Below are 57,671 nucleotides of genomic sequence, written 5' to 3'. Positions count from 1 at the left end.
CTGCTTCCGGAACTGTGTGCAGGTGCAATCCCAGCTCTATACCGGGAAACCGTGGTATTAAAGTTTGAAAAAGTTTGTAAATCATATCCGGTGTGCCCAGACCCGTGGTATCAGATAAAGTAATGGTTTGAACACCCTTGCCCGCCAGCAGATAAACAGCATCCTGTATAATAAATTCCGACCACTCATCTCCATAAGGATTTCCAAATGCCATGCTGATGTATACCCGGAGCTCCTTCCCCGCACCCTGACTGATATCCGCAATTTCATTCAGTGCGTGTAGTACCCTGGAGGAATCTGAATGGATGTTCCTTTCGAGGAAGGTATCAGAGATTGAGTAGGGAAATCCCAGAATATCTACTTTTTGTTGTGCCGCTGCTTCGGTGGCGCCCCGTGCATTGCCGATAATGGCCAGCAGCCTGGTAGCGGAACCTTCTTTGGTGATTCCCTCCAGCACTTTTGCCGATTCTGCCATTTGTGGTACCGCCTTTGGCGATACAAAACTCCCGAAGTCAATGATATCAAAGCCAACCTGCATCAGCCTGTTAATATAAGCGGCCCGCTTCTCCGGGGGGATGGTATAGGGAAGTCCCTGTTGCGCGTCGCGGGGACATTCCGTAAGGTGGATGCGGTCTGAATTGCTCATGTCCGTTTTTTTCGATATTTCTTTTCAAATGATGTATTGACGGTTGTTCCGGGCTTCAGGTTTAATGTTGAGCCTTAAAGCCCCAACTGCTTTGCGATCACGATCCGTTGTATCTCAGAAGTGCCTTCCCCGATCTGCAGCAGCCGCTGATCCCGGTAAAAGCGTTCTATATTATATTCTTTCATTAGTCCGTACCCGCCATGCAGCTGCACAGCGGCATCGGTCACTTCTTTGGCAATTTCTGAGCAATAAAGCTTTGCCATCGCTGCTTCTTTTGTAAAAGGTTGACCGGTATCTTTCAGCCAGCAGGCCTTATATAAAAAAGTGCGTGCCAGTTCTATTTTCAGGGCCATATCTGCCAGCTTGAACTGGTTGACCTGGAACGATGAAACTGCACTTCCGAATTGTTTGCGTTCCTGTGCATAATTCAATGCCATTTCAAAAGCCCCCTGCGCACAACCCAGGCCCATGGCGGCGATACTCAGCCGGCCGGCATCCAGTGTACGCAGCATGATCTTTGACCCTTCGCCTACCGGCCCCAGCGTATGTGATTTCGGTACACGGCAGTCGTCAAAAAATAATTGTGCAGTGTCGCTGGCGCGCCACATCATCTTGCCATGCATCGCCTGCTGCGAAAAGCCCAGGGTATCCCGGTCCACAATGATCGTGGTAAATTCTTTTTTCCCGTTTGCCTCATTGGTTACCGCCTGTACGGTGGTGCCCTGGTTAAGGGAAACAGAGCCATTGGTGATAAAGATCTTATTACCATTGATCACCCAATGATCCCCATCGGCTTTTGCGGTCGTTTTTGATGCCCGGGAATCGCTTCCTGCACCGGGTTCGGTCAGGCCGAAGGACCACAGGGCTGTGCCGGTGCAGAGCTGGGGCAGGTATTTCAGTTTCTGTTCTTCCGAACCGTAATTATAAATAGGACCGATACCAAGGGAGTTATGGGCGGCCAGGGTAGCGGCCTGTGATCCATCCACCCGCGCTATTTCTTCTACCGCGATGATATAGGCCAGGTAGTCCATACCGGCACCTCCGTATTTCCCCGGGAGATAAATGCCCATCAGGCCCAGTTCGCCCATCTGCCGGGTGAGTTCCGGTGAAAATTTTTCCCGTTCATCCAGTTCCCGTGCCTGTGGCTTTATGCTTTTTTCTGCAAATGACCGCACCATTTCCCGGATCGCCTGATGCTCTTCGCTTAATGTATAGTCCATCGCTTTATTTTTTATTGGTTGCTTCTTCTATATGAATCAGTGTGGTTACGGTATCTACTTTATCTCCTTCTGCCACCTCTATGGCGGTTACGGTTCCGTTCTTCGGGCTCAGGATATTGTTTTCCATTTTCATGGCCTCCACGATCAGCAACAGGTCACCGGTCTGCACCGTGGTACCTGTTTCCACCGAAATTTTGATCACTTTACCCGGCATAGGAGAACAAATGTTTCCGGCTGTTGAGGTTACGGCGGAGGGAGGCGGGGTGCTGTCCGCAGCAATATGCAGCACATCATTGCGCTTTATGATATAATCAAACCCGTTGTAACGTACAATAACCACACCCGGTGCTGTTTCAAAAATATGTACCGGATGTGACTGTCCGTTCAGCGTAATAGTAAACTGCTGTGCTCCCGCAGGTGTCAGGGTTGCTTCCATTATTGTGGCGTCGTATTCAAAATCGACAGCCGGGAGCGCCTGCCGGCGGATCGTCACCGTCACATCACGGCCTTCTGCGTTCAGGATGATCTCAGGAACCGGTCGCCAGTAGCCAATACGGTTCCAAATGGAATCTGGTGTTTTGTTCCTGGGGTGCAGACTGAACACCAGTGCCGCTGCCAGCGGTATCCGTATGTCTGCCGCCCTTTTACGGTTCTCAAGCTGCTGCAACAGATCGGCCAGGTGTATATCGATGTATTTTGTGGAGATCCTGTTGGCCGTAAAGTCCGGATGATGCAGCAGTCCGAGTAAGAAGGCAATATTGTTTTTGATGCCATAAATAAAGTACTGTTCCAATGCCTCGATCATCTTTGTACGGGCTGCTTCACGGTTCGTACCCCAGGTGATCAGTTTCGCGATCATCGGGTCAAAATCTCCGGTGATGATCGCGCCCTCTTGCAGCTGCATGCCATCGATGCGGATGTTTTCACCATACGGTTCTTTGTAAAAGCTCATGGTGCCCGGTGATGGCAGAAACTGTTGCTCCGGGTCCTCTGCATAGATACGGCACTCGATGGCATGTCCTTTCTGGCGGATCTCTTTTTGCTGGAGCGCCAGCGGCTCGCCCCGGGCGATGTTGATCTGCTGCTCGACAATGTCCACACCTGTGATCAGTTCTGTAACCGGGTGCTCTACCTGTATGCGGGTATTCATTTCAAGGAAATAAAAGCTGAGATCAGGTCCTACTAAAAATTCAAGTGTACCCGCACTTTGATAGCCGATAGCCGCAGCCAGTTGTACCGCTGCAGTGCAGATCTTTTCCCGTACTTCCGGTGTCAGGGTAGGTGATGGCGCTTCTTCGATGATCTTCTGATGTCTTCGCTGCAATGAGCATTCCCGCTCATAAAGATGGATGATGTGCCCGTTCTGATCGCCCAGTACCTGTACTTCCACATGTCTTGGTGCCTCAATATATTTTTCTATATAAACCGTGTCGTCACCAAAATAATTCCTGGCTTCCCGTGCGGTTGCTTCCAGGGCTTCTTTTAAGTCCGCTTCCTGCTGTACCACACGCATACCCTTACCGCCCCCACCTGCGGCGGCTTTGATCAGAAGCGGAAAACCAACCGAGTTGTAACGGGTCATCAGTTCAGGCACCGTACCGGTAATGCCGGGCGTAACCAGAACTCCGGCAGCCTGGGCGGTTTTACGTGCAGCGATCTTATTGCCCATAGCCTCCATGGCTTCGGGTGTGGGACCGATAAAAATAATACCCTCATCCCTGCACGCTCTTGCAAATGCCGCATTTTCGGAAAGGAAGCCATAGCCCGGATGGATGGCATCCGCATCAATGGCTTTTGCTGCGGCGATGATGCGATCGCTGTTGAGGTAGGTGTCGCCTAGCGATTGTCCATCCAGCAATACCGTTTCGTCTGCCTCTTCCAGGTAGGCCGCACCGGCATCCTGGGGGGCATAGATCAGCACCGTGCCGATCCGCATTTTTTTTGCCGTTCTGATGATCCGCAGCGCAATTTCACCGCGGTTTGCTATGAGGATTTTGTTCATTGGAGTGAGAGATCAGTAGTGAAAAGCCAATAATGAAAAGTTGTCAGATCCAGTTGGGTTTTCGTTTTTCAAAAAATGCCTGCATGCCTTCCTGGCCTTCGGCGGAGCTGCGGGCCCTGGCGATGGCTTCCACGGTATATGGGATGGATGTATCCAGGTCTTTTGCCGCCAGGTAATGCAGTAGCCGTTTACTTGCTGCTATGGATGCTGGCCCTCCCAGCAGCAGCTCCTGTATCAGCTCAGCCACCTTGCTTTCCAGTTCCATTTCCTGCAATACCTGGTTGATGAGCCCGGCCTGTGCTGCTTCTTTTGCGTGAAATTGGCGCCCGGTCAGGATCAGCTCTTTTGCTTTTGCTTCCCCGATTCTTTTTAAGATATAAGGAGCGATGGTGGCGGGCACCAATCCCAGCCGCACTTCGGAAAATGCAAACAATGTATCATCTGCGGCGTAGGAAAAATCGCAGGCCGCCAGCAAACCGTTGGCACCGCCCATCGCCGCACCCTGCACGACCGCGATCGTGGGTTTCGGCGTATTGTAGACGGTATGGAAACAGCGCGCCAGTCGCCGGTTCTCTTCCAGACTGTCTTCATAGCCGGATGTTGATGTGGCTTTCATCCATTTAAGATCAGCACCGGCGCAGAAAACCTTGCCACGTCCCCGCAGGGTAACCACACGCACTGCATCATCAGCACCCAGTGTTTCGAAAGCAGCGATCAGTTCCCCGATCATCGTATCGTTGAGCGCATTCCTTACTTCAGGCCGGTTGAGCCAGACAGTTGCGATGTGGTGATGCTGTTCTATTTCGAGGGTTGTGTATGTCATTTGCTCTTTTACTTTATTATATTTCTGATAGATATCCTGGCCGTGTTTTGGATTAAGGATCAAAAATGGGTTCGATGTCGTGTTTGTCGTTTGTATTTATGTTATCCCTGCAAGGCTTCTCAGGACTTTGTAAAGATCTGAATAAAGAACTAACTGGCCATCCTCGCCCTGCCTCGTAGAGGCGCTATATGGGCAACCTGTTGGTTTTGAGACATGCCTGAGCCCCGTAGGGGCGACCTGCTAAACCGTTTCTTTAAAAATGTATCGTTCATCATAATCAATTTCAAATTGTTTTAAAAGGTCAAAATATTCTTCTCTGAAACGTATCTTTGAATGGTGCTGTTCCTGGTTTTTAATATAGGCTATCACATCGGGAACCTGCGTCCTGCTGTATGAAAAGGCTCCATAGCCTTCCTGCCATTCAAATTTTCCTTTGGTAAACGCTCTTTCATTGATCCATTTAGAAGAATCTCCTTTTATATGCTGCATTAAATCGGATAATGATTGCGTGGGCCGCATCCCGATCAATATATGAATGTGATCGGGCATGCCATTTACAATGAGCAATTTGTGCGTTCTATTTTGAATGATCGCGGTAATGTATTTATATAATTCATCCTTCCGGGAGCGTTCAATGAGCGCCTGCCGGTATTTTACGGCAAATACCAATTGAAGATGTATTTGTGTGTACGTGTTTGCCATAACCGTTTGATAGGCCGCCCCTACGGGGCTGGGGAAAATGTTTTATTTACGAATCTACCGATAGCGGGTCCCGATGGGACCGGTCTGCTTTTGTTCTGTTTGTGATTTGTTTATGACGTGTTCATTTTTATATTTTATGAGTTCCTTTGGATATTGGTAAAAACGTTTTGTCATGGATCGGCTCCCTCAGTGACCTGCTTTATTTACAGCACCGCAGGTGCCTGCTATGGGTAGCCATTGTATATGAAAAATTATTTGAGCCCCGTAGGGGCGATCTATCTTACCCATGCACCGGCGCTGAAGTGTGCGACGCAACAAAGCTGCCACCTGCACCACAGCCCGGCTCATAAAAACCGTTACCAATGCATCTTTACATTGATACCTACATCCGGAATACCCCATTCTTTGTTTCCTCCCATTTTTTGTTTAATGAAACGGCGATGCCCAATGCAATGACCGTTCGCGTATTCACCGGATCAATAATGCCGTCATCCCATAGCCGGGCCGTGCTGTAATAAGCGGATCCTTCGGTTTCATATTTTTTTAAGATCGACCGGCGCAGGGTCTCTTTTTCTGATTCAGCAAATTCCTTTCCTGCGGCTTTTAACTGTTCTTCTTTTACCGTGGTCAGTACGCCTGCTGCCTGTTCGCCGCCCATCACGGATATTTTGGAATGCGGCCACATAAATAAAAAGCGCGGATCATAGGCGCGGCCGCACATGGCATAATTGCCTGCACCAAAGGAACCTCCAAAGACCACCGTGAATTTCGGTACATTGGCATTAGCAACGGCATGTACCATCTTGGCGCCATCCCGGGCGATGCCTTTGTGCTCGTATTCCTTGCCTACGATAAAACCGGTGATGTTCTGTAAAAATAAAATAGGCGTTTTGCGGGCGGTGCACAGTTCTACAAAGTGTGCTCCTTTTAAAGCCGATTCTCCAAACAGTACGCCGTTGTTGGCAATGATGCCTATGGGATATCCCATGATGTGTGCAAAGCCGGTTATCAGGGTAGGTGCATAAGCCGCTTTAAATTCATGAAAGCGGCTACCGTCCACGATCCGGGCAATGATCTCTCTGGCATCCACAGATTTTTTCAGATCGGTTTGTATGAGACCGTACAATTCCTGTGGATCATATAACGGCTCTTCCGCTGCAACCCGTTCCAGGGGTTGTGCTTCGGGTTGTTTAAAGGTCTGTATGATATTCCTGCAAATGACCAGTGCATGGGGATCATTCTCTGCAATATGATCCGCTACTCCTGAAATGGAAGTATGTACCACGGCACCGCCCAGCTCTTCTGCGGTCACCTCTTCACCTGTGGCGGCTTTTACCAGGGGCGGACCGCCGATAAAAATAGTGCCCTGGTTCCGTACGATGATCGTTTCATCACTCATGGCCGGAACATAGGCCCCGCCTGCGGTACAGGATCCCATAACAATAGCGATCTGCGGAATGCCTGCGGCCGACATCCGGGCCTGGTTATAAAAAAAGCGGCCGAAATCATGACGATCCGGGAACACTTTATCCTGTTCGGGAAGAAAAGCCCCGCCGGAGTCGACCATATAGATGCAGGGGAGCTGGTTCTCCAGCGCAATTTCCTGCGCCCGCACATGCTTCTTTATGGTGAGCTCCATATAAGTGCCTCCTTTCACCGTGGCGTCGTTGGCGATGATCATCACCATACGCCCATGTACGGTGCCGATACCGGTGATGATCCCCGCGGAGGGAAACTGATCGTCGTACATACCAAAAGCCGCAAGAGGCGAAAGCTCCAGAAAGGGCGTATTCGGGTCCAGCAGGTTGTCTACCCGCTCCCGTGCCAGCAGTTTTCCTCTTTTTTTATGTTTCTGAACGGAGGGCTGGGCTTCATCATGCAGCACGCTTTTCATCCGCTGATAGTACTGCTCCAGCAATTGCCGGTAGGCATTTTTATTGTCATTGAACGCAGCAGAACGGGTATCTGCTGTTGAATGGATCCGGTACACAGGCTCAATTTTTATTCCTCTAAAGTTATACGAAGTAAAGGAAAAATGTTCACATTAACTAACAATTGTTAGTGTGTTTTTGAGATTCGATATTACCGGTCATCAGGAATGATGAATGGTTGTTGAACCAGCTGCAGTACTACTATCAGCTTCGTTGTGTCACTCCCTTGTGCTGCAGTGCAGGGAGGAGCTGACATTAGGTAGTGACTGCAGCATGCATACAAAGTAGTACGGGTACCCGGAACATCCGCATTAAAATCAGATCAACGGTCGTTAGCTGAATAAAAGATTATTTGTTAACTTTAAGGGTAGCTAAAATGATAACACCATGTCAAAAACAACCAGACAACTGTTTCAATCTGTCCGGACACTGATCCTGCACGCCCAGCAGCGTGTTGTTCGCAACGTTAATACCGCAATGCTCATTACTTATTTTGAGATCGGAAGAAATATTGTCGAACATGAACTACAAGGCAATCCCAGGGCGGGATACGCAGATCAAACGATCCGGAAGTTAAGTGACGACCTGACGAAAGAGTTTGGAAAAGGCTATTCAAAATCAAACCTGGAATACATGCGTCAGTTTTATTCCACCTATGAAAAACGAATTGTCCAATCACTGATTGGACAATCTTCACAATCCGGTAAAACGGCGGCAATTGCAAAGCGGTCATCGGCCCGGTCATTAAAGAGCTCGCCCCCTGTTCCCTTTTCACTAAGCTGGACCCATTACCTTCAATTGCTGAAAATAAATGATGAAGAAGAGCGCGATTTTTATGAGATAGAAGCCGTTCAGAATAATTGGAGCGTAAGAGAACTGATGCGGCAATACAATGCCTCCCTTTATGAGCGCCTGGTGCTGAGCCGGGACAAAAGAACGATGAAAAAACTGGCGAAAAAAGGACAGATCATTGAACAACCTATTGATGCCCTGAAAAGTCACTACGTACTGGAATTCCTGAATCTGAATGAGAATGAAAACTATACTGAAAGTGAGCTGGAAGCCGCTATTATAAATAAACTGGAGCATTTTATGCTCGAACTGGGAAAAGGTTTTTTATTTGAAGGACGGCAACGACGTTTTACATTTGAAGGTGACAGTTTTTATGTGGATCTTGTTTTCTACAACCGCTTATTAAAATGTTTCGTCCTTTTTGATCTGAAGATTGGAAAACTCACGCACCAGGACATTGGTCAAATGCAAATGTATGTGAACTATTATGACCGGAAGGTAAAGACCCGGGTCGAAAAACCGACCATCGGCGTTATCCTGTGTAAAGAGGAGAATAAGACAGTGGTGGAATTTACCCTGCCGGAAAAGAACCGAAGCATCTTTGCAAAAGAATATAAAGCGGTATTTCCCAGCAAAGAGGCCCTGAAGCGGCAGGTTAACGGCACGTAATCTACAACCACACCGGACAGAAGCCTGAGGAGATGCTTTTTTCCTGTAAATTGAAACACAGGAATTCATCCAAACCAGCTATTTTTGTAAAAGATTGCAAAAACGATTTTGTTATTTAAAAATAGTATTATTGCTCATGAAGATGATTGCGCGCTGCGCCCTTTTATTACTGGCAGGGGGCTTTTCGCTCCTGCTGCATGCACAAAAGAATGATCCGGTTGAACTGGTCAATCCGCTCATGGGCACCCAGTCCAAGCCCAGTCTTTCCAATGGAAATACCTATCCCGCAGTGGGGGTACCCTGGGGCATGAACCTGTGGAGCGCGCAGACCGGCAAAATGGGCGATGGCTGGATGTATACGTATGATGCCGACAAGATCCGCGGGTTTAAACAAACGCACCAGCCTTCTCCCTGGATGAATGACTACGGCCAGATCTCCATTATGCCGGTTACGGGGAAAATGGTATTCGAACAGGACGCCCGCGCCAGCTGGTTCTCCCACAAGGCAGAGATTGCTAAACCCTATTATTACAGCGTATACCTGGCCGATCATGACGTAACCACCGAGTTTACACCCACCGAACGGGCCGCGCAGTTCCGCTTCACTTTCCCAAAGACCGACAGTTCTTTTGTGGTGATCGATGCGTTTGACAAAGGCTCCTATATCAAGATCATCCCCGCAGAAAAAAAGGTCATCGGGTATTCCACCAAACATGCCCGCGGACCACTGCCGGATTTTAAGAACTTTTTCGTGATCTGTTTCGATAAACCGTTTGCCAGCGCCCATACCTGGGAGGGCAATAAGCTCAATGAGTCGGAGTTGGAAATTACCACCGATCACAGCGGCGCCATTGTTGGATTTAAGACCGGCAAAGGTGAAAAAGTAAACATGAAGATCGGGACCTCTTTCATCAGTTTTGAACAGGCGGAACTGAACCTGAAACGCGAACTGGCGGCAGATGGCTTTGAACAGACCATGGCCAAAGCAAAAAGGTCCTGGAACGACCGCCTGGGAAAGATCGAGATCGAAGGTGCTTCCATCGATCAGCTGCGTACCTTCTATTCGGCGATGTACCGGACCCTCTTTTTCCCGCATAAAATGTATGAGCTGAATGCCTCCAACCAGGTGGTGCATTACAGTCCGCACAACGGCAAGGTCCTTCCCGGTTACCGCTTCTCCGGCACCGGCTTCTGGGATACCTTCCGGGCACTGTATCCCTTCCTCAATTTCCTGTATCCGTCCATCAATAAAGAAATGCAGGCAGGACTGGTAAATGATTACAAAGAAGGAGGCTGGCTGCCGGAATGGAGCAGCCCGGGCTATTCGGATGTGATGGTGGGTAATAACTCCGCATCCGTAGTTTCCGATGCTTATTTAAAAGGACTAAGAGGATATGACATCAATACCCTGTACGAAGCGTTACTGCATGGGGCCAATAATGAAGGGCCAAGGGCCACCGGCCGCAGAGGTGTGGAGTATTACAATGAACTGGGTTATGTGCCCTATGATGTAAAGATCAACGAAAATGCAGCGCGGACACTGGAATATGCCTATGATGATTTTACCATCTATCAGTTGGGGAAAGCCCTTGGGCGTCCAAAGACAGAGCTGGACCTGTATAAGAAACGTTCACAGAATTATAAAAATCTTTTTGATCCGGAGCACCACCTGATGCGGGGTAAGAACAAGGATGGCAAATTCCAGAGCCCCTTCAACCCTTATAAATGGGGAGACGCTTTTACAGAGGGAAACAGCTGGCACTATTCCTGGAGCGTGTTTCATGATATACAGGGCCTGATTGATCTGATGGGAGGCAAACCCAATTTTGTAAAACAGCTGGATAATGTATTCAGTCTGCCCCCGGTTTTTGACGACAGTTATTATGGGGGCGTGATCCATGAGATCCGGGAGATGCAGATCGCCAACATGGGACAGTATGCACATGGCAACCAGCCGATACAACACATGATCTACCTGTATAACTATGCCGGTGCGCCCTGGAGGGCGCAATACTGGGTGCGGGAAACAATGAACCGCATGTATAAGCCGACGCCGGATGGTTATTGCGGGGATGAAGACAACGGGCAAACCAGTGCCTGGTATGTGTTCTCAGCTCTTGGATTCTATCCGGTAACACCGGGAGTAGATCAATATGTGGTAGGAGCACCATTGTTTAAAAAAGCCACGGTACACCTGGAAAACGGCAAAAAGATCGTTATCAATGCCCCGGGCAATAGTGACCAGAACCGTTATGTACAGTCGGCCACTTTTAACGGGCAGACTTATACCAAAAGCTGGTTTGGTTTTAGCACGCTTCAGAAAGGAGCCGTTATCAACTTTACAATGGGTGCACAACCCAATAAAACACGGGGTACTGCTGATACGGATGTGCCTTATTCTATGAGCAGAGACGATAAATGATGATGAAAATTTAACAGTTAGTTGCGGTATCAGAATCACTTTTGATACCGCTTTTTTATTTGGGCCTGGATGATAGGGTTTATATGCACCGAGCCTACGGCTCTCAGTTCTTCTATGATGCTCTGTACAACGAACAGAAGTTCGTTGTTTTAAAATAAGAAAAGGCGATGCCTTTTGTAAGAACCTATAATCGCTCTAAGATCTGGCGCCAGGCGTCAAGGGCCATCAGCCCGCCGGATCTGGAAATGCGGGAATAAAGAAAGGAAGCCGGCGTTATGATGGATCTTGCATCGAGTCCTGGGTTGTATATACCAGGCCTGCGGCTCCCGGTTTTTTTGATGCTTCTGTGCAACGAACTGAAGTCCGTTATTTTTAAAATGATAGGGTTTCGCTTCTTGCCCGAACGTAATTATAATGAAATATTATTGTACAGTGTAAAGGGCCGTCGGCCTGCCGGGTCTGTAAGCTCCGGAATTTATTCCGGAGCCGGGATCGCGGAAATAAAAGAAAGAGTGCCAGTGGCACGGCCGATTATTGGTGAAGAACAGAAGGGGATCCTAAGATACATGAGTCGTTATACCTCATAGTAAAATCTTCCATTAGCTTAGTGAATCCTAACATTTCCCCGCTAAGTGATTCGATCTATTTTCGATTTGTTGGTAAAAGGTAATATTGCGCCCGGTAGCCACTAAATGCTGTCATATGGCTGTAAAGATATATTTTGAAGATTTTGTGCCGGGGGAGAAGCGGACCACTACCGGAAGAACCATTACGGAGGCTGATATTGTATTGCATGCCGGACAAACCGGCGATTTCTATCCGCATCATATGGATGCAGAGTGGTGCAAGACACAACCCTTTCAACAGCGGATCGCGCATGGTACACTGGTCTTTAGTGTTGCGGTAGGACTGAGCGCCGGAGTGATCAACGAGGTGGCTATGACCTACGGTTATGAGCGGTTGCGGTTTGTTGCCCCTGTATTTATTAATGATACCATAAGAACGACTATTACTATTAAAGAAAAAAAGGAGCATAAAAAACCGGGTTATGGTCTTGTTTCAGAATTGCTGGAAGTCCATAACCAGCAAGGCCAGCTGGTAATGGTCTGTGAACATTTATTACTGGTTGAAAAAAAGGAGCAGCATGGATAGGGTGGTATTAAAAGGCATCACCTGGGATCACAGCCGTGGTATAGTACCCCTTCAGGCGGCGGCCCAGCGCTTCAGCGAACGGCATTCGGATGTAGCAGTGCTGTGGGAAAAACGCAGTCTGCAGGACTTCGCGGATTATTCCATTGAAAAACTGACAGAAAGCTACGACCTGCTGATCATCGATCATCCCTGGGCGGGCAGTGCTTCTGTAACCAAGTGTGTGCTGCCACTGAACGAATACCTGCCGGAAGAATTTTTAAAAACATTACAGGCACACTCAGTCGGAGCCTCTCACGACAGTTATGCTTACGACGGCAGACAATGGGCACTGGCCATTGATGCGGCAACACCGGTAGCGAGTATGCGTCCGGATCTGTTGGCGCAACAAGAGGTTCCGGCACCGCAAACCTGGGAAGAGGTAATGGCCATTGCGGAAAAAGGAAAAGCAGCAGCACCGGCCATACCGATCGACCTGTTGATGAACTTTTATACTTTTTGCCAGGCACATGGTGGCGGTCTGTTTGAAAACGGAGAAGTGATAAATACAATGACAGGTGTTGCCGCATTAAACACCATGAAAGCATTTTACAGCCTGCTGGACCACCGTTTTTTCTCCATGAATCCCATAGCGGTTGCAGAAACAATGAGTCAATCCGATGATTACTGGTATTGCCCCTTTGCCTATGGGTATTCCAATTATTCAAGAAGGCATTACAGCCGGCAACTGCTGATTTACGCGGATGTGGCGGCATTTAACGGAAAATCGCTGCAAACCACATTGGGCGGTACGGGTATCGCCGTTTCAGCGTACAGCAGCCACCCGTCGGTTGCAGTGGATTTTGCACAATTTGTATGTACCCCGGAATGGCAGGGTACTGAATATATTTTAACCGGCGGACAACCGGGGTATGATTTTGGATACGACGATATGGTGAATAACCGGGTGTGCAACGGGTTCTTTAAAAATACCCGGTCCACACTTGAGAAGGCTTATGTGCGCCCGCGTTATCACGGCTACCTGCATTTCCAGGATGCCGGAGGTTTTTACATCCAGGAATATTTAAAAGGAAATATCCCGTCGCCGCAAACGGTACTCACTAAACTAAATACACTTTATTCGGAAAGTTTAAAACCGGAAGCGATCCTATGAACCAATTACCCTTAAACGGATTGATTGTGCTGGAGTTCAGCCAGTATTTGTCCGGTCCTTCAGCCGGTCTGCGACTGGCGGATCTCGGGGCCCGCGTTATAAAAATTGAACGGCCGCAGGGCGGCGATCCCTGCCGGAAGCTGGCTGTAAAGAATTTATGGATAGACGATGACGCGCTGAATTTTCATGCCATCAACCGGAATAAAGAAAGTTTTACGGCAGATCTGAAAAATAAGGAGGACCTGGCGCTCGTTAAAAAACTGATCCGGAAGGCGGATATCATCACGCATAATTTCCGGCCGGGCGTGATGGAAAAAATAGGATTGACTTATGCGGATGCAAAAGCCGTTAATGAAAAAATTATTTATGCCGAGATCACGGGCTTTGGCCGCAAAGGCCCCTGGGCTCAAAAACCGGGACAGGACCTGCTGGTACAGTCCCTGTCGGGTCTTGCCTATACTACAGGAAGCGGAGGCGGTGCGCCGGTTCCGTTTGGTTTGTCCGCGGTGGATACGATCAGCGGCATCCACCTTGTGCAGGCCGTGCTGGGGGCATTGATCCGCAGACAACGTGAGGGAAAAGGTGCTTATATTGAGCTCAGCCTGATCGAATCTGCTATCGGTATGCAGTTTGAATTATTTACCACATTCTTTCACAGTAAAAACGGCATTCACCGCAGTAAGGTGAATAACGGGAACCCCTTGCTGGGCGCGCCTTATGGGATCTATAAAACAGCGGATCATTTTATTTCGCTGGCAATGATGGAACTCCGGGACCTGGCGGCGGCACTGGGTTGGAGCGAGTTGAATACATACCGGCAGGAAGATGTTTTTCAGAAACGGGATGAGATAAAAACACTGATCGCAAAGAAATTGAAAACGAATACGACCCGGTATTGGCTGGAGCGCCTGCACAGGAATGGATTATGGGCCGCTGCAGTTTATAGCTGGAAAGAGCTTGACCAGACCGAGGGATACAAAGTGCTAAAAATGGAACAGGAATTACAGGCGGGTGGCAAAACAATCCGGACCACAAGATGTCCGATCATACTGAACGGCAAAAGACTGGTTTCGGCAAAGACCGCACCGGCATTAGGTGCCGACAGAGCAGCGATCATTAATCATTTAATGGAGGGGTAGATGAACTTTTTAAACGATATTCTGGTAGTTGATTTCAGCCAGTTCCTTTCCGGGCCATCAGCATCCTTAACATTGGCGGATCTTGGAGCAAGAGTGATAAAGGTAGAGCGCCCCGTTACCGGCGATATCTGCCGTGAGTTGTACGTGTCGGATGTGGTTATTGACGGCGAATCCTCGATCTTCCAGGCGATCAACCGGAGTAAGGAAAGTTATACGGCAGATCTGAAAAATGCTGCGGATCTTATTAAAATAAAAAAACTGCTGAAGCGCGCCGATGTGGTCATTCATAATTTCCGCCCCGGAGTAATGGAGCGGTTGGGATTGGATTATGAAACGGTAAAACAGCTCAATTCTTCTGTGGTATATGGCAGTATCAGCGGTTTTGGCGCGGCAGGCCCCTGGAAGGACCTGCCCGGACAGGATCTGTTGCTGCAGTCGGCAACCGGTATTGCATTGCTGAACAACACAGCGCATGAAAACCCTACACCTTTGGGCGTTTCGATCGTGGATATTTTATCCGGGGCCCATCTTGCGCAGGGCATTTTATCCCTGCTGTATCAGAAAATAGTCTCAGGAGAAGGAGGAACGGTGCAGGTGAGCATGCTGGAAAGTGCGCTCGATTTCCAGTTTGAATTGCTGACCTGTTATTACAACGATGGAAACGAGCTGCCGCAGCGCAGCGAGGTGAACGGCGGACACCCCTACGTGGGTGCCCCCTATGGCATCTATAGAACAGCGGATTCCTGGCTGGCGCTGGCGATGACGGATATAGTAAAACTCGGGCAGCTGACGGATTGTTATGCGCTGCTGGCTTATACCAGCAGTGATGAATGGTTTACCCAGCGTGATGCGATCAAACGGGTGCTGGCCGCACATTTGCAGCAGCGAACCACAAAAGAATGGCTGGCCATACTGGAACCGGCGGATATCTGGTGTTCGGAAGTGCTGGATTATCCCGGACTGAGGAACCATCCGGCCTATAAGGAACTGGAGATGGAAATGACAGTAAAGAACAGCAATGGCACCGCCATTACAACCACCCGCTGTCCGTTTAAGATTGACGGACAGTTGCTCACCAGCACAACCGGCGCACCGCTGCTGGGGGAACATACCGCGGCCATCGATAAAGAATTTGGATTAAATCAGTTGCAAAAAGAAGGAGCTGTAGTATCTTAGTTGATTGTAAAACAAAGCAATTAATGGAAACAAATAACAGCAAAATGATCATCGATACACATATACATATCTGGGATACGGAGCAATCATCTTATAACTGGTTGTCGGGAGCACCGGAATTATTAAAGCGTTCCTATACCATCGGGGAGCTGGATACCGCAAGAAAAACCGCTGGTATTCATGCAGGGGTTTTTGTGCAGGCGGATGTGCAGATGGAAGATTCCTTTCACATGCTGGAAGTAGCCCGGAATACGGATTGGATCAAAGGCGTGGTCAGCTGGCTGCCATTGGCAGATACACAGCGTACAGCGAAACTGCTGGAAGAGCGGTTATTGAAAGATGATTATTTCGTGGGTGTACGCCACCTGATTCATGATGAAAAGGATCCGCAATGGTTGTTGCAGCCAGCAGTAATAGAGAGTTTGAAAATGCTTGCGGCGCATAATATTCCTTATGATGTGGTGGGTGTACTGCCGGAGCATATCGAAACCATTTTAAATGTAGCAGAGCAGGTTCCGGAACTGCGTATGGTTTTCGATCACCTGAATGCACCGCCCATCGGCAGCGGGGAACGCTACGGACGATGGGGCGCATTGATGCAGGAGGCAGCAAAAAATAAAACTATTTATGCAAAGATCTCAGGTCTGGGAACAGTGGCCGGTGCAGGGAAGTTTACCCCGGAACAGGTAACGCCTTATATTGAATTTATCCTGGAGTATTTCGGTGCCGGCCGTTGTTTCTGCGGTGGCGACTGGCCGGTATCGTTACTGGCCAGGGATTATGTAGATACCTGGGAGGTGTATAAGCGTACCCTGTCGTCATTGCTTCCGGGTGAAGCACTGGAAAAAGTGTACGCCGGCAATGCGATCCGGTTTTATGATCTGAAGCTGTAACAGGTTCATTCATCAGTGTTGATTCAAAACGAGGGTTTAAATAAATGCAATTATTTAACGGTATATTTTTTCACGGGGTAGGTGCTTCATCTGCGGCCCTTTGTTATACCCCTGAGAAAAAAGTGCGTGGCTGGTCCTGGCAGACCTACTGGCTGGCACAGGCGGCCGTTTGCTGGCTGATCCTGCCGGTAGTGGTGGCAATGATCACAGTACCATCACTGAATATGGTGTTGAAGGAAGCACCACGTGGTGCCATGATTCAATCCTTCCTGCTGGGCATGGCCTATGGCGTTGGCGGAACAGCATTTGGCATGGCGATCCGTTATATCGGTTTTTCACTGACCTACGCGGTCTCTGTCGGACTGTCCTGTGTTTTAGGAACATTGATCCCGCCTGTAATGGATGGATCTATCGGCAGTGTGGTAAAAGGCAGTGGCGGCAGCTGGATCCTTACCGGGGTTTTTCTGGGCGCTGCAGGCATCGCATGCTGTGGTATTGCTGGATGGATGAAAGAAAAAGAAGGCCGGGGCATCACACAGGGGTATTCTTTTAAAAAGGGATTACCGTTGTGTATACTGGCCGGTATCCTCTCTGCTTTTTATGGTTTTGCCATTAATGCGGGGAAGCCCATTTCTGATCTTGCTGCTGCGCATGGCGCCGGGGATTTTCAGGTGAATGCGGTGTATATTTTTTCCAATTCGGGTGCTTTTTTAACCACATTGTTTTATACCTTATACCTGCACCGGAAAAACCGCTCCTTTGGAGAATATAAACGCGCTGCCGTGACAGGAGCGTTGACCACTAATTATTTAATGGCCGTGCTCACCGGATTTTTCTGGTACGGCCAGTTTTTCTTTTACGGTTTGGGACATGTGAACCTGGGTAAATATGAGTTTTCCAGCTGGGCCATACACATGATCCTGCTGGTGCTGTTCAGTGCAGTTGTAGGTGTGGTATTGAAAGAATGGAAGTTTACAACGGCGCGTACAAAGCGGATGCTGTTTGCAGCATTGCTGGTATTATTGCTTTCGGTGGTACTGTTAACCTATGGTAATTATAAAGGAGGTACCTGATATGAATGATCCTGCAGTCAGCATATGTATTATTGGGGCAGGCGGCATTGTAAATGATGCGCACCTGCCGGCATACCGCATCGCCGGTTTTAATGTAAAAAGCATTGCAGACCGGGATTATCAGAAGGCGGAAGGGCTCGCAGCAAAATTTTTTATTCCGCAGGTGTATCATTCATTGGAGGAAATGGTTGGAGGTCAGGACGAAAACGTTATTTACGATTGTGCTTTGCCCGCTTCGGAAATAGCCGGTGTATTGCAGCAGTTGCCGGAGGATGCAACGGTGCTGATCCAGAAACCCCTGGGTGAAAGTATCGGGGAAGCAAAGAGGCTGCTGGAGATCGCTCACTCCAAAAAAATACGGGCAGGAGTCAACTTCCAGCTTCGTTTCGCGCCGGCTGTTCTTGAAGCAAAAAAAATGATCCGCGAAGGGAAGATCGGAGAACTCACGGATATAGAGGTTTATGTGAATGTACATACACCCTGGAAACTCTGGTCGTTCCTCTTTGAAAAGCCGCGCATGGAGATCAACTATCACAGTATTCATTATATTGATCTTATACGATCCTTTCTGGGAAATCCTTCCGGTGTTTATGCTAAAACATTCAAACATCCGGATTCCCCACAGCTCGCTTCTGTTAAAAGTACGATCATCATGGATTATGGTGCTCAGATACGGGCCACCATTCATACCAATCATCATCATGACTTCGGATATCAGCACCAGGAATCGTATATAAAAATAGAAGGCACCCGGGGGGCTATAAAAATGAGCCTGGGTGTGCTGATCAATTATCCGCTTGGTATACCGGATACGTTTGAATATATAACGGCGGGATTCCCGGAATGGCAATCAACAAAAATAGAAGGCTCCTGGTTTCCGCATGCCTTTATCGGAACCATGGAACAGATGATCCTGGCAAAAAAAGGGCGTATTGAAAAGCCGGAGAACAATATTGATGACGCGTTGGATACGATGCGTTGTGTGGAGGCCGCTTATATCAGCAGCGAACAGGGAGGCATTTCATTGCCCGCTGTATAACAGGACTATTATCATTTATCAGTGCCAGGTATGTATGGTCGCATACCCGGGTTCGTGTCTTCACGAACCGGAACCGGCAGTTATAGAATCTATTAAGAATTAGTAAACGGATGAAAGGATTATTAACGGGTATTTTATTGATTGCTATTGTGAATTTGTCTGCTGCGCCTCTCGGTTCTCATGAATTGAAACAAACAGCAAAGGGAAAAGTGACCATTGGTATACCCGCAATTGCAACGGAACGGGTAAAGTTTGGCACAGGACAGTTAAAAAATGCACTCGTGGCAGCGGGCTATACTGTCAGCATACGCTCATCAGCAGTAAAACCCGCGGGAGAGTCATGGGTCCGCATTTTTACTTCAGGTAAAGGCAGGAAAGAAAGCTTTTCTATCGAGGCTGCTGATAAAAACATTACAGTAACAGGAGCGGATGCTACAGGAACCCTGTATGGCTGCCTGGAACTGGCAGACCGTATCAGGGCAGGTGGTGCACTGCCTCAATCATTATCTTTTTCTGATGCGCCGGAAATGGTGTTGCGCGGCGAATGTATCGGGGTGCAGAAGCCCTATTATTTACCCGGGCACAATGTGTATGAATATCCTTACACCCCACAAACCTTTCCCTGGCTGTATGATAAAAAACTATGGATACAGGTACTGGATTCCATGGTGCACAACCGCATGAATTCCTTATACCTCTGGAACGGACATCCCTTTGCATCCCTGGTAAAACTGAAAGACTATCCGTATGCTGTGGAAGTGGATGAGGCAACATTTAAGAAGAACGAAGAACTATACCGGTTTTTAACTACCGAAGCGGATAAGCGCGGTATCTGGGTGATACAGATGTTTTACAACATCATTGTTTCAAAGCCTTTTGCGGAAAAGAATCACCTGAAAACGCAGGAACGCGAGCGGCCGATCCTTCCCATTATCGCCGATTACACCCGGAAGTCGATCGCTGCCTTTGTAGAAAAATATCCAAATGTAGGACTGATGGTCTGCCTGGGCGAAGCAATGGAAGGAATAGGGAATGATGATATCGAATGGTTTACAAAGACCATCATTCCCGGTGTGCGGGATGGTATGAAGGCCCTGGGCATTAAAGAGGAACCGCCGATCGTATTACGGGCACATGATACCGATGCGCCTTCGGTAATGAAGGCTGCGCTGCCCCTGTACAAGAACCTGTACACCGAAGCAAAATTTAACGGAGAGGCACTGACGGTGCCAAGACCAAGAGGCGCATGGGCACAGTTGCACCAAACATTAAGCCGGCTGGGAAGCGTGCATATTGCCAACGTACATATCCTGGCCAACCTGGAGCCGTTCCGTTACGGATCGCCGGACTTTATTCAGCAAAGTGTGGTGGGAATGAATGAAGTACTGGGCGCGCATGCCTTGCATCTGTACCCGGAATCTTCCTATTGGGACTGGCCATATAGTGCCGACAGTGTCAAAGGAGGGAAACGCCTGTTACAGATAGAGCGTGACTGGATCTGGTACAAGGCCTGGAGCCGCTATGCCTGGCAATCGAACCGCAACCGGCAGGAAGAAATGGATTACTGGAGCAGATCAATGGCGGAACAGTTCGGCATCAGCCGGGAAAAAGGTGCTTCCATTTTAGAAGCGTATGAGGCAATGGGACAGATCGCACCGAAACTGTTGCGGCGCTTTGGCATCACGGATGGGAACCGTCAGACCCTGACCCTGGGCATGCTGATGACGCAGCTGATCAACCCTTACCGTTATGGATTATTTACGTTGTTGTATGAAGGGGAGAGCCCCGAAGGCGAAATGCTGATCGACTATGCCGATAAGGAATGGAAGGGGATAGCGCATCATGGCGAAACACCGGTTCAGATAGCAAGAGAAGTGCGGGCGCATGGGGATGCCGCCGTGAAAGCGCTGATGCAGATACAGGGAGTTACAAAAAACAGCGCGGAATTTGCGCGTATAGAAAACGATGCTGCCTGTTACCGTGCCTTGGCGTATCATTATGCTGCAAAGGCGGAGGCTGCATTGTGGGTATTGCGGTATAAATATTCGGATGATATAAAAGATCTTGAGAAAGCGCTTCCGCTGCTAAAAGAAAGCGTTGACTGGTATAAAAAACTGGTGTCCCTGACGAAGGGGACCTATCTGTATGCCAACAGCATGCAGACCCAGCAGCGGAAGATTCCTATTCGTGGGGTGGACGGAACTTTTAAAACATGGGCGGAAGTACTGGTGCCTTTTGAACAGGAACTGGATCATTTTGCCAGAACGCTGGACTCGCTGAAAACCGCACCGGTTACGGGACGCAGGGAGGTGATCCCGCTGAAGAATGCGGCAGTAACCATTGAGGGGAATGCACAACGCTTTACGGTTGATTCCCTGGGCCGGCCTTACACCGACTCGCTGTGGTCCATCCGTTCTGCGGCGCCGGAGCTAAGAGGACTCAACGGTGTACGCATGCCCTTCCGGCAGCAGGTTGAGAATCCGCTGAGTATCACATTTACAAATGCACAACCGGTTAAGGTGCTGGTCGGGTTTTTCCAACCCCGGAAGGCCGCATTTGCAAAAGATACGCTCTTCCTGAAGGCACCCGAACTGGAAACCAATGCGCTGGCCAACGATTATGGCCAGGCAGAAACAAAGATCGCCAATGCACTGGTGCTGCCCGGCATGCCGCAGGTACATATACACAGTTATGATTTTAAGGCGGGTACCAACACACTAAAGCTGGAAAAAGGTGCTGTACTGATCCTGGGATTTATTGATGCCGGCAGCAACCTGCCGGTATATGATGCGGGGCTGTATGAGAGCGGAAATAAAAAACAGGTGGACTGGCTGTTTGAATAGCAAACGGGCGTCTGGATGTTCCGGCCCGTGTCGATGTCCGGGTCATGTTTTCACAAACCGATGACATAGTACTGATGCGGGTTATGATACGTGCAGACCTGCATGAAAGCATAAGAGTTGTTGCAGTGCATTTGATTATGATCGTTGCGTAAAAAACCGCGTTCTTTTGTACTCAGCGGTGATTACTTAACCAGATAATGAATTGATATCATGAGATTCTTTTTTGTTGTTCTATCTTCTTTAGCCTTTTTCCTGGCGGACGCTCAGCAGTATTATGATGTAACGAAATTCGGCGCAAAAAGAGACAGCAGTGCAAAAGCTACCAGGGCGATCGCACAAGCGATTCAATTCGCATCCATGGCGGGAGGCGGCACGGTGTATTTTCCCGCAGGTAAATACCTTACCGGCCCCATTCATTTAAAAAGCAATATTACCATACTGATCGATGCCGGTGCAGAACTGCATTTCAGCGATAATTTTGATGATTACCTGCCCATGGTGGAAAGCCGGTATGAAGGGGTGGATGTGACCAGTTTTTCCCCGCTGTTTTATGCAAACGGTGTGGAGAACATTGCTATAATGGGAAGAGGTGCTATTTATGGTCACGGTAAAAAATGGTGGGATTTTGTGGAAAGGTATAAAGAAGGACAGCCAAGGTCCAAATGGCAGCTGGAGTTCGACCGGTTGAATAAAAATATTCTTTTGCCGGATGATCCCAAACAAATGAAACGGGGATTTCTACGCCCGCCGTTCATCCAGTTCCTGCGCAGTAAGAACATTCTTATCCAGGGCATCACCATTCGTAATTCGCCGTTCTGGACGATCAATCCGCAGTTTTGCGACAATGTGACCGTACACGCGGTTACCATTATCAATCCCGGCCGGAATGCACCCAATACGGATGGCATTAACCCGGAGAGTTGCAGCAATGTGCACATCAGCGATTGTCATATCAGTGTGGGAGATGATTGTATCACCATTAAGTCAGGAAAGGATGCACCGGGACGTGCAAAGGCCCGTCCGGCCGAGAATTATACGATTACGAATTGCACCATGCTCAGCGGACACGGCGGCGTGGTGATTGGGAGTGAAATGAGCGGCGGCGTAAAAAAGATTACCATCAGTAATTGTATTTTTGATGGTACGGACCGTGGCATCCGTATTAAAACGGCGCGTGGCCGGGGTGGTGTGGTGGAAGATATCCGGGTCAGCAATATCGTAATGAAAAATATAGGGATGCAGGCCATTGTGCTGGATATGGAGTATGCAAAGACACCGGAGGAACCGGTGTCGGAGCGAACACCCCGCTTCCGCAACATCCGGCTGAGCAATATTACCGCCTATACAAAGGAAGCGATGTTTGTAAACGGACTAAAAGAAATGCCGGTATCTGAGATGAGTCTGAATGATGTGGTCTTTGAAGCCGAAACGGGTATTACTTTAAGAAATACGGCAGATGTTGCGCTGAATAATGTACGGGTAAATACACGTATTGGACCGGCTTTAAAGGCGGATGCCACCGAACGGTTATCGGTCATTAATTTTGAAGCGGCCCGGCTGCCGGCCGATGCGCCCTTGCTGCGATTAAACGATGTAAAAGGCGCGCGCATCCGGGATTGCTGGCCCTTTGACAGTAGCCATTCATTTGCTGCAATTAGCGGCGCTGCTACAGAACGTATATTGTTTGAGGATAATGTGGTGACCGATGAACAGATCCGCGTGGGGAGTGAGGTGAAAAAAGATGCGGTAAAGAGGGATTGATCGGGGATCGCGGATGGTATATGGTATTTTACAGGACTGGTGTGGTCAGTAAGGCAGGCTGAAACTTTCTTTCCTTGTTGAGCCCTGTCCCTGCTGGCAGGGTGCGCGCTCTGAATTACAACTGATTCCTGCAGCGCAACGCGCAATATTTTCAGCAAATGCGAATGGATCATATCCCCGATTAACGTAGATTTGGTTTTACACGGAATACCTGCAAATGAAAAAATATAAGAATATACTATTGCTGGCAGCCTTTCTTTTAAGTGCTGCGTTAACGAATGCTCAGGACCTGAAGCTCTGGTACGACCGGCCGGCAAGTGAATGGGTCGAAGCATTGCCCATCGGTAATGGCCGTTTAGGTGCCATGGTCTTTGGTGGTATCACCAACGACCGGATCCAGTTTAATGAAGAGACCCTGTGGTCTGGCGGACCCCGGGATTACAACCGCAAGGGCGCGTATAAATACCTGGATACAATAAGAGCTTTGTTATTTGCGGGTAAGCAGCAAGCGGCCGAAGACCTGGCCGGCCGTGAGTTTCTGGGACTGAAATCAGCCGAAGGCGATCAGGAGGCCTGGGCCGAACAGATCAAAGCCATTCTGAAACAGAAGGATAATCCTTCTGTGGCCAGTTATAACGACCGCAAGTGGAAAACGATCCATGTGCCCGATTATGATGGCTGGGAAAATCAGGGGCTGGGAGAACTGGATGGTGCTGTATGGTTCCGCACCAGCTTTGAGCTGCCCGCAGACTGGAAGGGTAAGGCTCTTGAGCTAGACCTGAATAAGATTTCCGAACAGGATATTACTTTTGTGAATGGGATAAAAGTGGGAGCGCAGGCCAACGGAGAAGCACGTAAATACAAGGTTCCGGCTTCGGCGTTGAAAACAGGCAGGAACAGTATTGCTATACTGGTGCTGAATGTAACCGGCAAAGGCGGGGTACTCGGTTATAAAGATACAGCTAAGGCAATCGGTATTTATCCTGCCGGAGAACCAGAGATAAAGTTACCGCTGAATGGTCAGTGGAAATACTGGATACAATCGGATAAAGTACCCCCGGTTGGGGAATACCAGGCCCGCTATCAGCCCTTTGGTGATGTACATTTTCATTTTGATGTGGATACCGCATCGGTTACACAGTACAAGCGCACGCTCAACCTGGAGGATGCCACATTAACCACCTCTTATAAGAGTGGCGGTACCCTCTTTAAGCGTACCTACATCGCCAGTACGCCCGATCAGGTGATCGCGATAAATCTTACTGCCGACAAGACCGGAGCAATCAGTTTTGAAACGGAGCTTTCCAGTCCGCACCGGAATTTTGTTCTAAAAAAAATTGATCCGCATACAGTGGCCCTTCATGTACAGGTAAAAGACGGCGCTTTATTTGGAGCGGGCTATGCGCGTGTAACAACAAAGGGTGGAAGCGTCACTATTAAAGAAAACCGCCTTGTAGTAAGCGGGGCCGATGAAGCAACGGTATGGATAACGGCAGCTACCAATTACCGCAATTATCAAGATGTATCCGGGCAGCCTGCTGCGCTTTGTAAAGCAGCGTTACAGAAAGTACAGCAAAAAGATTTTGCCGCGGTACTGCGTGATCATGTAAAAGAATACCAGCAATATTTTAATACGCTTTCTGTGGATTTCTCTGATCCGTCAGTATCGTCTGCCGGTGCACAGCTGCCCACGGATCAGCGGCTGATGCAGTTTTCGCGTTCAGGAGACCCGGAATTTGTGGCGTTGTACCTGCAATACGGACGGTACCTGCTCATCAGCAGTTCGAGACCGGGCACTTATCCGGCAAATTTGCAGGGGATCTGGAACGACCTGTTGTCGCCGCCCTGGGGCAGTAAATACACCACGAATATCAATGCGGAGATGAATTACTGGCCCGCGGAACTGCTGGGGTTATCGCCCCTGCACAGTGCCTTCTTTAAGATGACGCAGGAAGTGGCTGCATCCGGGCGGGAAACCGCAAGGGAGTATTATAAGGCCCCGGGATGGGTGTTGCACCACAATACGGACCTCTGGCGGGGTACAGCGCCGATCAATGCGTCCAATCATGGCATCTGGGTTACCGGAGGTGCCTGGTTTTGCGAGCATTTATGGGAGCGATATTTATTTACAAAAGACGAACGCTTTTTACGGGATACCGCTTATCCGCTTATGAAGGAGGCCGCGTTGTTCTTTAATTCGTTCCTGGTCAAAGACCCAGTGACCGGTTACCTTATCAGTACACCTTCCAATTCGCCGGAACAGGGCGGGCTGGTGGCCGGTCCTACAATGGATCACCAGATCATCCGTGCCCTGTTTAAGAATACTGTTGAAGCGTCAAAGATCCTGGATAAGGACGCTGCATTGAGAAAAGAGCTGGAAGCTAAGTATGCCCGGATCGCACCGGATAAAATAGGACGTTACGGCCAGTTGCAGGAATGGATGCAGGATGTGGATGATACCACCAATAAACACCGCCATGTATCACATCTCTGGGGGGTATACCCCGGAAACGAGATCAACTGGGAAACCACTCCCGACCTGATGAAAGCGGCCCGTCAGTCGCTGATCTATCGCGGGGATGCAGCTACCGGCTGGAGCCTGGGCTGGAAGATCAACCTGTGGGCGCGCTTCAAAGATGGCAATCATACCTATAAGCTCATCCAGATGTTGCTGAGTCCCGCCGGAAGAGGGGCCGGCAGCTATCCCAATCTGTTTGATGCGCATCCGCCCTTCCAGATTGACGGGAATTTTGGGGGTGCGGCCGGTATTGGCGAAATGCTCGTACAGTCACACGCGGGGTTTATTGATATCCTGCCGGCATTGCCGGAGGCATTGCCCAGCGGCCGGATCGATGGCATTCATGCAAGGGGAGGCCTGGTGCTGGATATGAGCTGGGAGCGCAAGCAGCTCACGGCACTTACGATAAAGGCGATCGCCGACGGTAAGGCAGACCTGCGTTACAAGGGGATCGTGTTGCCTTTTGAATTTAAAAAAGGAAAACAATACCGCATCGATACCGGCTTTAAAGCGATACAGGAATTATAAATACATGGAGGGTTAAAGATAAAAACAACAGTATGCAGGGGCTTACATAAACAATGCCAGCTGTGTGATTTCCGGTTCCGGCTGTTTTTTTTGCTTCCTGCCTTCTGCAGTTTCTATGGGTTTATCATTTTCAAAATAATGATTCACCCGGGTGATATCAATACCCGTAACCCGCTCGGCACCTTCATTGTTGATCTTTTTATGAATGGTGAGCTGGCAGTTGATCGCAGTTCCGTTCTTAAATAGCACTTTGCCGGATTGAACCAGCTTTTTAAATTCTTTGGATTGCATACTGAAGGAATGGGGTTTGCCGTTATACATTCCCGTCCATTTGGCACTGCTTTTCTTCAGTACCGGAGAAATGATCTCGATCTCCACGTCATCCACTTCTTCCGGTTCCAGTATATTGGTGGTCAGTACAAAACCGTTAAAATCCTGCCGCGTGATATTTTTTTCCTGGGTGATTCTTATCCGCTGTTCATCAGAAGCAGTAAAATGCACGCGGCTGATCTTGGGATAGCGGTGCAGCAGTTCAAAGAAATTGGAACGTCTTTTTTTGATGACATTGCTGGTGTCCAGTTGATCACAGCTGTTCAGCATCTGCTGCTTCAGCTTCTCGATCTGTAACTGCAGCCGTTTGTTATCGATCTGGCTGAATTCCGGCGCCTGTAACAGGGTTTCGATCAGCTTCCGGATCTCGTCTGCTGCAGAGACCGAAACCGGGGTGGCAATCACTGCTACCAGTGCTGCGGTGGCGATGGTAACGGCGGCCGGCTCTGTCTTGTGTTCTTTTTTTAATGCCACTTTAAAGCGCCGCCGGAAACCTTTTTCTGCCAGCGCTGCGCTTTCGATATGGATGCGGAGCCGGAGGCGGGAGGCTACTTCCCGTATCAGTGCCAGCAGCTCATATTCGCATTTGTTCTGGATCAGCGCATCCATCAAATGGGTTTCTTCTTCAAAATAATATTCTACTTCGATGCAGTTACTGCCTGCATCCAGTTGTTCTTCGTTTACGCTCATGGAGTATCCTGCTTTCTTCGGTCAGCGAAATTAATGGTTTTTGACCGGGTGGCAAGAGTATTGGGGAAATGGCCGCCGGTCCAAATACAGGGAAGGCAGTCTTAACGGCCGATCCGGTAAATAGTGCCCCTGTCGGTGATGGCATACAGCACCCCGTTTACGCAGGCAATATCACGGAAGCGTTCGTTCTTGTCGGTCAGCAGCCGTTCTTCACCCACTACTTTATTGTTCTTTATTACCAGGCGGTCGATATGCTGTCCGCTTAATGAAGCTACGAACAGATTATTTTTCCATTCCGGAATGGCGCTGCCCCGGTAGAAACAAATGCCGCTGGGAGAGATCACGGGATCCCAGTAATAAACCGGTTGTTCCATTCCTTTTTTTTGCTGAAGTGCAGTGCCTACTTTTGATCCGTTGTATTCAATGCCATAAGTGATCACGGGCCAGCCGTAGTTCCGTCCTGCACGTATGATATTTATCTCATCGCCGCCACGCGGACCAAATTCCGCTTCCCATATTTCACCGGTTGCGGGGTTCAGTTCCAGACCCTGCGGGTTGCGGTGGCCATAGCTGTAGATCTCCGGGAGTAAACCGGGTTTATTCAGGAAAGGGTTACCGGGTGCCGGTTTGCCGGTTGTGGTAATGCGGAAGATCTTGCCCAGTCCGGACTGTAACAGCTGCGCCTGTGCCCGGCCCTCCAGGATGGAACGTTCACCTACGGCTACCAGCAGGTTTCCGGACCGGTCGAATATGATTCTGGAACCAAAATGCAAATTACTGTTGAGCGCAGGGGTAGCGCGAAAGATCACAGATACATCTTCCACCTTACCTGCGGCTTCGTTTAAACGCCCTTTGGCAACGGCAGTTAAATTTCCCTGTGCCTGCTTTTCCGAATAGGTCCAGTAGATCATTTTATTCCGGGCATAGCCGGGGTCAAAAGCCACATCCAGCAATCCGCCCTGTCCAACCTGGTCCACCGCAGGAAAGCCCGTGATCTTTTTTGCCAGTGCTCCGTTCCGGTCGCGTATTTCCATATAGCCCGCTTTTAGGGTCACCATTAACCGGCTGTCCGGCATGGCCACAATGGCAAAAGGCGCCCCTGTTTTTTCCGCGATTTTTTCTGCTTTGTATGGTGTGGTGGTCTTAACACCGCTGATCCAGGTCTGCCCCCGAAAAGCAGGTTTGTAATCACTGTTGGGCGCTTTTTTCTCAACTGCCGGTAACGTATCCAGGCATGCTGTAAATACCGGTTTGTTCATCGCACGGCCGGTAGTGCCCATGAAGAGAAGAAGCGTAGTAAGGACAAAAAGAGTTCTGGCAAACATCATATATGTGTTATTAAAAGTGGTGATAAAATTAACGCGTTTGAATAAAGAAAATATACCCGGCGGAAATTTTATTTTACATAGCGGAAGGAGTGGTAAAAAACACCGGAAACGGTTGCTGTACCCCTATGATAGCTGTTCCTGCCGGTATCAGTTACCGCTCATGGATTTTCCTGTAATATGAGGTCATTGGAGCAGCTATTTACTATATTTGACCGTTTGGCAACATTCATATTAACAGGTCATAATTGTGTGACCGGCTTTATCAATGCAGGATATAAAAGAAGAAAAAACCTTATCAATACCCTCCTTTTCAGAAGCGCTTCGTTTTTGGTTTAAACTGGGCTGGATCAGTTTTGGAGGAACCACCGGACATATTGCTATTATGCACGATTTCCTGGTGGAAAAAAAGAAATGGATCAGCGAAAAACGCTTCATGTATGCATTAAATGCCTGCATGCTGCTTCCGGGGCCGGAGGGGCAGCAGCTGGCTATTTATGCAGGATGGAAGCTGCACGGGATCAAAGGAGGGATCCTTTCAGGGGTGTTGTTTGTTCTGCCGTCGCTGCTCATCCTGCTGCTGCTGAGTATTATTTATGCGCTCTATGGAAACAACCCGGTCATGATGTCCATGTTCGCCGGATTGAAACCTGCTGTGCTGGCCATTATCCTCCATGCCACCTGGAAGGTGGGGAAAAAGGCGCTGCACGGAATGCTGCATTATCTTGTTGCAATGGCATCCTTTGTACTGTCTTATTTTATGAATGTTCCCATGCCCTGGATCATTCTCGGTGTGATCCTTTTTGCGATCGGCATGCATCTTACGGCCCCTGGCGCGATACAGCTGGATAAAAAAAAGGAAGTGGCCGATGTTGCGGAGCAGTCGTATTATATTAATATGAACCAGCAGGCACACCCGGTAATAAAGCGGGTCCTGGTCAAACAGCTGCTGTGCTTTTTAGTGCTCTGGCTGATCCCTTTCCTGTTGTTGTCTGTTGTAACAGCCGATCCTGCATTCTGGCAACGGCTTTCGACCCTGTTCACCAAAACAGCGTTTTTCACTATCGGAGGTTCTTACACGGTGATCCCTTATGTGGCCAACATGATGGTGAACCAGTTGAGCTGGCTGTCCAAAACGCAGATGATCGATGGCTTTGCACTTGCCGAGACCACACCGGGACCGCTGGTCATTGTGCTCGTATATACGGGCTTTATGGCGGCCTACAATCATTTTGGAGGTTCCCTGCTGATGGGAACACTCGGACTGTTAGCAACGGGATATTTTACCTTTCTCCCCAATTTCCTTTTCATTTTTGTCGGCGCGCCACTGATCGAATCCTCCCAGAAGAGCCGGATCATACAGGCGGTACTGTCATTGATAACGGCAACGGTGGTAGGCGTTATCGTGAATCTGGCGTTTTATCTCGGGAAGGATATCCTTTTTTCCGGACAAGCAGTTTCGCTGTCGCATACGGACTGGATGGCATTGGGATGGGTGTTGATCGCATTGCTGTTGCTGACACGGTACCGGCTGAATGTATTATATCTTGTTCTGATCAGCCTGGCGTTCGGAGCGTTCCGTTATATAATAACATAACTACACCCAGGTATCGGCGAGTGCACCAGATGCACCGGCGATGGTTCCGTCCTGCTGATATTGACTGCTTTTGTTGCGGGTTTGTCGTACCAGAGCTCTAAAACTTGCAAATATTATTAAATAACTTATTTATGTTATAACTGCCGGGAGATCTTATGTATAAAGCAGCCTACATTTGTTTTGATCACTGAATAAATGTGAATCAATAAACCCTCAATCAGTATTATGCGTAAAGTATTCCTCTCCCAAATGGTGCTTTCGCTTGCAATGGTTATTGCATCCAATTGCGCCCTTGCCCAAACTTCCCTGAAATTCAGAAACGGAGGCGGCCCATCCGGCAGCGGTCCGAACACGGCGTCAAAGGTGGTGGCATTTAACTATGGTAATACTGCGAATGCCTACAACCCGGCATTGAATGTGACCTATAGTTTGAGCAACCAGCAGTATAGTTCTATTGAAGGCAATTCCAATATACCCGGACTGGTTTTCGGAGGCAACGGGAATTCCAATGCCAATACACCGGCGGCCCAGACCTTTTACAATCGTCTTAATGCATTTGGATTGGCCACCAACGCCAGTTTTTCCACGAATGGGGTACCCCCGGGCATCGATGTTGCCAATGATTACGCAGTGGCACTGGCTGCTATTGCCGATGCGTTGATCAATGCCAATGGCAGCAACCGGGTAGCAATGGGAACCAAGAATATCCGGTTTGCAGATCTTACGTTAACCTTTAACCGGCCGGTGAACAACCCCATACTGCATCTCGAAAACATGGGTGGCTGGTGGAGTACATCTAACAATGGTGTGACCGGTTATTCCGTGTGGCTCCGGCTGTTATCAGCAGGGTATACCCTTAGCCGTTTATCGGGCAATACACCCTTTGTAGTGCCGAATAACACCGATATAAAAAATGCTGTGGCGGCTTCGGCCAATGGTGCTATTGATAATAACGATGAGATCGGACAGGGGAGTGTGCAGGTGAATGGCAACGGGATCACCTCACTGGTATTCCGGGTATTCCTGGATGGCGATGCGAATAACGGAGCGCGATGGTCTACCACCAACACGGTACAAACCGATCTGTTCACAGTTGGAGTGTCCATGGCCGCTTATAATGTCAGCGGTAATGTATTGAATGACGCTAATGGTCTTACCGATAACACGGTGAACGGAACGGGCACCAACGCCGGCGGATTGAATGCCGTTCTTATTGATCCGGTCACCAATGTGGTCATTGCCACGGTTCCGGTCAATCCGGATGGCACCTATTCGTTCAGCAATATTGCCTCCGGTAATTATTCCATACAGATCACTACCGCTTCTGCTACCGTGAATGCACCCCCACCTGCGGTGGAGCTGCCCGACGGCTGGGTGGCCACCGGTGAGCACCTGGGTTCCGGTGCCGGCAGTGATGGCACACCGGATGGTATCCTTACCGGAGTTACATTGAACAGCAATCTCAGCGACGCCAACTTTGGCATCGAGCGGACGCCGGTTTCTGATGATAAGGAGCAGACCATCCCGCTTCCGGAAAATAATTCCATCCCGCAAGGGGCCATTACCGCGGCCGTAAGCGGCAGCGATGCAGAGGATGGTACCCTGGGCAACAGCAATACCATTGTGATCACCAGTCTGCCGGCTAATGGTACACTGTATTATAATGGCAACCCGGTTACTGCAGGGCAAACCATTACAGATTTCGATCCGTCTCTATTGTCTTTTACCGACCTTCAGGATGGTACGGACCAGACATCGTTTGGCTACAGTTTTGTGGATGCTGCAGGAAAGCAAAGTCAGACCCCCGGAACCTATACGGTTAAATGGGAGGGATTTCTCCCCGTTACTTTTGGCCCGATAACGGCGAAGTTCACGGATGGGGTGCTGGTTGTGGACTGGAGTACGCTTATGGAGAACAACAATGATCATTTTGAAATAGAACTGTCAAAGGATGCCGTACATTTTACTGCTATCGGGTCGGTAGCATCAAAAGCGGTAAACGGAATCTCCGGAAACGAGCTTCAGTACCACTTTACAAAGCCAGTGAACAGTTTGCAGGAACTAGCAGGCCTCTTTGTTTTGGCAGCAGGCCTTTTGCTTGGTTGCTTCAATAGCAGAACCAAAGTATTGCTGACAATTCTGCTGATAACCGGTGCCGGTATCCTACCGGTCTCCTGTAATAAAAAGGAAACACAGGCAATAGACCATAACAGCAGGGTATATGTGCGCATTGTGCAGATCGATAAAGACGGCAAAAGTGCTGTTTCCAAAACGGTGACGGTCACCCCGGAGCCATAATCCATATCTGTTGAAAACCGGACAAATCACTGGCGCAGGCGATCAGTTGTTGTTGTCAATTAGCGAAAAGGGGAACAAGCAGTCCCTCTTCGCTTTTATGCATACCTGTTTTTTGAATAGGGTTGATCACGAGTGTATGAGTTTTGTTGTCATGAATTTTAGTGACAAATAAAAGATTGTGATGGAGTAAATCTAATTTAGTAGTTTTTATAAGCCGAGTAACATGAATTGTTGCAGCTTGTTACTGAAAAAATGGTGAAGTGTTATTCTCTGGTTGTAAATGCGTGCAAAAAAATGTTTAGCTTTATAAAGCGATGAGGATTTTTCGGCTACTGGTTAAATAAGTATGATAAAACTCATCCACTATTGGTTTGGATTCGAAACAGAGTCAATGTTCAAGACTTTTGTTTGAGGTGCGGAGCTACTGATACCAAATTGCTGAATTGTGTTTCCGGATCAGGTTTTGAGAAAATAGTTTATATACTTTCTGGGATTGTTTCCGAATATAACTGATTGTGCTTTATTTGATATGAGGTTGTTTATATATCGGAAAAATAATATGAATATCTTATTAAAAAATAAAGGAGGGCTATTTCTAAGCATTTTGGTGCAGTTACTCTTTTTTGTTACATTAATAAATGCCTTGAAGTTTTTTTTGATCCTCCTGATGCCGAAGCTATACCGGTTTTATTTGCAGCTTATTCTTTATGATTACAAGACGCCTTTAAAGGAGTACGCACATAGCTATGTTGAAGTTTATCCTCTGATGTTATTAGCATATGTTATATTGATATTTATCTCGCTTATTATAACATATATTAACCTCGAAGTATACAGATTGAATAAATTATACTTGATTGTATTGGTTGTTGTTTTTTTTATATTGCTTTATTTTGATCCGTTTGGATTAAAAGGATTTAAGCTATGGGGACCACTATCCGTAAGTATGTTTATGCCTGATAATCTGATTTGGTATTTTATCTTAAATTTTTTACTCCTGTCAATAATTTATTGTATGGGAATTTTCTTTTTCAAAGGCCGATTGAAGAAAGACCTCCCATCGTGGAGATAGAATTTGGTGGGGCGATAGAAATATTAATAACTATCTTAAAAATGAAACGAAAGCTATTACTGCAGATATTCATAAGTATTCCTTTTATTGCCGTTGTTCTTTTGAATATAGGGGATGTGGTGAGCGTTTATACGGGATCCGGTGGATACCCTTTCGGCAGTGAATTTTTTGGTCCTCATTCAATTTATAAATCTCGGGCTGTTTATGTGTGTTTTCAGGTGGTGTCAATTTTGTTCTTAATGGGTACCATTTTCTGGCTGTTTCGATCCAGGCGGAAGTTGTTTCTTGTTTTTGTTATCATTGATGTTCTGATCTTTTTCTATCCTATGCTTACAAATACCTAATAAAGTTGAAGAGTATAATTGTTTGGTATTGAGTGTTGTGAGAGGCTATGAAATTGTGCTAGATGTTGTTTCATAGTAGTCGAAATGAGTTAGTAGCAGTTTGACTCGCTCTGAAAAAAGTTAATAGTATTTTTTAAATGGCATATAAAGGCAATTTCTCGGAAGAAAGACGGATTACAGCTACCAGCTCCTCTCAGGTACCGTATCCCGGGTCTTTTACCAGGCTGATGTCGCTAAAAGCAAGACCTGCTATCCCATCAGTTCTTTCATCAGCTGGTCGAAGGCAGCTTTCAATGTGGCCAGTTCCTGCTCCACCGTGGCCAGGCGCTCCTCGATGTTGGATGTAACCGCGGCGGCGGGTAAGGCGGGTTCGCTGGTATAGGCTTCTGCTACAGCGGCATTGCCAAAGAGGTGCATATAGCGGGCTTCCTTTTGTCCGGGCTGCCGGGTCAGCTGTTGCAGGTAGGGGGTGTCCCCACCGGCGAGTTTTTCCAGCACGGTCTGCACCTCGGCCAGGTCGTCAAACGCATACAGCCGGCCGGAGCTGCTGTTGATCTCGCCGGGTGTCAGTGGTCCGCGCAGGAAGAGCAGGCAGATCACTGCCACTTCATCAGGAGTGAACTGGTAGTTGAGTGCAATATTGTGCCGGTATTTTACCACGCGGCTGCTGCCGCCGGTTACGGTAGCGGCCAATCCCCTCCGTTTTAATCGGTCGAGGATCAATGTTACTGTTTGCTCATCATAATTTACCACGGGGTTGCGCGCTGTTTTCTGGTTGCAGGCCGCAGTAAGCCCGTTCAGCGTCATGGGATAGTATTCCGGGGTGGTCTTTGATTTTTCCATCAGGGCACCCAGCACACGGATCTCTTCACTGTCCAGCTCCGGAAGGGCCTTTGTTTCAGTTGTTTCGCTATTCATACAAGGGTAAAAATAATGATTTTTTCCTTTGCTGCCCGGCAGACACTTCAACCATGTCCGCATTTTGATGAATGGACTCCCTACCTTAAAAGCATTGTCGATTTCTTTTAAATACATCCATTGCGCCGAAGGCGCTGATTCATTGACCCCGTGTAGGTGCTGGTAATACTTATCTGCGCTTGGGCGGCAAAAAAGTGTGATGCAGGTATTTCAGCAGGTGGCAAAAAGAATAATAATGATGCCGATGAGCAGCACACTCAGAAAAAGAATGATCTTTTTTTTGACTTGGAACTTGAATTGCGGATCTGCCATTGTCTATTGTGATGCAAAAATAAAGATCCTTTTTAACAAGGCCCGGATGGATGGTCCGGGCCGTTAACACATCACAATGCAGCAGCCAGGAATTCCCGATTAACCGGTTCCTCGCCGGCGGTAGTGGAAAGAGAGCCGTTGCAGGGTAAAATTGCGTTCTTTTACTATTTGGCTCCAAATTTTGGAACGGACAAAAACCGGACAAAGTATAACATACTATTAAAAGAGGAGCGCTGGCCCTCCACTCCAATTTTTTTAATATATTTAGATTAAAATTGCCGCTCGTGAAAAAAACTCCGCTGCTTTTGAATGCTCCGATTGCTGGTATACAACAGTTGTTATTATTACTGACCGTTATACTGGCGGCATTTCTTCCTACGAGAGCCCAGGAGCGCTCTGCTTTCCCGTGCCCGACTGTAAATGTGCAGGTGAAGCCGGAAAAAGATACGTTTAAGCGGGGCGAAGATATACGGTTGACTATCATGTTAAGCAATCCTTCCCGGGTGGTGCAACAGGTTTGGTTTAATAAGCCTCGGGTATCGACCGGTGGCCCGGCTTTTACTTCGGTAAAACTGGTGCATAAACAAACGGGGCTGTCTCCGCTGAAGTATGAAAACAAGGCGATATTAAGCTCCCAGTTATATACTGTAAGTCAGATAGCGCAATTTTCCCAGGCCCTTAAATATGGAGAAGCGATTTCGGGAACGTATAGTCTGTTCAATCTGGTTGTATTGTCGGATGATAAAAAACAATTGGAACAGGGTGCTTATGAGATGCAGGTGATCTTTTGTTCTAATAAATCTGCGAAGATCAATTTTGTGGTAGAGTAAATACCCGTGTATGAAATTTAAGACTGTCTTTTTACTATTGTTTACTGTTACATATATTGTGTTGTGTGCTCAGACAAACGGACTGACCACCGCACAGCGGCAGGCCGTAGGTAAACTGGTTGCTGCTGCAAAAGCTGATGATCAGCAGCAGCTCGCAGCACTGGTCAGGTACCCCTTGAAAAGAATTTACCCCCTGGAGGACATAAAAAATAAAACCGAAATGCTTTCCCGCTTTGATGAGGTATTTGACGGGGAACTGCTGCAGCAGATCGCCGGGGCAAAAACAACAGACTGGTCGGACATGGGCTGGCGGGGTATTATGCTGGGCAACGGTACACTCTGGATGGATGATGATGGAAAAATAACCGCCGTCAACTATCAGCCGGCAAAAGAAAGGGTATTGCTGGTTATGGCCATTCAAAAGGATAAACAAGGGTTGCCATCTTCCCTGCAACAACTCACCAAGCCGCTGTACCGGATCACCACCAAACACTACCGGATCCGTATCGATGAGCTGGAAGCGGATACGCTGCGCTACGCGTCCTGGAATCTGAACAGCCGAAAGAAGGAGCCGGACCTGGTACTGTACAATGGTGTTTTTGAAGCGCAGGGGAGCGGTGGCAATCATACCATTACGTTCACTAATAACGGATATCAATACGCAGTATCCATCAACCGGCTGGGGACCAAAGAAACGCCGGAAGTACTGCTGACCGTATCAAAGAACGGAAAGTCATTGCTGAAAGACCCAGGGAAGCTCATCCGTAATTAGAAAGAAGTCCATACAAACAGCACCGCCGGATCCCTGGTCGGAACCCGGCAGTAAAGGCTGAGAACCGCCTGCCGTTTAGTTTATGACTGACTATTAACTGCTAAAAACGATAAGTGATCCCCATTCTGAAATTCCTTCTTGCCTCCACGATATAAGAGTAGTAAGGAACCGCGCCAACTTTTTCGGCCAGGGCCGGAGTCGGTGAGCTGAAGGATCCTGCGGTCAGTAACCGCTGATGATTGGCCAGGTTGTTCACCAGAAGGGAGATGGAGTAACGCCCTCTCTGATAGCTGATACCGCCATCTGCGCGTACATAGTTGGGAAAGTTGGGGTCTTTGGTATTGCCAACATAGCGGTTCCACATACCGGAGATACCCCCCATCAGTCCGAAACCTTCCAGCCTGCCTTTTTGGATGCGATAATTCAGCCAGGTATTGCCGGTGTGTTTGGCCGTATTGGGCGTAATGTTACCGATGGTGGTGGCATCGGTCGCTTTTGATATCCTTGAATCAGTAAGGGCATAATTGATATTGGCATTCATGCCGGGGAATACCTCACCGGTGAGGTCAAATTCGATCCCTTTTGTTTTTGTTTCACCCAGCTGTGCCTGGAAGGTTTGTCCGTTTACCACGTGCGCGGGGTCCGGATCCGCTACCAGCGCATTTTCGCGGGTAATGATATAGGCACTGATGCTGGAAACCCAACGGCCGTTGAACCACTGGCGTTTGATGCCGGCTTCGATATCGTTTCCTTTAATGGGTTTGAAGGCTTCTCCCTGCCAGTCGGTGCCGGCTACGGGCACGTAGGATTGATCATACAAAGTATATACACTGGTAGCATCATTGATGGAATAACTCAGCCCGATACGGGGCGATACTACCTGGTTTTTTATTTCGGCCGCTTTGTTCTTCCCAACAGTTTCCGAGGACGTGAAACGCAGTCCCAGGGATAACCGTAGCTGATCCTGGAAAAAAGCCAGCTCATCCTGCACATAGGCCGATGCATAGGATACCACGGAAACATAGTTGCTGCCGCCGGCCCGTGTTCTTACATCTTTTGAACGGTCGATGACGGGAAATACATCGCCCGGAATACCATATACCGGTGCATATACGTTCAGAGGTTTGGCTGGTATGGAATCCAGCAGGGGCCTGAAATCGCCCCAGAATTTTTTATTGCCGAAGTCGGCGCCCAGCAGGATGCGGTGACGGATGCTTCCGGTGCGTTCCTCCCCGGTAAAGGAGAACTGTCCGAACCGGTTCTCACCGGCTTCATCTGCAATGCTCCAGTAGCGGGGCATATCACCGTTGTCCTTCATATAACTTAACCAGGTGCTGTTGGCCTCCATGCTGAAGTTGAAGTAAGCCACCTGCGCGTGGGCGGTCCAGTTCCTGCTCAGCTTGTGGTCGAGGTAAGCGTAAACACTATGATCCCTCAGTTTGCTGGGCTCAAAGGATGGATCTCCGTAAAAGAAATCGTTCCCGATGCCGGGATCAGCAAATTGTTTGGGGGAGAAGGTATAGTTACCATTGGTAAGGTATTTGGATCCCTGGTAGGTATACTCCAGTGTTAATTTGGTAGCATCGCTGATGGCATAGCTGATCACCGGGGCGATTACATAGCGGTTGCTGTAATTGTATTTGGTAAAGAAATCCTTTTGCTGACCTGCCATATTGAAACGGTACAACAATTTACCATCCTTGCTCAGCCGGCCATCCAGGTCAAGCGCCCCGCGGTAGGTGCTGAAGCTACCCATACTGAAGGTGGCGGAACCCCTGGTATAACCCGTAGGCTTTTTGGTGACTACATTATAAAAACCTCCGGGCTCACCATTGGCCAGCATAAAACCGGCCGGACCTTTTACAAATTCGATCCGTTCGATCATGGACGCGTCTTCAGCTGTAGGCCCCCAGGATGCTTCAATGTTCATGCCGTTGCGGAAAGCAGGTATCTTGGAGCCACGCATCCGCAGATTGGCATACTGGTTGTCCCAATGCCCCTGGCGGGTTACACCGCTTACATTGCGGGTAATGCCATCCACGATATCAAATACCTGCTGGTCGGCCATGATATCGGAAGAGATCACCTGTATGTTCTGCGGAAGTTCCAGGATAGGAGTTTGCAATCTTAAAGAACTGCTGACCTCATTGTTCAGGTATTTATTGCGATTGCTTTTGATGATCACTTCTTCCAGTTCGGGAAGGGTGTTGTTTATTTTTATTGAAATGGTGACGGTTTCATTTTGTCCTACTTCCACCTCCTGCTCCACCGGATCATTACCTACAAAAGTAACTTCAACGGTATAAGTTCCTGCAGCAAGGCGGCGGAAATAGAAGTTTCCGCTCTTATCGGTGATGGTAACATGACTGGTATTTTTGATATGTACGGTGGCGTTGGCAACGGGCTGGTCGTCGGAACTGTAAACGGTACCCTTAATTGCAGAAAAGGGTTCTTCTGTTGCGAACAGTGAAGTACAGATCAACATAACAATAACTAAAGCTAAATATCTCCTCATGGTTCTAAATTTTGGCTGCGAAATTATAGACCGTATTAACGAACCATTTACAAGATCGGGAATTAAACCACCGCGATCGGGAAATACTTACCTGTTATGTAATAGAGCATCCGCGAAACAAGGATGCTCCCGCTTCGGTTGTTTATAAAAGAGAGGAGATGGTCAGTTGAGAAGAGCGGCCTCCTGCATAACGGCAGGGAGCTGCTTCGCGGCAACAGGGAGCTTTATGGCAACCGGTTTCTTTTTGCGTTTGCCCCACCATACCAGGAAACCAGTCACGGGCAGACTGGCGCCGATCAATGCGCCAAAGAAGGCCAGTATTTTTCCCGGAAGACCCAGGATGGAGCCTACATGCAGGTCGTAGTTCATACGCCGGAATTTGGCAGCACCGGAGGATTCGGTATAGCTTTTATCATAAATGGGATTATTCCCTTTTAACTGTTCGCCGGTGTGCTGGTCGAATGCAAAACTGCGGGTGTTATAATATTTACCGGCGGTTGGGTAGATGGTAATATTGATGGCACTTGCAGGCTTTTTGATATCGGCAAAACTATAGTAAATACCTTCGGCTTCCGGATGTGCTGCGGCTACTTTGTTCCAGCATTGATCCATCACCGCCGCAGGGGTATAAAACCTGCCCGCCTGCAATGAGTCGGAACGGCCCCTGTTAAATTCCGGCAGGTGATGGCCACCGGAGGTAACCCAGTACAGACCCTTGCTGTACCATTTAATGCCATACACCATACCGGTAAGCGCCATTACTGCGAGCACCAGCAGGGCATAAAAGCCGAGTACATTGTGCAGGTCGTAATTCACCCGTTTAAAAGAGGCTTTTGCTTTAATGGTGAAGCTTTGTTTGCGGGCGGCTTTTGTCCATCTGCGGGGCCACCACAAAACAATACCACTGATGAGTATCAGCACAAATACCAGGGTGCTGTAATTAACAATGGGGCGGCCGATCTCAGGGGGTAGCCACAGGAACCGGTGCCCGTTCAGGATGAACCGGAAAAAATCAGTTTTGCCTTCCTTGTTCTCTTTTACGCTGATCACGGCTCCGGTATAGGGATGGATGCGCAGGACGGTGTTTCCGGTGCGGCCCTCGCCTAAAGAAAGGTAGATGGCATTGCCCTGTTTATAAGTGGCATAGCCTGCTTTTTTGCCGGGGTACAAAGAGTCAGCGATGCGCATCAGCCGGGATGGCGGGATCACTGCTTTATTTTCCCGGGCCACTTTTGTTTCCGGTTGCAGCAGGCCGGTGATCTCTTCATTAAATACCCAGATGCAGGCGCAGAGGCAAACAACCACCATGACCAGACCGGTAACCAGTCCCAGCCAAAGGTGCAGCCAGGCAGATACCCGGTAGAACAGACTGCGCTTTTTCTTCTTTTTATCCGATGTTCTTGCCATGTGTCAATCGCGGGCAAAATTAGGCGCAGCAATAGTGTGAGTAGTTACGAAAAGCGGAAATTTTGTACAGGGAGCAATAATTACATCAAGACAAAATAGTTTTAAATTCGTACTAAAAAACCCGACCTCAATAATTCTTTTATCCCACGCATTCATTTTTGTAAAAAGAAAAACAAACTGAAAAGAAATGACATTTACCAAGAAAGAAATTTTAGATGAACTTGATTTGGCTTTTGACGGAATCCCGGGTAAAAGGTTTCCGGTTGGTAAAGAGGAAGATGTTAAATACAATTTTTTCCCCGACCTGGAACACGGTTACTGTGAAACAGCCGGAAGTAAAATCCATTTGTACGCAGACGCAGCAAACTGGGCAATCGTTTTTGAAAAAAGCGGGTACCAGAATCGTGGCGGACGTGCTGAAATTGAACTGAATTACTTCGGTAACTGCATTGAGTATACTATTGAGACGTATCCTGAAAGAAATTATATATCAAACACGCAGGCCATTGTGCTGATAGATGGGGAAGAGTTTGAAAGAATTCAAAATACCGAGGGAGGAGAAATGGAAACCTTTGAACTGATTGACCCGGATATCAAAGAAATTAAAGTCAGGGACACACTGGCAGCATTTGACAATAATTACAAAAACTATGAAAAGCTGGGGATTAAGATTAGAGATTTTGACAACCCACGAAAGCTTATTGGTTTTGGTGACTTAATTCGCTATTACGCTGAAACAGATCCGGAAATTGTTGCAGCAACAGCAGCAGAAATAAAAAAAAACATACCTGAAGAACTGCCAAAATTAATAACGTTAGAGGAGTTTTATTTTTCGAGTGCTTACGACAAAGACAACCCGCCAAGCTCAGTTGAAACCTATAAGTTAATAGCAAAAATATTAGTGGCAAAAGATACGGGCTATTGGAAGCCAACGCTTGAACCGAATAACAACTGGAAGAATTGGGAATCAGGAAATTTATAGAAGTATTGAAGCTGCCGTAATCAGCCTTGGTAGCTTTTTTTATCGCATGGGAACGTTTCAGCGCAGCCCGTTTTGAAGATTTCCTTTTTGTACGGCTGCCTGCTGAAACCCGGATAAATTATAAGCAGGATGTAGTAATTTTGAAAAGCGGCACAGGCAAAGTATTGTACATGGTTAACGGTCCTTTATTTGATAAAATATGAAAACTGTAAAAAAGCTGATGGTAACCGCCCTCTTTCTGGGCCTTTTTGTACTTCCTTCTTATGCAACGTGGTCGATTGTCATTGTTGATCCGAAAACAAAAGAAATAGGAATAGCCGGCGCCTCCTGTACCTACAGTGTGTACGGAATTGGTGCCATTGCTCCTGGAAAAGGGGCTATTGTGGTGCAGGCAATGAGCAGCAATAAAGCAAGGGCGAAAGGCCTTGAAATGATCAGGGCCGATGTTGCTCCCGGAGAGATCCTGAAAATGATCAGAGACTCAAAGTATGATCCGGAAGAGCAGCAATACGCCATTGTAACCATAAAGCAGTTTAAAACGCCCGTAACTTATACCGGATCTTTAACAACGGCATATAGGGGAGCATTGACAACTGCGGGTATTTCCGTACAGGGCAACACCCTGACTGATTCCGCTGAACTGCGGGCCGTATTAAATGTGGCTATTGAAGCCCGGAAAAAAGGGCTTCCGATGCAGGATGTATTGATGCTTGCGCTGGAAGCCGGTGCCAAACTCGGTGGCGACAAGCGTTGTGGCGAAAGAAAAGCATCAAGCGCATTTTTAACGGTGGCCCGGCCGGATGATGATCCGGAACATCCGTTTTTAAACCTGATCGTGAATGCCACGGATGAAACGCTGAATGCCGTTCAGACCTTGCGGCAAAAGTTCGACAAGCAGAAAACCGGAGTGAATAAGTAATGCATTGGCGGAATTCCTGCTGATGCATGCAAGGCAGTACCGGGTGTTCCGTTGTTGCAGGCTTTTATAATATCGCGGTTCTTTAATCGTATTCACGTTCGCTACCCACTTTTTATCCATAACAAAATCCTACATCAGTATAGTAGTATTTTACAGCCGTTCGTAAATAAAATATGCAATCTTTAGAACTTCTCAGGTAACAAGATATGAAAGTGATTGCAGCAATTCCCGATTTTTCTACGGCAGCCTTGAGCACATCGGTAAAAACCGGATGGACCATCCCGGTACCCGGTGATACAGGAGGCAACAGGATGGTTGAACAGCAGATTCCCCTTAAATTTACCCGGTCCGGCAAATGGAACCTGGCCACGGGAACTACGCGGCGCAGGATCAATACCGGACAGCATACCGTACGGCTCTTATTAAAAAAAGCAAAGAACCTGGTGGTATCCAACATTGACATTCAGTAAAAACGGTTGCGTATGAAAAATTGGTTTGTTTTTGGTCTGCTTTTCCTTATCGGTCTTTCGGGCAATGCCCAGCTAAAAGCAGTATACCTGCGTTGTGAATACCTGCAAAATCCACTGGGAGTGGAGGATCCTAACCCGCGACTGAGCTGGGAGCTTACCAGCGATCAGAAAAACGCGCGGCAGTCTGCCTACCGTATCCTGGTGGCGGATGATCCGGCGTTGCTGAAAAAAGGTACCGGTAATGTGTGGGATTCCCGTAAAGTAACTTCTGATGCTTCGATACAGATCCGTTATTCCGGCAAACCACTGGTAGCCGGAAAAAAATATTACTGGAAGGTGATGACCTGGGATGCAGGCGGGCGGCCTTCTTCCTTTAGCGAGCCGGCGCTGTGGCAGATGGGATTGCTCAATGTGGCCGACTGGTCCGGGGCGCAGTGGATTGCGCGGGAGGTGTTGCCGGAGGCAAACGTGATCGTTCCCTTTGCACATGGTGGGGGTAAGAAAGAATGGGGCAAACGCCCGGATATATTGCCCCTGTTACGTAAGGATTTTAATATTCCCAAACCGGTGAAACAGGCTACTGTATTTATCAGCGGGCTCGGACATTTTGAATTACATCTGAACGGGAAAAAAACAGGAGATCATTTCCTGGATCCGGGATGGACACAGTATGCAAAGCATGCACAGTATGTGACCTTTGACATTACATCTCAATTACAAAACGGAGGAAATACCCTGGGGGTGATGCTGGGCAATGGCTTTTATTATATACCCGGTGAGCGCTACCGCAAACTGACCGGTGCTTACGGCTTCCCGAAGATGATCGCCAAGCTGCTGATCGAATATAAGGATGGAACTACTGCAACCGTGGTATCCGACAACAGCTGGAAGACCGCCGAATCGCCTATTTATTTTTCCAGCATTTATGGTGGGGAAGATTATGACGCCAACCGCGAAAAAACCGGCTGGGACCGGCCGCAGTTCAATGATGTCGGCTGGACGGCGGCAGTGGTAACCAGCGGTCCGCCGCAGCTGCAGGCCCAGCCTGCGGAGCCGCTGCGGGTGTTGCAGTCATTTGAGCCGGTTTCAAAAAAAGAGATCACAAAAGGCACCTGGGTATACGACCTGGGACAGAACTTTTCGGGCATCCCTGCGATAAAAGTATCCGGAAAAAAAGGAGATACGATCCGGCTGCGACCTGCGGAACTGGTTCGTGAAGACGGCTCGGCCAACCAGGGTGCAACCGGATCGCCGCATATTTATACCTACGTGCTCAAGGGAAATGGAGTGGAGGAATGGCAGCCCCGCTTTACCTATTACGGGTTCCGTTATGTGCAGGTAGAAGGAGCGACACCGGAAGGAATGGCTTCCGGTTTGCCGGTAATAAAGGAACTGAAAGGATTGCACATTCGCAACAGTGCACCGGAGATCGGCGGGTTTAGCAGCTCGAATGAATTATTCAATAAAACAAACGATCTCATCCGCTGGGCCATCCGCAGCAATATGGCAAGCGTGTTCACTGATTGTCCGCATCGTGAAAAACTGGGCTGGCTCGAAGAGACCCATCTGATGGGCAGCTCCGTGCAATACAATTATGACATTGCCGCGCTTTGTAAAAAAGTGGTAAGGGATATGATCAATGCGCAGACAAAGGACGGACTGATCCCTGATATTGCACCCGAGTACGTGGAGTTTGACGGCGGTTTCCGGGATTCCCCGGAATGGGGTAGTGCAGGGGTGATCTTTACCTGGTATGCCTTTCAGTGGTACGGCGATACGGCCCTGTTAAAAGAGGCCTACCCGATGATGAAGAAATATGTATCTTATCTGAAAGCAAAATCAAAAAATCATATCCTGGAATTCGGTCTGAGCGACTGGTATGATATCGGTCCGGAACACCCGGGCGTCTCGCAGCTGACGCCGATGGGCGTTACGGCAACAGCTACATATTATTATGATCTGACCATTCTTTCAAAAGTAGCTGCATTGCTGGGCATCAATGATGATCTGTCCCTGTTTGAAAACTGGGCCAAAGAAGTAAAGAACGCATTCAATGATAAATTCTTTAACCGGGAGACCAAACAATATGCCACCGGCAGTCAGGCAGCCAATGCCATGGCTTTATATATGAACCTGGTGGAACCGGAATACCGCGATGCAGTAGTACAGAATCTGGTAAAGGACATCCGTGACCGGAACAACGCGCTTACGGGTGGGGATGTAGGCTACCGTTATGTATTGCGTGCCCTGGAAGATGCGGGTTACAGTGATGTGATCTATGACATGAACAACCGCAGCGACGTGCCGGGGTATGGTTACCAGCTGGCGCATGGTGCTACAGCACTTACCGAATCCTGGGCCGCTTTGTCTTCGGTGTCCAATAATCATTTTATGCTGGGCCACCTGATGGAATGGTTCTATTCCGGACTTTGCGGTATCCGTCAGGCGGAGGGCTCCGTTGGGTTTAAGGACATTGAAATAAGACCACATCCTGTGGGAGCAATAACCAATGCAAAAGCAACGTATCATTCTGTGCGTGGTTTGATAAAAGTAAACTGGCAAAAAGAAGGTAACCAGCTTACGGTAAATGTGGAGATTCCGGCGAATACAACGGCTACTATTTATTTTCCACCAGGGTATGATAAAACGCCCGTTAAAACAGGTTCGGGCAGCTACAGCCTTACAGCAAAGAAGAAATGATGATACGGATTTTTTTAGTTATCGGATGGGTGTTGATGGGCATAACGGCAGGCGCGCAAAAAAAAGAAGTGCCGCAGGCGTTGATGCAAAAAATATATGGCGAAGTAAAAACGCCGCATAAATACGGACTGGTGCTGGCTCCCGGCAGTCCGGAAAAAAAGCTGGATTGTCCCACTGTGTTCCGCAACAACGGGAAATGGTACATGTCCTATATTGAGTTCGATGGCGATGGCTATGAGACCTGGCTGGCGCAGAGCACCGACCTGCTGCACTGGAAGTCCCTTGGAAAAATGTTGTCCAGGACAAATGATTCATTAAAATGGGATGGTTATCAGAAGGCGGGCTATGTTTCGCTGATCGATCCCACCTGGGGCGGAACTTATAGCGTGGAAAAATACAGCGGAAATTACTGGATGAGCTATATCGGCGGGCGCACACCGGGATACGAGGCCGGGCTGTTATCCATCGGCATGGCATATACTCCGGACGATGTGGCCCGTCCGCACGAATGGCGCACGCTGGAGCAGCCCGTATTAAAAGCCACGGACCCGGATGTGCGGTGGTGGGAGAATAAAAAACTGTACAAGAGTTCTGTGATCTGGGATAAAAAGAAGACCCTGGGCTATCCCTTCGTAATGTATTACAACGCCAATGGCGATACCAGTCATAATACGCCCAAATGGCGCTGGTTTGAGCGTATCGGGATGGCCGTATCAAATGATATGGTACATTGGAAGCGCTACCGGACAGATCCCATTGTGCACCACCGTATCGGTATCACCGGGGACGGGGTTTTGCAGAAAATGGGAGACCTTTGGGTAATGTTCTACTTTGGTGCGTTCTGGGAGAACAGGAAGAACGAGACCTTCAATCGTTTTGCCTGTTCCTACGACCTGGTACACTGGACGGATTGGAAGGGCGCGGACCTGATCCGCTCTTCGGAACCCTATGACCGGAAATATGCACACAAGCCCTGTGTGGTAAAATATAAAGGCGTGGTCTATCATTTTTATTGTGCGGTGAACGATAACGACCAGCGGGGGATTGCCGTGGCTACTTCGGTGGATAAGGGAAAGAGTATGGTGCGTTTTGCAAATAGGTGAAGTGTTGCAAAGCCTTACAGGTTTATTGTTTGATATGAAGTATCTGTTACAATTAAGTATTTGTTTGTTATTGATGGTGGGGGCAGCTGCACAGCAGGGCCCCCGCAGGGCAATTGATTTTAATAAAGGCTGGCGTTTTTGTTTGGGAGATGCGGCATCCTCGAAAGAACCGGCATTCAATGACAAAACGTGGCGGTTGCTGGACCTGCCGCACGACTGGAGCATCGAAGGCCGTTTTGATTCCACCCATCCCGCGGGCAATGCCGGGGGGGCGCTGCCGGGCGGAACCGGTTGGTACCGTAAAACCTTTACACTGGAGAATGTTACAGCTGAAAATAATGTACGTATTGAGTTTGACGGCGTTTATCGCGATGCAGAGGTATGGATCAACGGACACTACCTGGGCAAATGGCCTTATGGGTATACTTCTTTTGATTATGACCTTACACCGTATATCCATACAGGAGCAAAGAAAAATGTGATCGCTGTAAAAGTAAATAACAGCCGGCAACCCAATTCAAGATGGTACACCGGATCTGGCATTTACAGGGATACACGGCTGGTGATCACTAAAAAAACCGCTTTTGAGCATTGGGGTACTTTTGTTTATACAACGGAGGGCTACGACGGGCAGATCACGTTTCATGCCACTTCAAATGTGTTGAATCTTGCCACCCGGAAACCGGGCGTAAAAGTTACCTGTACACTGTTCGATCCTTCCGGTAAACAGGTAGCCGCGCTCGGCGGCACACCGGACGCACAGGCTGGTAGCTTCCGCTTTAAAACAGCATTAAAGGATCCGGCATTGTGGTCGGTAGCAACACCAGCGCTGTATAAAGCCGTATTTAAAATCTTCGACAGCGAACAATTGACCGATGAATGGGAAACTGCTTTCGGAGTGCGGTATTTTTCATTCGATGCGCAAAAAGGCTTTTCATTGAATGGAATTCCCATGAAGATACAGGGTGTTTGTATGCATCACGATCTGGGCGCACTAGGCGCAGCTTTTAATCGCTCAGCTGCCCGTCGTCAGCTGCGTATCCTGAAGGAAATGGGCGTGAATGCTATCCGCACTGCGCACAACTCCCCGGATCCGCAATTCCTGGATCTCTGTGATGAAATGGGCTTCCTGGTAATGGATGAATCCTTTGACATGTGGGCAAAGAAAAAAAACAAATATGATTATTACAACGACTTCCCCGAATGGCACCGGCGCGACCTGGAACATATGGTAAAGCGTGACCGGAACCATCCGAGCGTATTTATGTGGAGCATCGGTAATGAAATACGGGAGCAGTTTGATTCAACCGGCATTACGCTGGCGAAGGAATTAGTGAATATTGTAAAGGCTCTGGACACCACCCGGCCGGTTACCTGTGCACTGAGTGAGAACAGGCCGGATAAAAATTTTATTTATCAGTCGAAAGCATTGGATGTAATAGGGCTGAATTATCATATTGAAGCCTACGAGGATTTTCCCAAAAACTACCCCGGGGAAAAATTCATCGCGACTGAAAATGTATCCGGGTTGGCTACCCGAGGATATTACGACGGACCGGCCGATTCGCTGCGCCTCTGGCCTTCCGGCTCGAAATTCAAATATGTTGAAAAAGGGAATCCGGATTATACGGTTTCTGCATACGACAATGTAGCCGCTTACTGGGGATCCACTCACGAGCAGACCTGGCGCATCATAAAAAAACACGATTACTTATCCGGGTTGTTTGTATGGTCGGGGTTTGACTTCCTGGGGGAACCCGTACCGTATCCCTATCCCGCAAGGAGCTCGTATTATGGCATTGTTGACCTCGCCGGATTTCCAAAAGATGTATATTATATGTACCAGAGTGAGTGGACGGACCAGCCGGTGTTACATATGGCACCGCACTGGAACTGGAAGAATGGGCAGGCAGTGGATGTAAAGGTTTATTACAATCAGGCTGATGAGGCCGAGCTCTTCCTCAACGGACATTCCCTGGGGAAACGGAAGAAAAATGATACATCATTTCACGTGCTCTGGAGGGTACCGTTTGAACCCGGTGCATTAAAAGTGGTCTCCAGAAAGAACGGGAAGACCGTTTTGGAGCGGACCGTACACACTGCGGGTCTCCCTGCAAAGATTGCACTTGAAATAGAGAACCCGGTGTTGCAACAGCACAGGGAAGACCTTGCATTTGTGACCATCCGTGTGCTCGATCGCGATGGTAACCTGGTACCGGGTGCTTCAAACGAAGTGCAGGTCACCAGCTCCGCTGCGGCAGCGGTAATTGCAATGGATAACGGTTATCAGGCAGATCTGGCTTCTTTTCAAACCAGCCGGCGCAAGGTATATAATGGCCTCGGCCTCGCCATTATTAAAGGATTGCGCACAGGAATGGCTACTATAACGGTTACGGCACCGGGCCTGGAGCCGGCAACCATCCAGATCCGGGTAAAGGAATAACACCACCTTGGCGGTACTGGAAACGGTGTCGTATTACAGGTCAATGCCGTGTGGCTGCAGCCGTTAGATGATTTTCTTTTTTTCTCACCCGCCCGGTTACGCAAACCGTTGCACAAAATAGGAATATTTTCCATTTTATTAGTGAAACCATACATTGCACAGTGGCCGCGGGCGTTTTACTTTTAACGTCAGATTTACGAATAATGATTTCAGCCAAATAGCGATTGTAATGAAGTATTTTTTTTACAGAAAAAAGAACGGGGGTATTTTTGCGAAAAGTTTATTAATTGTTGTTTTTACAATTTTTAATTTGTGTGTGGTGTTTGGACGGCAGTCCGGTGCAGATACGGCCTATCGTCGTGTTGCCAGCCAGCGGGCGGCCAAGATCGTGGCGCTACTTGCATTGAAAGACTCCGCAATATTTTATAAAGTGAAAGAAGTGGTTGCCGCACAATATATGGGCCTGAATGAGCTCGATGCCAGCAGGGAAACCGCGATCCGGCATATCAGGGAGACAAACGCTAATAAAGAAGCAGCTGCGAAAAAGGTCAGTGAGGTGGAAACCAGAACAGATGCAGATCGTACGGCTTTACACAACAGCTATATTCAAAAACTGTCGGCCTTCCTCGATAAGGAACAGGTGGATGCAATAAAGAATGGAATGACGTACAATGTACTGCTCATTACTTACAAAGGTTATCTGGAAATGATCCCCCGGCTTACCGCCGAAGAACAGCAGTACATTATGAATGCACTGGTGGAAGCAAGAGAGCATGCAATGGATGCCGGGTCGTCGGAAAAAAAGCATGCCTGGTTTGGAAAGTACAAAGGCCGCATCAACAATTATCTTTCTTCACATGGGTATGATATGAATAAGGAGAGCAAGGCCTGGCAGGAACGGACAAAAGCAAAACAAAATAATCAATAGCAGCCAAAACAAAAAAATAACGAAGCCATATGTTGTATCAGAACATTTTAAAAGTTGCATTTGCAGTAATGATCAGTTTATATGGTCTTTGCGCAGGTGCACAAACAAAAACGATCACCGGTCAGGTAGTAGAAGATTCTACGGGAGCGCCTGTGCCGGGAGTAACCATTAAGGTAAAGAACGGCCCGCAAAGTGCGGTCACGAACCTTCAGGGCAATTTTACCATGAACATCTCTTCCCAGGGAGCTACACTTCAATATACGCATGTGGGCTATCAGTATGGGGAGATTGTTGTCAATCCGGGAGATACCAAGCCGCTTGTCATTACCGTAAAAAAGCTGGAAGTAAGCATGGATGATGTGGTCGTGATTGGGTATGGTAGCCAAAAAAGAGAAAACCTGACGGGTTCTGTAGCTACCGTTGATATGGGAAAGATCTCAGATTTCCCTGTGAGTAGTATTGCAGAGGCGCTGAAAGGGCAAATACCTGGTTTAAATGTAACAGGAGGGAGTCAAAGGCCAGGTGATAATGCACTCTTAAGTGTTCGCCAGCAATTTGGTTTTAGTAAAGATGGCAGCAGTCCATTACCTTTAATTATTATTGATGATGTAATACAGTTAGATCCCAGCTCTGGTTTGCCAACTATGGATCAGTTTAATGTATTAGATCCTTCCGAAGTGGAAAGTATAACCGTGCTTCGCGATGCAAGTGCTGCCATTTACGGTTCAAGGGCTTCTCAGGGTGCTATTATCGTAAAAACCAAAAAAGGAAAAGCGGGGGCACCTAAGATCTCTTATTCCGGAAAATTTGAATTTAATGATGCAGTGAGCTTTGGTAAAACCATGAGCGCCTATGAACACGGTATTTTTGCAAACCGTTTTTTCCGAGCTGATGGGAGGGATGCCAAATCACTTTTTGACGAGAATGAATTGGAGGCCATGAAATCATTAAATTATGATTGGTTAAAAGAAGCATGGAAACCGGGAGGAGCTATGCAACATTCGCTAAATGTAAGTGGCGGTTCTGATAGAGCAACCTATTTCGCCGGAGCAGGTTATTATACACAAAGACCAAACCTTGGGAGTCAGGATTACAATAAATGGTCTTTCAGAACAGGAGTTGATGTAAAAGTGGTGAACAATTTGAAATTATCAGCAACGGTTTCCGCGAATAATTCGAAAGTGGAAAAATCATTCACTAAAATCAGCGTTAACGATGGCTCTTATACCTCAGGATCAGAACAGACCGACTATGCTATTTTAGCACATATGCCAAAGTATATTCCCTGGCAGTATACTGTTGACGGGGTAACAGAATACATTTCTCCCGCTTTAGGTCCGCACAGGGCTCAAAGCAGCCCGGCGGGCCAAAATAACATTACAGGGTGGAACTATTTTGGATTATTAAATAATGGTTCATTTACTTCAGATGATGACCAGGCATTCAATACCAACTTCTCTTTACAATATAATGTTCCCTTCATTAAAGGATTAGCATTTAAAGTCTCTTATGGCTTAAGTTATTCCACCGCTAATAATGAGCAGGCGATGATGGGTTTAAGGCTGGCGGTAGCAACAAACGCTGGAAATGCAATAGGATACCATTTGTATACAGATTCTTCCTCTTGGAAGGTAGCTAATAATGATAATCGTTCTACCGTACGTTATGCCGATGAAATTGGTAAAGTAGAGCAATCGAATTTCTTCATTAATTACGATAACAAATTTGGAAAGCATAATATTTCTGCCATGGCTTCAGTGGAAAAAGGGCAACAGAGTTATCAAAAGAAGTTTATTATCTATGATCAACCCATAATGGGCGCCTATAACGGATCATCTCCGTCGGCAGGAACGTTGAATCCGTCCAATACTTATGTGAATCGTACTGAAGGGGGAAACCTGGCCTACCTGGGCCGGTTGAACTATGATTATGATAATAAATATCTGTTACAATTTGTCTTCCGCTCTGACGCCTCTACCAAGTTTGCACCTGTAAATTATTGGGGCTTCTTTCCAGGGGTCTCTGCTGGTTGGGTGATTTCCAGGGAAAAATGGTTCAATGATCGTCTTGATTGGGTGAATTTTCTGAAACTACGGGTATCTGTGGGCAGAACAGGTAATGACAATGTGAAGCCATGGCGCTGGATGCAGACTTATGGCTACGCGGCTGACAAAGGGCTTGGCTTTGGAACTAATAATGGCGGGCGCCTGGTATCCGGTCTGACCCCGGATGCAACACCGAATCCCGATGTAACCTGGGACAAAACAGTTAAGAAAAACATTGGTATCGATGCGTCTTTTCTTAACAACCGGTTATCAGTGACCTACGACAGGTATTGGGATAACAAGTATGATATGTTAATGACTTTGGCCAATCAGGTTGGGGTGCCGATCTCGGTAGGAGGGGGCTTTGCGGAACAGAATTTTGGAGGGTTGAGGGCCTGGGGGTCTGAATTCAGTGCTACCTGGAAGGACAGAGTTGGCGATTTTGGGTATAACATTGGTGTGAATTTTGGAACTGGTGATAACAAAGTAACCAAATGGCTGCCGGTAGCATTCAACTACCCGTCAGAATATGATAACCGGGAGGGATATTCTACTCTTCAGCCGACTTATGGCTTCCTTACCTGGAAAGGAAATGCAGGTGGCGACGGGATTTTAAGGACAGACGCAGATATTGATGCTTATTGGAAATACCTGACGGACCGCGCTATAGCAGCAGGTACAACACCTTCTTATTTGGGCTTTGATACAAAAGACGGCCTTAAAAAAGGAATGCTTGCCTATCAGGACTTGGGTGGCCAGCTGGATGCAGCTACTGAAACGATCGCCGGACCTAATGGCCGTATTGAGGACGATGGTCAGGATTTTACAACCTTGGGGAAAAGAAGATCTTTTGGGTTGGCCACAAATATCGGATTGTCATGGCGATCGTTCACTTTAAATACTCAGATCGCGACTTCATGGGGTGGTTTTAATCGTATCGATTATATAAAGCAAGGAACTGGATCCACGCAGCTTTTTTGGTCACATGAGTCTTATTTAAATGACATGTATAGCGCTGAAGATAATGTAAATGGAAGATGGCCTAATCTGGCATATATTGATCAAAACCAGTATGAATCTGATTTTTGGCAGATTTCTTCCTTCCGGAGCTATGTGCGCAGTTTGGTTATCGGCTACTCGGTTCCAAAAAATATTGCGGCAAAAGTTAAAATGGATGCGCTTCGGATCAGTCTGGCAGGATTTAATCTTTGGGATTTTCACAACCCGTATCCTGATAAGTATCGTAATATGTACGATGATCCGCAGGTTGCTTATCCAACATTACGCACCTGGTCACTGGGCATTAATGCCAGTTTCTGATAAAATTTTTTAATTAAGATATTTTCTATAATTATGAAAAAGATAATATACAGTTTCCTTATTCTGGCAGCTTTTCTGACAGCCGGATGCAAAAAGGACTTTTTAGAAGATATGAAAAGCTATGATAAATACGATGAGAGTATATTCGCCAACGAAGTTTTAACGGGTTGGTATATCGATCGTCTTTATTATGATTATTTTTCGGCGTACAGATCTCCGATTGTTTCCATAGTGGGCTTGTACAATGATACCAGATCAAGATCCACCGAAGAAATTGGAGGCACTGTAACCGATCTGATCAATTCACAAAAAACACTGGAGAATGCAAACCAGGCCGATGGTTATTTTGGTAAGGCATTGGCTGCAAATTCAAGTAATGACCCCTACACGCGCATTCGGACAGCTAATTTTTTGTTGGAAAAAATTGATGAAAAGGGACAGGCTCTATCCGAAGAGTTTAAGAAGAAAGCAAGAGGACAGATGTATTTTTTACGGGGACTTCAGTATTTTGAGCTAATGCGCGTATATGGTGGTGTTCCTATTGTAACGGCTGTTGAAAACGCAAGTGCAGATGATCCGGTTATTCAGCATCCACGGGCAACTACATCCGAACTGGTGACACAAATAGTAGGAGATTTCGATCGGGCTGCCGAATTGTTACCATCAACCTGGGGAACCAGCGATTATGGCCGGTTTACCAGCGGAGCCGCTTTAGCAATGAAAAGCAGGGTATTGTTAACTTATGCAAGTCCTCTGTTTAACACAGATTGGGACAACTCCGGCAATGAGCGCTGGCAAAAAGCGCTGGATGCGAGTCTTGCTGCTGAAACAGCATTGACTGCTGACGGATACGGATTGTATGGATCAACTGCTAAGGACTGGGCCGAAATGTGGTATAAGAATGACAATACATTTAATCCGGAAGCTATTATGGTTCAATTATTATCAAAAGAAGTGGCTTCATCAGGAATAAATAGCAATGGCTGGGAACGGAGCATTCGTGTGACAAAACAGACCGGCTCCGGAGGTATTGCTGCCCCTAAAGAAATGATCGATCTGTTCCCTCTGGCAGACGGTTCACGTCCTACCATTGCTAACGGATATGACTCGGCGCATTTTTTCATGAACCGGGATCCCCGGTTCTATCGCACATTTGCTTTTTCAGGTATGAAATGGCCAGTTAAAGAAGCAGATGTACCAGCCGTTATTTGGTTATACAGATGGGCTTATGGTGGTGATAAATCGGCCTATAGCGATGGTAACCAAGTAAACAGTCCGGCGGTGGTTCGTAAAATGACCAACCCCTCAGGTTCCAGCACGGTTGATGGTCTTGCTTATTCGGGGACCGATATTATGGAATACCGATATGCGGAGCTGTTATTGAATATTGCTGAATGCTATGCTGCTAAAGGAGATGTCTCAAATGCACTAGCCTATCTTGGAAAAATCAGGAAGCGTGTTGGAATACCGGAGGCGAATAATTATGGCATTGGGACGTTGGCTTCAAAGTATGCGGCTATAGAGGCTTGCTTGTATGAGCGCCGTGTCGAATTGGCTTATGAGGGCAAACGTTTCTGGGACGCGCAGCGTTGGATGTTGTATAATGATGATGCCGGAGCCGGTAATACCACGTGTGCTAAATTGGAAATTGCTCCTATAAACGGATCCGCCCGCACCGGAAGATTGTGGCAATATAAAACAGTATTATCCGGCAACACGGATCCGTTGACGGCCGCAAGAGGAACCATTTCAGTTGATCCGGATGCTGCTGATTTTTCAGCCCAACTGGATAGCCTGAAAACTTTTTTTGATAACAATATTACCATCGTAAATACGGACCAGCCAGTGGATAAAGACGCATCTGGTAATCCCTTGTTTATAACATTTAAACAGAATTATTATATCACAGGTTTAAATTCAACAGCACTGTCTCTTAATCCATGGCTTTTGCAAACTATTGGTTGGAATGATTACTCAGGCGCACCTGGAACATTCAACTATAAGCAATAAAAATAGATATCTAAACCGGTACTGCTATATTCAATAACGAAAAGAACAAGTTTAAAAGATGATGTTAAAAAGATTACCATTGACCGCTTTTTGTATCGGTTTATTCTTCACGGCTTCAGCCCAGTATCCTAAAATACCGCAGGAAGATCAGGCCCGCTCTAAAGCCCTGCTGGAAGCAGCAGAAAAACATTCGGATTCTATGTGGACTATTGCCTACCCCATCATCGACAAAGAAGCGAGAGAGGGAAGGCCTTATATACCCTGGGCTTCCCGTTATGATGAGTTGCCGCATTCCGATATCCCGGCATTTCCGGGTGCAGAAGGAGGGGGCAAATTTGTACGCGGCGGCCGTGGGGGAAAGGTGATTGTGGTGAGCAATTTAAATGACAATGGACCAGGTAGTTTTCGCTGGGCCTGTGAGCAGGGCGGTGCCCGGGTAGTGGTGTTCAATGTGGCGGGCATCATTCGCCTTAAGTCGCCTGTTATTGTGCGAGCACCTTATATTACGATCGCAGGTCAAACAGCGCCGGGTGATGGCATTTGCATTGCCGGAGAAACCGTTTGGATCAATACACATGATGTCATTATCCGTTATATGCGTTTCCGTCGTGGCGAAACCTGGGTGGGCAGGAGGGATGATGCCATTGGCGGGAATCCCATAGGCAATATTATGATTGATCATGTATCGGCCACCTGGGGACTGGATGAGAATATGAGCATGTACCGCCACATGTATAACGACAGCACTGGCAAGATCGAGGATAAATTCGGTACGGTGAATATCACGATACAGAATTCCATTTTCGGAGAATCGCTGGATACCTGGAACCATGCATTCGGCAGCACACTGGGAGGAGAGAACTGCAGTTTTATGCGGAACCTCTGGGCCAATAATACGGGCCGTAATCCTTCAGTGGGCTGGAACGGTATCTTCAATTTTGTAAACAATGTGGTATTCAACTGGGTGCATCGTTCCATTGACGGAGGTGATTACCGGGCGCAGTTCAATATCATCAATAACTATTTTAAACCAGGTCCGGCTACCTCCAAGGATAATAATGTAGGCCACCGGATCTTAAAACCGGAAAGCGGGCGCAGTAAATTGAAGTATAAGGTATATGGCCGGGCCTACGTGAACGGTAATGTAATGGAGGGTTATCCGGAGGTTACAAAGAACAACTGGAACGGAGGCGTTCAGGTGGAAGAAGAGAAAAATGCCGGTGAGTACACCGACTATATCCGGCAATCAAAACCATTGATCATGCCGGCGCTGACCATCCTCGATGCACAGACGGCCAAAAACTATGTGTTGGCGAATGCCGGTGCCACATTGCCGAAACGCGATGCGGTAGATGCGCGTATCGTAAAACAGGTAGAGACCGGCAAAATAAATAATGTGCCCACCTGCCCGCTGCCCAAGACCCAGTTTGAGCACCGGCGGCTTCCGATCGATTCTTATAAAATAGGCATCATTACCGATCCCTGTCAGGCCGGTGGTTATCCCGAATATAAAGGAACGCCGTATAAGGATTCCGACAATGATGGCATGCCGGATGACTATGAACGAAAAGCGGGACTGAATCCCAATGATGCCTCCGACGCGCAAAAGATCACCAAGAATGGATATAGTGCTATTGAAAATTACCTGAACAGCGTAGTAAATATCAGAAACGTAGTGCCTGCGAAATAGGCATTGATGGATGGTGTATCTTATTGATAAGGTCTTCTCAAATGAGAAGTAGGATATCGCGCTGAACCTGATGCGGCATAATGCGTGGGGAGCTTTAAATGAATGGATGACCTTTCTTGGAAGGGTACCCGCCAGGCAGTGAAAAGAAATCCCGAAGGCTCGGGACAAGCCT

Annotated in this window: 37 protein-coding genes (1 of these 37 only partly in view); 26 read left to right on the top strand and 11 right to left on the bottom strand. The window is 47.8% G+C overall.

Annotated features, from left to right (window positions below; translation table 11 throughout):
• The 6 genes from K7B07_RS04300 to K7B07_RS04275 form a co-directional block, all read right to left on the bottom strand.
• Window positions 1-646: the 5' portion of a beta/alpha barrel domain-containing protein gene (locus K7B07_RS04300; protein WP_223707763.1), read on the bottom strand. The gene continues 227 nt to the left of window position 1, outside the view; the window shows 646 of its 873 coding nt (coding positions 1-646); its start codon is at window positions 644-646; its stop codon lies off the left edge, out of view.
• Between the two features lie 74 nt (window positions 647-720).
• Window positions 721-1,866: an acyl-CoA dehydrogenase family protein gene (locus K7B07_RS04295; protein ID WP_223707761.1), complete on the bottom strand. Its 1,146-nt coding sequence runs from the start codon at window positions 1,864-1,866 to the stop codon at window positions 721-723.
• A 4-nt stretch (window positions 1,867-1,870) separates the two neighbouring features.
• Window positions 1,871-3,868, bottom strand: coding sequence for an ATP-binding protein (locus K7B07_RS04290; protein WP_223707759.1), 1,998 nt, complete (start codon window positions 3,866-3,868; stop codon window positions 1,871-1,873).
• A gap of 43 nt (window positions 3,869-3,911) precedes the next feature.
• Complete coding sequence (locus tag K7B07_RS04285) at window positions 3,912-4,691, bottom strand: enoyl-CoA hydratase/isomerase family protein (RefSeq protein ID WP_223707757.1); 780 nt, start codon at window positions 4,689-4,691, stop codon at window positions 3,912-3,914.
• Window positions 4,692-4,931: 240 nt separating this feature from the next.
• The gene (tnpA, locus tag K7B07_RS04280; protein ID WP_223707756.1) at window positions 4,932-5,393 is read right to left on the bottom strand and encodes an IS200/IS605 family transposase; all 462 of its coding nucleotides are present in this window, start codon (window positions 5,391-5,393) and stop codon (window positions 4,932-4,934) included.
• 382 nt (window positions 5,394-5,775) lie between these two features.
• Window positions 5,776-7,383: a carboxyl transferase domain-containing protein gene (locus tag K7B07_RS04275; protein ID WP_276225251.1), complete on the bottom strand. Its 1,608-nt coding sequence runs from the start codon at window positions 7,381-7,383 to the stop codon at window positions 5,776-5,778.
• 328 nt (window positions 7,384-7,711) lie between these two features.
• Here K7B07_RS04275 and K7B07_RS04270 point away from each other — a divergent pair, with 328 nt between their 5' ends.
• The 12 genes from K7B07_RS04270 (at window position 7,712) to K7B07_RS04215 (ending at window position 26,479) form a co-directional block, all read left to right on the top strand.
• Window positions 7,712-8,785: a PDDEXK nuclease domain-containing protein gene (locus K7B07_RS04270; protein ID WP_223707755.1), complete on the top strand. Its 1,074-nt coding sequence runs from the start codon at window positions 7,712-7,714 to the stop codon at window positions 8,783-8,785.
• Between the two features lie 136 nt (window positions 8,786-8,921).
• Window positions 8,922-11,207 (top strand): GH92 family glycosyl hydrolase, encoded by a 2,286-nt coding sequence (locus K7B07_RS04265; protein WP_223707754.1) that lies wholly within the window; start codon window positions 8,922-8,924, stop codon window positions 11,205-11,207.
• A gap of 702 nt (window positions 11,208-11,909) precedes the next feature.
• Window positions 11,910-12,359, top strand: coding sequence for a MaoC family dehydratase (locus K7B07_RS04260; protein ID WP_223707753.1), 450 nt, complete (start codon window positions 11,910-11,912; stop codon window positions 12,357-12,359).
• Window positions 12,352-13,509, top strand: coding sequence for an ABC transporter substrate-binding protein (locus K7B07_RS04255; protein ID WP_223707752.1), 1,158 nt, complete (start codon window positions 12,352-12,354; stop codon window positions 13,507-13,509). The genes K7B07_RS04260 and K7B07_RS04255 overlap by 8 nt, the downstream gene beginning before the upstream one ends.
• Window positions 13,506-14,648 (top strand): CaiB/BaiF CoA transferase family protein, encoded by a 1,143-nt coding sequence (locus K7B07_RS04250; RefSeq protein WP_223707751.1) that lies wholly within the window; start codon window positions 13,506-13,508, stop codon window positions 14,646-14,648. Before K7B07_RS04255 ends, K7B07_RS04250 begins: the two co-directional genes overlap by 4 nt.
• The gene (locus K7B07_RS04245) at window positions 14,649-15,824 is read left to right on the top strand and encodes a CaiB/BaiF CoA transferase family protein (protein WP_223707749.1); all 1,176 of its coding nucleotides are present in this window, start codon (window positions 14,649-14,651) and stop codon (window positions 15,822-15,824) included.
• Between the two features lie 23 nt (window positions 15,825-15,847).
• A complete protein-coding gene (locus K7B07_RS04240; protein ID WP_223707747.1) occupies window positions 15,848-16,717 on the top strand; it encodes an amidohydrolase family protein in 870 nt (289 codons plus the stop codon).
• Between the two features lie 44 nt (window positions 16,718-16,761).
• On the top strand, window positions 16,762-17,790 hold the full coding sequence (locus K7B07_RS04235; protein WP_223707745.1) for an L-rhamnose/proton symporter RhaT: 1,029 nt from the start codon (window positions 16,762-16,764) through the stop codon (window positions 17,788-17,790).
• Window position 17,791: 1 nt separating this feature from the next.
• On the top strand, window positions 17,792-18,829 hold the full coding sequence (locus K7B07_RS04230; protein WP_223707743.1) for a Gfo/Idh/MocA family protein: 1,038 nt from the start codon (window positions 17,792-17,794) through the stop codon (window positions 18,827-18,829).
• 110 nt (window positions 18,830-18,939) lie between these two features.
• Window positions 18,940-21,672: an alpha-d-galacturonidase gene (locus tag K7B07_RS04225; protein WP_223707742.1), complete on the top strand. Its 2,733-nt coding sequence runs from the start codon at window positions 18,940-18,942 to the stop codon at window positions 21,670-21,672.
• Window positions 21,673-21,882: 210 nt separating this feature from the next.
• Window positions 21,883-23,433, top strand: coding sequence for a glycoside hydrolase family 28 protein (locus tag K7B07_RS04220; protein WP_223707741.1), 1,551 nt, complete (start codon window positions 21,883-21,885; stop codon window positions 23,431-23,433).
• Window positions 23,434-23,650: 217 nt separating this feature from the next.
• Window positions 23,651-26,479: a glycoside hydrolase family 95 protein gene (locus K7B07_RS04215; protein WP_223707740.1), complete on the top strand. Its 2,829-nt coding sequence runs from the start codon at window positions 23,651-23,653 to the stop codon at window positions 26,477-26,479.
• A 42-nt stretch (window positions 26,480-26,521) separates the two neighbouring features.
• On the opposite strand, the gene K7B07_RS04210 is transcribed toward K7B07_RS04215, so the two are convergent.
• Together K7B07_RS04210 and K7B07_RS04205 are read right to left on the bottom strand one after the other, a co-directional pair.
• A complete protein-coding gene (locus K7B07_RS04210; protein ID WP_223707739.1) occupies window positions 26,522-27,499 on the bottom strand; it encodes a hypothetical protein in 978 nt (325 codons plus the stop codon).
• Window positions 27,500-27,600: 101 nt separating this feature from the next.
• Window positions 27,601-28,827, bottom strand: a complete 1,227-nt coding sequence (locus K7B07_RS04205; protein WP_223707738.1) for a PQQ-dependent sugar dehydrogenase — start codon at window positions 28,825-28,827, stop codon at window positions 27,601-27,603.
• Between the two features lie 265 nt (window positions 28,828-29,092).
• Here K7B07_RS04205 and chrA point away from each other — a divergent pair, with 265 nt between their 5' ends.
• Both chrA and K7B07_RS04195 read left to right on the top strand, forming a co-directional pair.
• Entirely contained in the window at window positions 29,093-30,421 is a 1,329-nt protein-coding gene (gene chrA, locus K7B07_RS04200) for a chromate efflux transporter (protein ID WP_223707737.1), read from the top strand.
• A 225-nt stretch (window positions 30,422-30,646) separates the two neighbouring features.
• Window positions 30,647-32,719, top strand: coding sequence for an autotransporter outer membrane beta-barrel domain-containing protein (locus tag K7B07_RS04195; protein ID WP_223707736.1), 2,073 nt, complete (start codon window positions 30,647-30,649; stop codon window positions 32,717-32,719).
• Between the two features lie 1,665 nt (window positions 32,720-34,384).
• Here K7B07_RS04195 and K7B07_RS04190 read toward each other — a convergent pair.
• Window positions 34,385-35,053: a YceH family protein gene (locus K7B07_RS04190; protein ID WP_223707734.1), complete on the bottom strand. Its 669-nt coding sequence runs from the start codon at window positions 35,051-35,053 to the stop codon at window positions 34,385-34,387.
• 596 nt (window positions 35,054-35,649) lie between these two features.
• Between K7B07_RS04190 and K7B07_RS04185 the strand changes: the two genes are divergently transcribed.
• Together K7B07_RS04185 and K7B07_RS04180 are read left to right on the top strand one after the other, a co-directional pair.
• Entirely contained in the window at window positions 35,650-36,195 is a 546-nt protein-coding gene (locus K7B07_RS04185; protein ID WP_223707732.1) for a hypothetical protein, read from the top strand.
• A gap of 10 nt (window positions 36,196-36,205) precedes the next feature.
• Window positions 36,206-36,967, top strand: coding sequence for a hypothetical protein (locus tag K7B07_RS04180; protein WP_223707730.1), 762 nt, complete (start codon window positions 36,206-36,208; stop codon window positions 36,965-36,967).
• A 100-nt stretch (window positions 36,968-37,067) separates the two neighbouring features.
• Here K7B07_RS04180 and K7B07_RS04175 read toward each other — a convergent pair whose 3' ends face one another.
• Window positions 37,068-39,482, bottom strand: a complete 2,415-nt coding sequence (locus K7B07_RS04175) for a TonB-dependent receptor (RefSeq protein ID WP_223707729.1) — start codon at window positions 39,480-39,482, stop codon at window positions 37,068-37,070.
• Window positions 39,483-39,644: 162 nt separating this feature from the next.
• Complete coding sequence (locus K7B07_RS04170; RefSeq protein ID WP_223707728.1) at window positions 39,645-40,889, bottom strand: PepSY-associated TM helix domain-containing protein; 1,245 nt, start codon at window positions 40,887-40,889, stop codon at window positions 39,645-39,647.
• A gap of 187 nt (window positions 40,890-41,076) precedes the next feature.
• On the opposite strand from K7B07_RS04170, the gene K7B07_RS04165 reads away from it, so the two are divergent.
• The 10 genes from K7B07_RS04165 to K7B07_RS04120 all read left to right on the top strand — a co-directional run bounded on the left by K7B07_RS04165 (window position 41,077) and on the right by K7B07_RS04120 (window position 57,499).
• Window positions 41,077-41,871: a DUF7003 family protein gene (locus K7B07_RS04165; RefSeq protein WP_223707727.1), complete on the top strand. Its 795-nt coding sequence runs from the start codon at window positions 41,077-41,079 to the stop codon at window positions 41,869-41,871.
• Between the two features lie 199 nt (window positions 41,872-42,070).
• A complete protein-coding gene (locus K7B07_RS04160; RefSeq protein WP_223707726.1) occupies window positions 42,071-42,790 on the top strand; it encodes a DUF1028 domain-containing protein in 720 nt (239 codons plus the stop codon).
• Window positions 42,791-42,996: 206 nt separating this feature from the next.
• On the top strand, window positions 42,997-43,260 hold the full coding sequence (locus tag K7B07_RS04155) for a hypothetical protein (protein WP_223707725.1): 264 nt from the start codon (window positions 42,997-42,999) through the stop codon (window positions 43,258-43,260).
• Between the two features lie 12 nt (window positions 43,261-43,272).
• Complete coding sequence (locus K7B07_RS04150; RefSeq protein WP_223707724.1) at window positions 43,273-45,960, top strand: family 78 glycoside hydrolase catalytic domain; 2,688 nt, start codon at window positions 43,273-43,275, stop codon at window positions 45,958-45,960.
• On the top strand, window positions 45,957-47,063 hold the full coding sequence (locus tag K7B07_RS04145; RefSeq protein ID WP_223707723.1) for a glycoside hydrolase family protein: 1,107 nt from the start codon (window positions 45,957-45,959) through the stop codon (window positions 47,061-47,063). The genes K7B07_RS04150 and K7B07_RS04145 overlap by 4 nt, the downstream gene beginning before the upstream one ends.
• Before the next feature lie 34 nt (window positions 47,064-47,097).
• On the top strand, window positions 47,098-49,506 hold the full coding sequence (locus tag K7B07_RS04140; protein WP_223707722.1) for a glycoside hydrolase family 2 TIM barrel-domain containing protein: 2,409 nt from the start codon (window positions 47,098-47,100) through the stop codon (window positions 49,504-49,506).
• 229 nt (window positions 49,507-49,735) lie between these two features.
• On the top strand, window positions 49,736-50,434 hold the full coding sequence (locus tag K7B07_RS04135) for a DUF3826 domain-containing protein (RefSeq protein WP_223707720.1): 699 nt from the start codon (window positions 49,736-49,738) through the stop codon (window positions 50,432-50,434).
• A 29-nt stretch (window positions 50,435-50,463) separates the two neighbouring features.
• Entirely contained in the window at window positions 50,464-53,799 is a 3,336-nt protein-coding gene (locus K7B07_RS04130) for a SusC/RagA family TonB-linked outer membrane protein (RefSeq protein WP_223707718.1), read from the top strand.
• Window positions 53,800-53,832: 33 nt separating this feature from the next.
• Complete coding sequence (locus K7B07_RS04125) at window positions 53,833-55,809, top strand: RagB/SusD family nutrient uptake outer membrane protein (protein ID WP_223707716.1); 1,977 nt, start codon at window positions 53,833-53,835, stop codon at window positions 55,807-55,809.
• 58 nt (window positions 55,810-55,867) lie between these two features.
• Entirely contained in the window at window positions 55,868-57,499 is a 1,632-nt protein-coding gene (locus K7B07_RS04120) for a polysaccharide lyase (RefSeq protein ID WP_223707715.1), read from the top strand.
• The last annotated feature ends 172 nt before the right edge of the window (window positions 57,500-57,671 follow it).

It is taken from the genome of Niabella beijingensis (assembly GCF_020034665.1).
Classification (GTDB): domain Bacteria; phylum Bacteroidota; class Bacteroidia; order Chitinophagales; family Chitinophagaceae; genus Niabella; species Niabella beijingensis.
Note: the sequence above shows the minus strand (reverse complement) of the source record. Positions and strands in the feature narration are given on the sequence as shown.

What these genes read in the sequence shown, in the direction of transcription:
- K7B07_RS04250 (WP_223707751.1), top strand. Translation starts at nt 13,506, where the DNA reads ATGAACCAATTACCCTTAAACGGATTGATTGTGCTGGAGTTCAGCCAG.
- K7B07_RS04245 (WP_223707749.1), top strand. Translation starts at nt 14,649, where the DNA reads ATGAACTTTTTAAACGATATTCTGGTAGTTGATTTCAGCCAGTTCCTT.
- K7B07_RS04290 (WP_223707759.1), bottom strand. Translation starts at nt 3,868, where the DNA reads ATGAACAAAATCCTCATAGCAAACCGCGGTGAAATTGCGCTGCGGATC.
- K7B07_RS04175 (WP_223707729.1), bottom strand. Translation starts at nt 39,482, where the DNA reads ATGAGGAGATATTTAGCTTTAGTTATTGTTATGTTGATCTGTACTTCA.
- K7B07_RS04270 (WP_223707755.1), top strand. Translation starts at nt 7,712, where the DNA reads ATGTCAAAAACAACCAGACAACTGTTTCAATCTGTCCGGACACTGATC.
- K7B07_RS04215 (WP_223707740.1), top strand. Translation starts at nt 23,651, where the DNA reads ATGAAAAAATATAAGAATATACTATTGCTGGCAGCCTTTCTTTTAAGT.
- K7B07_RS04160 (WP_223707726.1), top strand. Translation starts at nt 42,071, where the DNA reads ATGAAAACTGTAAAAAAGCTGATGGTAACCGCCCTCTTTCTGGGCCTT.
- K7B07_RS04240 (WP_223707747.1), top strand. Translation starts at nt 15,848, where the DNA reads ATGGAAACAAATAACAGCAAAATGATCATCGATACACATATACATATC.
- K7B07_RS04195 (WP_223707736.1), top strand. Translation starts at nt 30,647, where the DNA reads ATGCGTAAAGTATTCCTCTCCCAAATGGTGCTTTCGCTTGCAATGGTT.
- K7B07_RS04130 (WP_223707718.1), top strand. Translation starts at nt 50,464, where the DNA reads ATGTTGTATCAGAACATTTTAAAAGTTGCATTTGCAGTAATGATCAGT.
- K7B07_RS04180 (WP_223707730.1), top strand. Translation starts at nt 36,206, where the DNA reads ATGAAATTTAAGACTGTCTTTTTACTATTGTTTACTGTTACATATATT.
- K7B07_RS04295 (WP_223707761.1), bottom strand. Translation starts at nt 1,866, where the DNA reads ATGGACTATACATTAAGCGAAGAGCATCAGGCGATCCGGGAAATGGTG.
- K7B07_RS04260 (WP_223707753.1), top strand. Translation starts at nt 11,910, where the DNA reads ATGGCTGTAAAGATATATTTTGAAGATTTTGTGCCGGGGGAGAAGCGG.
- K7B07_RS04285 (WP_223707757.1), bottom strand. Translation starts at nt 4,691, where the DNA reads ATGACATACACAACCCTCGAAATAGAACAGCATCACCACATCGCAACT.
- K7B07_RS04140 (WP_223707722.1), top strand. Translation starts at nt 47,098, where the DNA reads ATGAAGTATCTGTTACAATTAAGTATTTGTTTGTTATTGATGGTGGGG.
- K7B07_RS04235 (WP_223707745.1), top strand. Translation starts at nt 16,762, where the DNA reads ATGCAATTATTTAACGGTATATTTTTTCACGGGGTAGGTGCTTCATCT.
- K7B07_RS04190 (WP_223707734.1), bottom strand. Translation starts at nt 35,053, where the DNA reads ATGAATAGCGAAACAACTGAAACAAAGGCCCTTCCGGAGCTGGACAGT.
- tnpA (WP_223707756.1), bottom strand. Translation starts at nt 5,393, where the DNA reads ATGGCAAACACGTACACACAAATACATCTTCAATTGGTATTTGCCGTA.
- K7B07_RS04265 (WP_223707754.1), top strand. Translation starts at nt 8,922, where the DNA reads ATGAAGATGATTGCGCGCTGCGCCCTTTTATTACTGGCAGGGGGCTTT.
- K7B07_RS04165 (WP_223707727.1), top strand. Translation starts at nt 41,077, where the DNA reads ATGACATTTACCAAGAAAGAAATTTTAGATGAACTTGATTTGGCTTTT.
- K7B07_RS04150 (WP_223707724.1), top strand. Translation starts at nt 43,273, where the DNA reads ATGAAAAATTGGTTTGTTTTTGGTCTGCTTTTCCTTATCGGTCTTTCG.
- K7B07_RS04225 (WP_223707742.1), top strand. Translation starts at nt 18,940, where the DNA reads ATGAAAGGATTATTAACGGGTATTTTATTGATTGCTATTGTGAATTTG.
- K7B07_RS04135 (WP_223707720.1), top strand. Translation starts at nt 49,736, where the DNA reads ATGAAGTATTTTTTTTACAGAAAAAAGAACGGGGGTATTTTTGCGAAA.
- K7B07_RS04145 (WP_223707723.1), top strand. Translation starts at nt 45,957, where the DNA reads ATGATGATACGGATTTTTTTAGTTATCGGATGGGTGTTGATGGGCATA.
- K7B07_RS04210 (WP_223707739.1), bottom strand. Translation starts at nt 27,499, where the DNA reads ATGAGCGTAAACGAAGAACAACTGGATGCAGGCAGTAACTGCATCGAA.
- K7B07_RS04205 (WP_223707738.1), bottom strand. Translation starts at nt 28,827, where the DNA reads ATGATGTTTGCCAGAACTCTTTTTGTCCTTACTACGCTTCTTCTCTTC.
- K7B07_RS04220 (WP_223707741.1), top strand. Translation starts at nt 21,883, where the DNA reads ATGAGATTCTTTTTTGTTGTTCTATCTTCTTTAGCCTTTTTCCTGGCG.
- K7B07_RS04125 (WP_223707716.1), top strand. Translation starts at nt 53,833, where the DNA reads ATGAAAAAGATAATATACAGTTTCCTTATTCTGGCAGCTTTTCTGACA.
- K7B07_RS04170 (WP_223707728.1), bottom strand. Translation starts at nt 40,889, where the DNA reads ATGGCAAGAACATCGGATAAAAAGAAGAAAAAGCGCAGTCTGTTCTAC.
- K7B07_RS04155 (WP_223707725.1), top strand. Translation starts at nt 42,997, where the DNA reads ATGAAAGTGATTGCAGCAATTCCCGATTTTTCTACGGCAGCCTTGAGC.
- chrA (WP_223707737.1), top strand. Translation starts at nt 29,093, where the DNA reads ATGCAGGATATAAAAGAAGAAAAAACCTTATCAATACCCTCCTTTTCA.
- K7B07_RS04255 (WP_223707752.1), top strand. Translation starts at nt 12,352, where the DNA reads ATGGATAGGGTGGTATTAAAAGGCATCACCTGGGATCACAGCCGTGGT.
- K7B07_RS04230 (WP_223707743.1), top strand. Translation starts at nt 17,792, where the DNA reads ATGAATGATCCTGCAGTCAGCATATGTATTATTGGGGCAGGCGGCATT.
- K7B07_RS04120 (WP_223707715.1), top strand. Translation starts at nt 55,868, where the DNA reads ATGATGTTAAAAAGATTACCATTGACCGCTTTTTGTATCGGTTTATTC.